This is a genomic window from Halofilum ochraceum (genome assembly GCF_001614315.2).
Lineage (GTDB): Bacteria > Pseudomonadota > Gammaproteobacteria > XJ16 > Halofilaceae > Halofilum > Halofilum ochraceum.
Genome location: NZ_LVEG02000014.1, coordinates 1 through 57,340, shown reverse-complemented (window position 1 = coordinate 57,340; position 57,340 = coordinate 1). Strand labels below are relative to the sequence as shown.

Sequence of the window (57,340 nt, the reverse complement as noted above, 5' to 3'; positions counted from 1 at the left end):
AACTGCTGCTCGAACTCGACCAGCCCGGAGCCCTCGCGCATCGCCGGCGTGATGCCGACCACCCGCTCATCGCGTGCGGCCATGTCGCACAGCCACTGGCCGAAGACCTCCGTATAGGCGGGCCCGGATGGCCCCGAAGACCCGGCCAGCTTCTTGCCGGTGGCCGGATCGAACGGCTTCACGCCGTGATAGGTGACCGGATTGTCCTCGGCGAGCTTATAGCCCTTGCCCTTCTCGGTGACGATGTGCAGCAGGCGCGGCCCCTCGAGGTCGCGCAGGTTGCCGAGCGTCTTCACCAGGTTCGGGAGGTCGTGGCCGTCGACCGGGCCGTAGTAGTTGAACCCGAATTCCTCGAACATGGTCCCGGGCACGACCATGCCCTTGAAGTGCTCCTCCGTGCGCCGCGCCAGTTCCCACATCGGCGGCATCGCGCGCAGCACTTTCTTGCCGCCCTCGCGCGCCTGCGAGTACAGCTTCCCCGACAGCAGCCGCGTCAGGTACTTGTTCAGCGCGCCGACGTTCGGCGAGATCGACATGTCGTTGTCGTTGAGGATGACCAGCAGGTTGGCGCCGACATCGCCGGCGTGGTTGAGGGCCTCGAAGGCCATCCCCGCGGTCATGGCCCCGTCGCCGATGATCGCGACCACGCGCCGGTCGTCGCCGCGCAGTTTGGCTGCGATCGCCATACCCGTCGCGGCGCTGATCGAGGTCGACGAGTGACCCACCCCGAAGGTGTCGTACTCGCTCTCCGCTCGACTGGTGAAGCCGCAGAGTCCGCCCCACATGCGCATCGTATCCATGCGCTCGCGGCGGCCGGTGAGGATCTTGTGCGGATAGGTCTGGTGGCCCACATCCCACACGAGGCGGTCTTCCGGCGTGCGGTACACGGCGTGCAGGGCGGTCGTGAGTTCGACCGCGCCCAGCCCGGCGGCGAGGTGGCCGCCCGTCGCCGCGACGGACTCGATGTGGAACGCGCGCACCTCGTCGTTGAGGCGCTGCAGCGTCTCGATGTCCATCTCGTGCAGATCCGCGGTCGAGCGCAGACCGTCGAGCAGCGGATAGCGGGAGGGCTCAGCCATGGGCATGCCCGGTGACCTGGGAGCCGACCATTATCGGAGGCGCTGCCGGGGGGTGCAAGGAGATTGCGCGCGATCGGCTTTATGCACGGGCATGCTCACCAAGAGCGCTCGACCACGAACCGCGCGAGGGCGCGCAGCGGCTCGAAGCGGTCGTCGTCCCCGTCGAGCGCCGCCAGCGCCTCATCGCGCATGGTGGCTGCGTGATCACGCGCGCCCTCCAGGCCAAGCAGGGCTGGATAGGTCGGCTTGTTGCGCTCGACATCGGCGCCCTGGGTCTTGCCCAGCGTAGCGGTATCCGCCGTCACGTCGAGGATGTCATCGACGATCTGGAAGGCGAGGCCGATCGCGGCGCCGTAGCGGGCCAGCCGGGCGCGCTCGTCATCGTCGGCGCCGGCCGCGATGGCGCCCAGCAGGACGCTGGCCTGGATCAGTGCCCCGGTCTTGTAGCGGTGCATCCGCTCCAGTTCCGCGAGTTCCGGTCTGTGGCCGCAGGCGAACAGATCGAAGGCCTGGCCGCCGGCCATGCCCTCGGCGCCGGCGGCCGCGGCCAGGGTGGCCGCCATGCGCGCGCGCACGGCCTCAGGGATCGCACTGGCGTAGGCCGTCTCCGTGATCAGCCCGAATGCATGCGCCTGCAGCGCATCGCCGGCCAGTATGGCCGTGGCCTCGTCGAACTGGCGGTGGCAGGTGGGTGAGCCGCGGCGCAGATCGTCGTCGTCCATCGCCGGCAGGTCGTCGTGGACCAGCGAATAGGCGTGGATCAGCTCGACGGCGCAGGCGGGCGGATCGAGTGCCTCGGGTGCGGCGCCGAGGGCGTCACCGGTGGCGTACACCAGTGCCGGGCGCAGGCGTTTGCCGCTGCCGAGCACGGCATAGCGCATGGCGCGGTGCAGTCGCTCCGGCGCCTGTTCGGCCGCGGGCAGCCAGCCTTCCAGCGCCGCGTTGACGCGCTCGCGTCCACGCTCCAGCGTCTTTCCGGCGTCGCTCACGATTCGTCGCGATCCGGCTCGAAGTCTTCCAGGCTGCCGTCACCGCGCTCGCCGGCGTCCTCCGCGTCCCGGTCGAGCAGGATCTGCACCTTCTGCTCCGCGGACTGCAGCGACGCCCGGCATTCCCGGGCCAGACCGACACCGCGTTCGAAGTGCGCGAGCGACTCGTCCAGCGAGAGATCGCCCTGTTCCAGCGTCTCGACCAGGTTCTCGAGCTCGCCGAGCGCCTCGTCGAAACGGGCCGGGGAGGGCTCGCCCTCACCGGATGCGGGTTCCGGCGCAGCCTCGTTGTCAGTGGTTTTCTGTTTGCTCATGAAGCCATCCTGCAGGGTCGGGGTACGGTAGCCGAGGGGGTGAGGGCGGTCAATCAGCCACTCTCGCCCTGTTACCGCCCGGTTTTCTGTCATTACGCCTTCTCTCAGCGCGCTCCGCGGCTCTGCGTGAAAAAGCCTTCTGGGGCAAGGCCACAGTCGTCCGACTGGGCGCCGGCATCACAACAGATCGAGCACCTCCGCCAGCCGTCCGACCGGTTCGACGGTCATCCCCTCGATCGCACGGCGTGGCGCATTCGCGCGCGGCACGATGGCCCGCGTGAACCCATGCTTCGCGGCCTCGTTGAGGCGCTCCTCGCCATTCGGCACGGGCCGGATCTCGCCGGCGAGACCGACCTCGCCGAACACGACCAGGTCGGTGGGCAGGGGGCGGTCGCGGAACGAGGAGATGCAGGCCCCGAGCACCGCCAGATCGGCCGCCGTCTCCGCGATCCGCACGCCGCCGACCGCGTTCACATAGACATCCTGATCCTGCATGGCCACGCCGGCATGGCGGTGCAGGACCGCCAGCAGCATCGACAGCCGGTTCTGCTCGAGGCCCAGCGCGACCCGGCGCGGATTCGACAGGGCGCTGTCGTCGACCAGCGCCTGGATCTCGACCAGCAACGGCCGCGTGCCCTCGCGCGTCACCAGGATGATACTGCCGGCGACCGGTTCCTCGTGCCGCGAAAGGAAAATCGCCGAGGGGTTCGCCACCGGCTTGAGGCCGCGGTCGCCCATGGCGAACACGCCCAGCTCGTTGACCGCGCCGAAGCGGTTCTTGATCGCGCGCACCATGCGCCAGCGGCTGCTGCCGTCGCCCTCGAAGTACACGACCGTGTCGACCATGTGCTCCAGCACGCGCGGACCGGCGAGGGTGCCTTCCTTGGTGACATGGCCGACCAGGAACAGCGCGACGTCGTGGTCCTTGGCATAGCGCACGAGGCGCGAGGCGCTCTCGCGTACCTGGGCGACGCCGCCCGGCGCCGACTGGACCTCCTCGCTCATCATGGTCTGGATGGAATCGATCACCAGCACGCCGGGGCTCTCCGCCGCCGCCGCGTCCAGGATCCGTTCCACGCCCGTCTCGGCCAGCAGCCGCACGTCCTGGCCCTCGACGCCCAGCCGCCTTGCGCGCAGCGTGACCTGGGAGAGCGACTCCTCGCCGGTGACGTAGAGCACGCGGTGGTCCGCCGCCAGCGAGGCCAGCGTCTGCAGCAGCAGCGTGGACTTGCCGATGCCGGGATCGCCGCCCAGCAGGATCACCGAGCCCGGCACCAGCCCGCCACCCAGTACGCGATCGAGCTCGGCCAGGCCGGTCGGGTGGCGCGGGTCCTCCGCGGTGGAGACCTCCTGCAGCTGCCAGGTCCGCGGTGCGGCGCTGGGCGAGCGCCGGCCCCCGCGGCCCGTGCCCGAGGCCGCGCCGGTCGGGACCTCGACGAGCGTGTTCCACGCGCCGCAGTCGGCGCACTGGCCCGCCCACTTGGGCGCCTCCGCGCCGCAGGATTCGCAGCGGAACAGGCTTTTCGGCTGGCGCGCCATCAGGCCTCCCCGTCGTCGGCTTCGGCGTCCTGCGCGCGCATCGGCATCGGGATCTCGGCCACCCCGCGCGCCAGCCGCGCGCTGCGCTCGATGCGGGGCCAGATACGGGCGGAACGAACCGCGTTGTCACGCGTCTGGATGATCTCCACCGGATGGTCCGCGACCAGGAAGGTCGTGCCCGGTTCCGGGATCATCTCCATGTATTCGAGGATCAGCCCGTTGAGCGTCTTCGGTCCGTCGGTCGGCGCCCGCCAGCCGAGCAGCCGGCCGAGATCGCGCAGGTTGGTGCCGCCCGTGCAGATGTAACTGCCGTCCGCCTGCGGGTGGATATCGCGGCTGGATGGAATCCGGTCCGTGGTGAACTCGCCCACGATCTCCTCGAGGATGTCCTCGAGCGTGATCAGCCCCAGGATGTCGCCGTATTCGTCCACCACCAGGCCGATGCGGCGCCGATGGCGCTGGAAATTCACCAGCTGGCGCGTGAGCGCGGTCCCCTCGGGCACGAAATACGGCTCGCGCAGCAGGGCGCGGAACCCGTCGAAATCCATCTCGTGCAGATCGCGCCCGATCAGATCGCGCAGGAATACGAATCCGACCACCTGGTCGATGCTCTCGTGGTAGACCGGCAGTCGGCTGTTCGACGCGTTTTCCATCTGGTCGGCCACGTCATCCCAGTCCTCGTCGAGGTCGACGCCCTGGATCTCGCTGCGCGGCACCATGATGTCGTTCACCGAGACCTTCGCCAGGTCGAGGATATTGACCAGCATCTCCTGGTGGTTCTTCGGGATCATGTGGCCGGTCTCGTTGACGACCGTGCGCAGTTCTTCCGCGCTGAGGCGGTCGCCATCGGCGTCGTTTCGGCGCATGCCCAGCAACCAGAGGACACCGTTGGCGAGCAGATTCACCATCCACACGATCGGGTACAGCAGCCGCAGCATGGGCGTGTAGACGAAGGCCGCGGGGATGGCGACGCGCTCCGGGTGCAGGGCCGCGAACGTCTTCGGCGCCGTCTCGCCGAAGATCAGGACGATCACCGTCAGACCGATCGCCGTGATGCCCAGCACGCCTTCGCCTTCGCCCCAGAGCCGGATCGCGACGATCGTCGCCAGCATCGACGCCAGCACGTTCACGAAATTGTTGCCCAGCAGGATCAGGCCGATCAGGCGGTCCGTGCGGTCGAGCAGCCGCAGCGCCAGCCGCGACCCGCGATGGCCCTCCCGCGCACGGTGACGGAGCCGGTAGCGGTTGACCGTCATCAGCGCCGTCTCGGAGCCGGAGAAACAGCCCGAAAGCACGAGCAGGATCGCCAGGGCGCCGATCTGCATGTAGAGCGGTAAATCGTTCACGGCATCAGGTGTCGGTTCAGGTGGTGGGGTATCCCGGCGCGCTTCAGGCGCGGCCGAGGATCAGTTCGAGCACGAGCTTGCTGCCGAAATAGCCGAGCACCAGCAGCGCGAAACCGCCCAGCGTGAACTTGACCGCGGTGGGTCCGCGCCAGCCCGCGAAATGATGGCCCGCCAGCAGGGCGCCGAACACGGCCCAGGCAACCAGCGACAGCACGGTCTTGTGCACGAGATCCTGGGCGAACATGTCCTCCAGGAACACGAACCCGGAGCCGAGTGCCAGGGTCAGCAGCGCGAACCCGATCGCGGTCATCCGGAACAGCAGCGTCTCCATCACGTACAGCGGCGGGAGCACGTGCATCACGCGTGTCGGGCGGTGCTCGTGGAGCTGGCGGTGCTGGATCCCGAGCAGAACGGACTGCATCGCCGCCAGCGTCAGCACGGCATAGGCGCAGATCGACAGGAGTACGTGCACGTCGATGCCCGAAGGCCGCGGCGGGATCATCGGGCCCGGCTGTCCGTTCGACAATGCCAGTGCCGCCAGGACCGTGAGCCCCGCGAACGGCAGCAGCCCGAGTCCAAGGCTCGTCACCGGCTGGCCGATCGCCAGCATCAGCAGCAGCAGAACGGCGACCCAGCCCACCAGCGAAAGGGCATTGAAGAATCCCAGGTCGAGCCCGTCCGCCCCCGGCACCGTGGATTGCAGAAGGAATGCATGCAGCACCAGCGCCGCGGCCGTGAGGCCGAGGATCAGCGGGCGCCGCGGCGTGCCACCGCGCAGATCGCGCACGAGCAGCAGCGTCGCGCTGGCATAGATGGCGGCCGCGAGCAGACCGATCAGGGTGTGCATCATTGCGAGCGTTCGTTCCGGGCCTCGCCGGCGGCGGCGAGGCGAACGATGATGACACAGCCCCGCCGGGCCATGAAGTAGCGTTCCCTTGCGGCCGCTCCCTGTAGGTGTCGGCCTACACGTCAGGTCGTTCGCCGCCGACCGCGGAAGCGGCCGAGCGCCAATTGTTATGACACCGCGGCGGCGCGAACAATGGACCGGCGCGCGATCGGATCATCCGATGCACGCGAATCCGACAACAACAGGGAGGATCCGACATGATCCGGAAGATCGTACTGGCCATGGTGCTGGCGCTCGCCGCCGGCGCCGCCGTCGCCCAGGAGAAGGTCGACATCAACGCCGCCAACGCCGAACGCCTCGCCACCGCACTCGACGGCGTCGGCGAAGTTCGCGCACAGGCGATCGTCGAGTACCGCGAGAGCAACGGGGACTTCCCGAGCGTCGCCGCGCTGACCAGCGTCAGCGGCATCGGCCCGGCCACGCTCGAGAGCAACCGCGACCGCCTGACCGTCGGCGCGGCCGAGTAGAGGACTAGACGGGCGGGGCGAGAGCGCCCCGCCCACCGGCTTGCCGTAACACCAACTTCGGTCCGACACGCGCACGCCACCGATCTCTCGGGCCAAAGCCCGCTCCGCAGAATTCCAGATCCAGCGCTGTTCCCACGGACAGCGACCCGACAAGTCCGGGTCGGGCCTTTCATGGTGCTCAACTCGCAGTATTGCCCTTTCCCGCGGGCTCCGGAAGCCGCCTGAAAATACGTCCCCGTATGAACTCACGGTCCCGGAGGCGGGCGGACGGTCCTATACTGTCCCCCGGAGTTCCGAATGGTGGCAGAACGAGTCCCGAACACTTTCCCCGGACGAACACGGGTGCCGAAACGTGGGCCGCGTGCGGCCGATCTATTGCTCGTGAGGGTGCTGCTGCTCGCGTGTATCGCGTGCTTCACGGTGATCGCGCGCGGCGCGGAGGAAGCGGGCCCACCGATCCGCCAGGGGATCACGGCCGCCTGCGACGCGCCGGCCGCCGGCTTGACGCAGATGGCCGAGAGGATCCCCGGCGGCACCGGCATCGCCGAGGCGCCACTGGAGATGCGCGATACCGTGGTAGGCCGGGAGTGGCGGATCGCGCTGCCGGGTAACGCCGAGCTCAGGATCGAGCGCTTTGCGCCCGGGGAGCGACTGCGCCGGCTGGTCGTCGAGTATTGGGCGACCGATCCGGGCGGCGGCGTCCGGCCCCGGATTGCAGCGGTTGCCGACGCCGATTGCACGATCCGCCACGGGCGTCTTCTCGTCTACGAGCAGGAACTGCCCCAGGCTGTCGCCATCGAATACCTGGACGGCGAACTCGATCCGACCGGCGAGCGCGAACCACTGGATCCCCCCGTGCCCGCAGGCACCGACCCGGGCGGCGTGGCCGTGGCGCTGGTGGACTCGGGGGTCAACTACCTCCTGCCGCGGATCGGCCGGCGGCTCGCGCGCGACGACGCCGGCGCCATTCTCGGTTACGACTACTGGGCCATGGACGAGCGGCCCTTCGACGCCAATCCCGCGCGCTCACCATTCTTTCCGCAGCGGCACGGTACCCGAACGGCGAGCCTGTTGCTGCGCGAGGCGCCGCAGGCGCGGCTGGTGCCGTACCGTTACCCGCGACCCGACATGGACCGCATGGAGGATCTTGTCGACGATGCCGCGGCCCAGGGCATCGGCATCGTGAATATCTCGCTGGGCAGCGGCGATCGCGGCGAGTGGGAGGCGTTCGAGGCGGCGGCAAAGGCCCACCCCGATACCCTGTTTGTGCTCTCCGCCGGGAACAACGGTCGCGACATCGATGCCGACCCCATCTACCCGGCGGTGCTGTCGCTCGATAACACCATCACTGTGACTTCCGCGGACCGCGACGGCGAGCCCGCGCGCGGCTCCAACTGGGGCAGGGAATCGGTGGATCTGTTGGTGCCCGCTGAGCGCGTGCGGGTGACGGACTTTGACGGCCAGGAGACGGTCGCTTCGGGATCGAGCTATGCGGCCGTGCGGATATCAGCCCTGGCGGCGCGGCTGTTGGCAGCGCATCCCGACTGGCACGCCGCACGTCTGAAGGAGGCGATCTTCGCCCGTGTCCTGCCGGCATTCTCCGACGAGCCCGGCGAGATGGCCGAAGGCTTCATCCCGCGCCCCGACAAGGCGGAGGAGCTGCCGCCCCTGGCGGGTGAAGGCGAGCCGAGCGGCGTCGCGAAATACACGTTCATTGGTGACCGGCTCCACGACGCAGCCGACGCCACACGCCCGAGTGACTTTGTCTTTGCGCCGACTTTCGCGTACTTCGCGGATACGGCATGGAGGCGCGCCGACCTGCGGCGCCATGCCCAACGGATGGCGCACATACTGGGACGCTGCGGCATCCGCGTGTCACGGGTCGAGGTCCACGTACTGGACGGGCCAACGGTATATCGCTATTTCCGCACCGGGATCGCGGAACGACTCGCGCGTCGACTGGAACTGCCGAGACCGACGGTTTACTTCGTGCGGGACACGCTGGAGATCCACGCCTACGATGCCGTAGCGTTCGGCAAGAGCAACAGCACCACGCGCCCCGCGTTGCGCGACACGGTCTGGTTCACCGAGGATACGCGCGACCCCGGCCTCGCACTCGCTCATGAGCTGGTGCATCTCCTCATGGACAGCGGCGAGCATGTCGAAACACCCGGTAATCTGATGCGCGCCGACACTGCACCCGCCAATACCAAACTGACCACGCAACAGTGCAGGGACATTGTCCAGCGGGGCACCGAGAACGGGCTGCTCACCCCCGCATCCCGGTAACCGGCGCCCAGGGCACCGCGGATCGAACCCCCATCGCAGGCCGGACGTCACCCCGACAGTCGCCGGTCGGACTTCACCCCGACAGCCGTAGGTCGGACTTCAGTCCGACACTCGCAGCCCACCGCCCGTCATATTCGACGCAAAGTCCTTCCGACGTGCCGACCCGGGAGGCTGTTTCGATCCGACCCGGCACAGACGCGTCGCAAGTGGTCACCACGCGACCCATGGTCTAGAGTTCCACAAGCAGGCCCTCGGAAGACCCGAGCACCGGCCCCGGCGCCGGTTGGCTCTGCTGGTGAGGTGACCATGAGTGACCGCATTGATCGTCGTCGTCGGCGTTTCATCGGATTCTGTGCGTCGTCCGCGGCCATGGCCGCAGCACTGCCCGAGGTGCTGGCCACCACCGGCGACTCGGGGCAGGTACAGCCGTACGGACGCGCCCTGCTTGTGCACCCTGACCGCAGCCCGCTCGACGCCGCCACCCTCGAGCCCGGCGTGAACTACATCTTCAACTATCCCTACGCGAGCACGCCGTGCTTCCTGCTGGATCTCGGCCGCCCGGTCACGCCCAACGTTGAGCTGCGCACGCGCGATGACGAAACCTATGTGTGGCAGGGCGGGGTCGGCCCGAACCATTCGATCGTCGCCTTCTCGGCGATCTGCTCGCACCGCATGACCCACCCGGATCCGGACGTGAGCTTCATCAGCTATCACCCGCCCGGACGCCACGCGCCCGAAGACCGCGGCGTCATCCACTGCTGCTCCGAGAACAGCATCTACGACCCCTTCAACGGCGCCCAGGTGCTGTCGGGCCCGGCCCCGGAACCGCTCGCGGCCATTGAACTCATCTACGATGACTCCGACCGCACCCTGACGGCCGTGGGCGCAACAGGCGGCACGATGTTCGATCGCTTCCTCGATCGTTTCGGCCACCGCCTGAGCATCAATTACGGCAGACGCTACAACCAGCGAGTGGCGGATCGCACGGAGGTTCTTCCGCTCGATGAATTCTCACGCACCCGCTTCGATTGCTGAGCGGGGAATGCCGCTTTGCCGTGCACTGGAATACCTTCGGGACACACCCCAAACCGATCCCTGGATCGAGCGGGTGGAGGCGCGGGATTGCCACCAGGAATCAGGGGGCGAACGACGCCAGTTCAAGGCGCAGTGCCTCGCGCACGAGCGCGGCGATGTTGCGGACCTCCATCCGTCGCATCAGGCTCGCGCGATGGCTCTCGACCGTTTTGACGTCGAGTCGTAGGCGGTGGGCGATCTCCGCCGTGCGCAGACCGTCGACGATGAGTTGCAGGATCTCGCGCTGCCGGGGCGTGAGCGCTACGGGCGACGCACCGCTGGGACCCGGCCGAACAGATTCCGCGTCGACCGGGTCGGGTTCCACGGGGGCGACGATGAAACGTTCCCCGCGGGCGACGCTCCGGATGGCGCCCAGGAACTGGCTTGCGTCCGCACCCTTCGCGACGAACCCGTGGGCGCCCGCCTCGAGGGCGTTGGATACGTACGTGGCGTTTACGTAAATCGAGAGCACCAGCGACCGAACGTCGGGATGGGTCTGGGCCAGGTCCCGGATCGTTTCGAATCCGTTGCCGCCGGGGATCACCGCGTCGATCGTCGCCACGTCCACAGGCGTGTCGCGCATCGCCTCGATCAGCCCCGGTCCGTCGGTGGTTTCCACGACGACCTTCATGTCTAAGCAGGAGTCCACGAGGCGTGCGAGCGCGCTGCGCACAAGGCCATGGTCGTCCACCAGGGCCACTCGAAGCGTCTGTTTGGCGTCGGGGTCGCTCATTGATGCAGGGGGAGGCGCTCGGGCGCCTGTCGATTCCCGGAGGGCCTTGTCGGGAACGCGGAGATCGCGGATCACGCGCAATCGAGTCTATGGCCGCTGCCCGATCCGCGCGCGGAATGGCGTCGTCGTGATAGCAACGACGCAACTATAGTGCGAATTATACAGCTCGATTGTGTGCAATCAATCGGGAGAGATCAATCCCCTCACACCGGCGGCCGTCGGCAATCGATGCCGGTTCAGGCCTTCGGGGCGCCGACTCGGACAGTCTCGCACGCTGGGCGTAAGACGGTGGCTGCTCACGATGTACTTACACAGAAATGCGCGAGAGGCGGCAGGAGTGGTGGTTACGTAAACTGCTGATTGAAATGGTGCCGGGAGTGGGACTCGAACCCACACGGTGTCTCCACCACCGAATTTTGAGTCCGGCGCGTCTACCGGTTCCGCCATCCCGGCACGGGATCCGGCGCGCCGCCGATGCGGGCGCCGAGGGAGCGCACAGTAATCCGAACGCGCGCGGCCCGCAAGCGGTGGATGGGGCGGCCGGTGGCCGGTGCGGCATGGGCGATCCCGCCGGGCGCCAGATCGGTCTCGCCGGGCCATCGGGGCGCTGCTACCATCGCGCGCCATGCGTGTCGCCGACTTCCATTATGAACTCCCCGAGGAGCTGATCGCCCAGTACCCGCTGGAGCGGCGCAGCGCGAGCCGTATGCTCGTGCTGGATGGGGCGACCGGGGCGGTCGCGGATCGCATGTTCGCGGATCTGCCGGCGCAGCTGGCGGCCGGTGACCTGCTGGTGTTCAACGACACGCGGGTTATACCGGCGCGTCTGCTCGGCCATAAACGCGGCTCGGGCGGGCGCGTGGAGGTGCTGGTCGAGCGGGTGGATGACGACGGCCGCACGGCGCGGGCGCACGTCCGGGCGAGCCGGGCGCCGGGGTCAGGGACCGTGCTGGACCTGGCCGATGGGGCGCTCGCGGCGACCGTGACCGGTCGGGATGAGGATCTGTTCGTGCTCGACTTCGGCGCGGGCGAGCCATTGCTCGATCGGCTCGAACGGTTCGGTGAGGTGCCGCTGCCGCCGTATATCGAGCGTGCGCCGGAGGCGGCCGACGACGAGCGCTATCAGACGGTGTACGCGCGTGAGCGCGGTGCCGTCGCCGCGCCGACCGCGGGGCTGCATTTCGACGAGGATGTGCTGGCTGCGCTCGCCGAGCGCGGGGTCGAGACCGCGCAGGTGACGTTGCACGTGGGCGCCGGCACGTTCCGGCCCGTGCGCGCCGAGCGGGTGGAGGACCATCGCATGCACGCCGAGGTGCTGCGGGTATCCGAGGACACGGCCGCGGCGATCGCGGCGACGCGGGCGCGGGGCGGGCGTGTGGTCGCGGTGGGCACCACGGTGGTGCGCGCGCTCGAATCGGCGGTCGATGAGAACGGCACCGTGCAGCCGTTCAGCGGCGAGACCCGCCTGTACCTGGTGCCCGGATCGCGCTTCGCCGTGATCGACGGGCTCGTGACGAATTTCCACCTGCCGGGATCGACGCTGCTGATGCTGGTCTCCGCGTTCGGCGGCTACGAGTCGGTGATGGCGGCCTATCGGCATGCGGTCGATGCCGAGTACCGCTTCTTCAGTTACGGCGACGCCATGCTGATCTGGCCGACCCCGGAGGCCCGTAGCTGATGCGCTTCGAACTGCTCGGTAGCGATGGCGACGCCCGCCGTGGGCGCCTGTCCTTCGATCGCGGCACCGTCGAGACGCCGGCGTTCATGCCGGTCGGGACCTACGGCACGGTCAAGGGCATGACGCCGGAAGAGCTGCATGCAACCGGCGCCGAGATCATCCTCGGCAACACCTTCCACCTGATGCTGCGCCCGGGCACGGAGATCATCCAGGCGCACGGCGATCTGCATGACTTCATGCACTGGGACGGGCCGATCCTGACGGATTCGGGCGGCTTCCAGGTCTACAGCCTCGCCGACCTCCGGCGTATCGATGAGGCCGGCGTGCACTTCCGCTCGCCCATCAACGGCGACCGGATCTTCCTCGGCCCCGAGGAGTCGATGGCGGTGCAGCGGGCGCTGGGTTCGGATGTGGTGATGGCCTTCGACGAGTGCACGCCGTACCCGGCCGACGAGCCGACCGCCCGCAAGTCCATGGAACTGTCGATGCGCTGGGCCCAGCGTTGCCGGGACGCCTACGACGGCGGCGGCGCCCTGTTCGGCATCGTCCAGGGCGGCATGCATGCAGGTCTGCGGGCCGAGTCGGCGGCGTCGCTGCGGGCGATCGGGTTCGATGGCTACGCGATCGGCGGCCTCGCGGTGGGCGAGCCCGAGTCCGAGCGCAACGCCGTGCTCGATGCCTCGGTGCCGGAGCTGCCGGAAGCGGGGCCGCGTTATCTGATGGGGGTGGGCACGCCCGCGGATATCGTCGACGCCGTCTGCCGCGGGATCGACATGTTCGACTGCGTGATCCCCACGCGGCATGCGCGGACCGGTTTCCTGTATACGTCCGAGGGCGTCGTCAAACTGCGCAACGCGCGCTTCCGCACCGATACCGCGGCGCTTGACCCGGGGTGCGACTGTTACACCTGTCGTCATTACTCGCGCGCGTACCTGCATCATCTCGACCGCTGCCGCGAGATCCTGGGCGCGCGGCTGAACACGATCCACAACCTGCATTACTACCAGCGGCTGATGCGGACGCTGCGTGACGCGATCGTGCGCGGGGACCTGGAGGAGACTGCGCGGGCATTTGGCCGGGACGGCGCGACGGCCGCCCGATCTATGCCATAATCGCCGCTTTTCGCGGGCGCCGGCCCCGGCGAGGCCCGCCACTTGAGACGGAGGTAACACGATGGATTTCCTGGTGCAGAGCGCGCACGCACAGGCCGGTGGCGAGGCCGCGGGTAGCCCGCTGATGAGCCTGATGCTCCCGATCCTGCTGTTGGTGGTCTTCTACTTTCTGCTGATTCGTCCGCAGCAGAAGCGTGTGAAGGAACACAAGCAGATGGTCAGTGAGCTCAAGAAGGGCGACGAGGTCGTGACCAGCGGCGGCCTGGCGGGCGAGCTGACCGAGGTCGGCGACAGCTTCGTGCAGCTTCAGATCGCGGAAGGGATCGAGGTCCAGGTCCAGAAGCAGTCCGTGGCGAGCCTTCTGCCCAAGGGCACCCTCAAAAATTAAAGGCATACGGTCGCCGAAATGAATCGTTATCCCCTCTGGAAGTACCTGCTCGTCGTCGTCGTGCTCCTGCTCGGCGCCGTCTACGCGCTGCCGAACGTGTTCGGCCAGGATCCGGCCATCCAGGTGTCCGTGCGTGACGGTGAACTGCCGGGCGATGCCGCCGGGCGCGTGACGTCCATCCTCGACCGCAACGGCATTGAAGTGACCGAGGTCCGCCAGCGCGAGGAGACGCTGCTGGTACTGCTGGCGGAGGGAGATGCCCAGCGCCCGGCGCGTGCGGCGGCCAACGAGGCGCTCGGTGACCGATATGTCGTCGCGCTCAACCTCGTATCGGCCGCTCCGGCCTGGCTGCGCGCCCTCGGCGGCGATCCGGTCAATCTCGGTCTCGATCTGCGCGGCGGCGTCCACTTCCTCCTCGAGGTCGACATGAAGGCCGCGATCACCGGGGCGCTCGAGCAGAACATGAGCGATCTGCGGCGGTACATGCGCGAGAACGATATCCGCTATCGCGGGATCTCCGTCGAGGAAGAGGGGATCCGGATCCGCTTCCCGGATACCGCGGAGCGGGACCGCGCGGCCGATGCGCTGGCCGGTGAGTATCGCGATCTCGAGTTCGAGGAGGGCGAGTCCGAATCGGGCACGGTGCTGCTGGCCGATCTCTCGGAGGAGGCCCGCCAGACCGAACGCGAGAGCGCGCTCGAGCAGAACGTGACGACGCTGCGCAGCCGGGTGAACGAGCTCGGCATCGCCGAACCGGTCGTCACGCAGCAGGGCGATCGCCGGATCGTGGTCCAGTTGCCGGGCGTTCAGGATACGACCCGCGCGAAGGAGATCCTGGGCGCGACCGCGACCCTGGAGTTCCGTCTCGTGCACGGTTCGCCGGGCGACTGGCAGCAGGCGGCCTCCGGCGGCAACGTGCCCTATGACGCCAAGCTCTACGAGCGCCGCAATGGCCAGCCGATCCTGCTCAAGCGCGACGTGATCGTCACCGGCGACCAGATCAACAACGCCAGTTCCAGTTTCGACAACCAGTCCGGCAGCCCGGTCACGGTCGTCAATCTGAACAACGCCGGCGCGAACCGCATGCAGGAGGTCACCGCCGAGCACGTCGGTGACCAGATGGGCGTCGTGTTCATCGAGAATACCGTCACCACCGAGATGGTCGACGGCGAGGCGGTGAAGAAGCGCAAGCGCACCGAGGAAGTCATCAACGTCGCGACGATCCGCGATGTCCTCAGTCACCGCTTCCAGATCGAGGGCCTGTCGAGCACCGAGGCGCGCGATTTGGCCCTGCTGCTGCGGGCGGGCGCGCTGAGCGCGCCGATCGAGATCATCGAGGAACGGACCATCGGCCCGAGCCTCGGCCAGGACAATATCAATCAGGGCGTGACGTCGATCATCGTCGGCCTCGTGCTGGTGCTCGTCTTCATGGCGGTGTATTACCGCACGTTCGGCCTGGTCGCCGATCTGGCGCTGGTGACCAACCTGATGCTGATGACGGCGGCGCTGTCGGTACTGCCGGCCACGCTGACGCTGCCGGGTATCGCGGGCATCGTGTTGACGGTCGGCATGGCCGTGGATGCCAACGTGCTCATCTTCGAGCGCATCCGCGAGGAGCTGGCCAACGGCAACAGCATCCAGGCGAGTATCCACTCGGGCTACAACAAGGCGTTCGGCACGATCGCCGACGCCAACGTGACGACGCTGATCGCCGCGATCGTGCTGTTCGCGTTCGGCACCGGCCCGATCAAGGGCTTCGCCGTCACGCTGTCGATCGGCATCATCACGTCGATGTTCACGGCCATTCTTGGCACGCGTGCCGTGGTCAATCTTGTTTACGGCGGGCGCCGGCTCAGCCGGATCGCGATCTAGGAGCCGCTACCGATGCAGTGGTTCAAATTTGAACGGCAGTTCCAGTTCGTCGGCCACCGGCGGCGGGCCTTCATCCTCTCCGGCGCGCTGCTGCTGGCGGCGCTCCTGTCGCTCGCCGTGCAGGGGCTGAAGTTCGGGATCGATTTCACCGGCGGTTACCTGATCGAGGCCGGGTTCCCGGAAGAGGTGGAACTCCAGCCGATCCGCGACGCGCTGGAGGAGGCCGGATTCCAGGATGCCCAGGCACAGCATTTCGGTGCCCGGAACGATGTGCTGGTGCGCATTGCGCCGCAGGGCGAGACGAGCAGCGCCGAGCTCTCCGACCGGGTCCTGCGCGTGCTCGATACCACCTTCGACATGTCCGCCGATATGCGGCGCGTGGAATTCGTGGGGCCACAGGTGGGGGCCGAGCTGCGCGATCAGGGCGGGCTCGCCATGCTGATCGCGCTGCTGCTGATCCTCGCGTACGTCGCGTTCCGTTTCGAGAAGCGTTTCGCCGTCGGCGCGGTCGCGGCACTGATTCACGACGTGGTGATCGTCGTGGGCGTGTTCTCGATCCTGCAGATCGAATTCGATCTGCCGGTGCTGGGTGCATTGCTCGCGGTGATCGGCTACTCGCTCAACGACACCATCGTGGTGTTCGACCGTATCCGCGAGAATTTCCGGCGCCAGCGCCGCGGCACGGCGGAAGAGGTCACCAACGCCTCGATCAACCAGACCATCCCGCGGACGCTGATGACGTCGCTCACGACGCTGCTCGTGCTGCTGGCGCTGCTGTTCCTGGGTGGCGAGACCATCTACGGGTTCGCGTTCGCGCTCACCGTGGGCGTGGTAATCGGTACCTATTCGTCGATCTTCGTGGCGAGCACGCTGCTGCTGGCGACGGGGCTGTCGCGCGACGACATGATGCCGGTGGAGAAGGAAGGCGCCCAGGCCGACTCCCACCCGTAAGGCGGGTGGGTCAGTGTGGTGCCCTGGCGGTGGGATGCAGGGAAGCCCTGACGAAAACCGGGCAGCGAGTTGGGGAGTGATGTAGGTCGGGCTTATAGCCCGACAGTCGTAAGCCCCTGATCTGTCGGGCTATAAGCCCGACCTGCAGCGTTGCCCATCGTCAGAGGTTTCTTTGTTCCGGGGCGCGAGGCGGGTGTTACCTGCTTTCTGGCGCTTCCGCGCTGCAGGCGTCGATGACCTGTTTCATGGCGTGGAACACCTTCGGGTTGGCCCCGAGGACATTGCCGCTGGTCATGTAGTCGTCGCCGCCCCAGAGGTCGCCGACGATGCCGCCGGCCTCGCGCACGAGCAGGGCGCCGGCCGCGATGTCCCAGGGCTGGAGCCCCGCCTCCCAGAACCCGTCGATCCGGCCCGCGGCCAGCCATGCGAGGTCGAGTGCCGCCGAGCCGGGGCGCCGGATCCCGGCGCTCTGCTTCATGAACTCACGCAGGATGGCCATGTACGCGTCGCCGGGCTGGTCGTCGCGGTACGGGAAGCCGGTACCGAGCAGCGCGCCCTCCAGCCCCTTGCGGCTGCTGACGCGGATGCGGCGATCGTTGAGCGCGGCACCATCGCCGCGCGATGCGGTGAACAGGTCCTGGCGGATCGGGTCGTAGATGACGGCCTGCTCCAGCCGGCCGCGGTTGGCGAGCGCGATCGACACGGCGAAATGCGGGAAGCCGTGCAGGAAGTTCGTGGTACCGTCCAGCGGATCGATGATCCAGACGTAGTCGTTGCCTTGCTGGCCCTCCTGGCGCCCGGATTCCTCGGCCAGGATGCCGTGGTCGGGGTAGGAGCGCTGGAGGGTCTGGATGATGCGGGTCTCGGCCTCGCGATCGACCTCGGTGACATAATCATTGCGCTGTTTGGTCTCGACGGCGATCGAGTCGAGGCGCTCCATTCGCCGGGCGATCAGATCGCCGGCGGATCGTGCCGCGCGCACGGCGATGTTGAGCATCGGTTGCATTCAGGGTGACTCCGGACGGGGTCGGGGCAGCGCGGCCATACGCGCAACCCGGTCGGCGGGCGAGTGGGGCATGGCCCACCAGGGGCCCGCAGCGGGATGCGAATTCTAGCAGACGCCGGCCGGTCCGTGGCCGCCTGGCGCTCCAGGGCGGAACAGGAAACGATGAACGCACGCTTCGTACTGGTCGAGACCTCCCATCCCGGCAATATCGGTGCCGCCGCGCGCGCCCTGCGCGTCATGGACTGGCACGAACTCGTGCTCGTGCGCCCGCACGCGTTCCCGCACGCCGATGCCACCGCGATGGCGGCCGGCGCCGATGACGTCCTCGAAGGCGCCCGGGTCTGCGAAACCCTGGAAGAGGCGCTGGCCGGCACGGGCGTCGTGTTCGGTACCAGCGCCCGCCGGCGCCGGCTCGACTGGCCGGAGCACAATGCCCGCGGGGCGGCGGAGTTCGCGGCCGCCGGCGGCGAGCCCGTCGCATTCCTGTTCGGGCGCGAGCGCACCGGCCTCACCAACGAGGAACTCGATGCCTGCCATTACCTGCTCCATATCCCCACCGCCGCGGATTACGGCTCCCTGAATCTGGCCCAGGCGGTGCAGATCGTCGCCTACGAGCTGCGCATGGCGACGCTGGCGAACCCCGAGCCCGAGCCGCCGGCGGAACCGATGCCGGCGCACGAGGATCTGGCGCGCTTCTATGAGCACCTGGAGAGCTCGCTGACCGATATCGGCTTTCTGGACCCGGACAACCCGCGGCTGCTCATGCGGCGGTTGCGGCGTTTCTTCGCGCGCAGCCGGCCGACTGCGCTCGAGCTCAACATCCTGCGCGGCATTCTCAAGGCGGCGCAGTGGCCCGAACGCGACACCGCCGCCTGGCGGCGTGCGCGCGACTCACGCACGCGGCCGCGTGGTGGTACGATATCCGAGCGTGACGATCAGGAATAAGGCCGGCCATGTTCGACAATATCCGCGAAGACATCGACTGCGTGTTCGAGCGCGACCCCGCGTCGCGGAACCGCTTCGAGATACTGACCACCTACCCGGGTGTGCACGCCCTGCTGTTCCATCGCCTCAACCATCGCCTGTCGAACCTGGGCCTCAAGTGGCTGGCGCGCATGGGCTCCCATATCGCGCGGTTCCTGACCGGCATCGAGATCCATCCGGGCGCGCGGATCGGGCGGCGGTTCTTCATCGACCACGGTATGGGCGTGGTGATCGGGGAGACCACCGAGATCGGCGACGACTGCACGCTTTACCACGGCGTGACCCTGGGCGGGACCACCTGGAACAAGGGCAAGCGGCATCCGACCCTGGCCAACAACGTGGTCATCGGGGCCGGTGCGAAGATCCTGGGTCCGATCACGCTGGGCGACGGTGCGCGGGTCGGTTCCAACGCCGTCGTCACCAAGGATATCCCCGCGGGTTCGACCGTGGTCGGTATTCCCGGTCGCGTCGTCCGCAAGGAGGCCGCGGACGCGCGCGAGAAGACGCGCGAGGCAACCGCCCGCAAGATCGGCTTCGACGCCTACGGCCAGCGCGGCGAGATGCCCGATCCGGTCGCCAACGCCCTCAATCAGCTCCTCGACCACATCCATATCCAGGACCGGCGGACCGAGGCCCTGTGCAAGGCGCTGCAGGAAATGGGAACCCAGATGCCGGATGTGAAGATGCCGGATATCAGCCCCTGCGACATCAGCCTCGACGATACCGGCGAGGACGAGCGTCCGGCCGCCGGCGAGCGCACCTCGGCCGGCGAGCGCACCTCGGCCGATACCGGGGAAAGCTGAGCCCCGGCTAATACTTGACTGCTGTTGTCAGGTATGAAAAGTTCACACTCACGGAACACGACGGATCAGGCCCGATGAAGCTTACGACGCGCGGCCGCTATGCCGTCACTGCCATGCTCGACCTCGCGCTGCACGAGACCGGCGGTCCCGTGGCGCTGGGCGATATCTCCGCCCGGCAGGACATCTCCCTGTCGTACCTGGAGCAGATCTTCTCGCGCCTGCGGCGCGGCGGGCTCGTGCTGAGCACGCGCGGGCCGGGCGGCGGTTATCGCCTCAGTCGCGATGCAGCCGACATCTCGGTGGCGCAGGTCGTCGATGCGGTGGATGAAAACGTCGAATACACGCGCTGTGGCGGGCTCGAAAACTGTCAGAATCAGCAGCGCTGCCTGACGCATGACCTCTGGGCGAGCCTGAGCGAGCACGTGCGCTCGTTCCTGGATGAGGTGACGCTGGCCAGGCTGATGGAGCGGCCGGCGGTACGCGAGGTCGCCGCGCGCCAGGACGCCGCACCGATCCACTGGGCCGATTCACCGGTTGAACTCGAGAATCGCTGAGGTGTGACGTGGAAGCCGTGTACCTCGATTACGCCTCCACGACCCCGGTTGATGACCGGGTCGCGCGCCGGATGGCGGACTGCCTGACGCGCGACGGTGTGTTTGCCAACCCGGCGTCGCGGACGCACGCGCCGGGTCGGGCCGCCGCGAACGCGGTCGAGCAGGCGCGCGAGCAGGTGGCGACGGCGATCAACGGCGATCCGCGCGGACTGGTGTTCACCTCGGGCGCGACCGAGGCCGACAATCTGGCGCTCAAGGGTGTGGCCGGATTCCAGCGCGACCGCGGGCGGCATATCGTCACGGCCGCGAATGAGCACAAGGCGGTGCTGGACGTGTGCCGGGCGCTCGAGTTCGACGGCTTTGAGGTCACGCGGGTCCAGCCCCGGGGCGACGGCACCGTCACGCCGGAGTCGATCGAGGGCGCGCTGCGCCCGGACACGGTGCTGGTCTCGGTGATGCACGCGAACAACGAGACCGGCACGATCAACGACATCGGGGCGATCGCCCGGGTCGTGCGCGGGCACGGGGCGCGCTTCCACGTCGACGCGGCGCAGACCGGCGCGCGGCTCGAGCTGGACGTCGAGGCGCTCGATCTGGATCTGGTCTCCCTGTCGGCCCACAAGACGTACGGCCCCAAGGGAATCGGGGCGCTCTGGGTGCGGCGCCGGCCGCGCGTGCGGCTGCTGCCGCAGATGCATGGCGGGGGGCACGAGCACGGCCTGCGGGCCGGGACGCTGGCCACCCATCAGATCGTCGGGATGGGCGAGGCGTTCGCGCTCGCGCAGTCGGAACGCGACGCCGATCGGGCGCACGCCGAGGATCTGCGGGCGCGGCTGTTCGCGCAGCTCGACACCCTGGAGGGCGTGCGCGATAACGGTGCCGGCGCGCAGCGGCTCCCGTGGACGCGGAATATCGCGTTCACCGGGGTCGAGGGCGAGGCTCTGGCCGCGGCGCTGGCCGATCGGGTGGCGGTCGCGACCGGCTCGGCCTGCACCAGCGCCAGCACGGAGCCGTCCTACGTCCTGCGCGCGATGGGCCAGCCCGCGGATCAGGCGGCCGAGGCCGTGCGTCTGTCGTGGGGGCGCATGACCACGACGGAAGAGATGGAACACGCGGCGCGGACGCTGGTCGATACCGTCAGTCGTCTGCGCCACGGCGCCGCGGTCGCATGAATTTCAGCCCCCGAGAGGGCTTGTGCGGGCGCCCGCGACACGCCATATATTGTCTGTACGCTGTACCGGAGGATCACCAATGTCCATTACGCTGACCGAAGCAGCCGTTGATCGCGTCGAGCGGTTCATCGCCAAACGTGGGCGGGGTGTCGGCGTGCGCCTGGGCGTGCGCAAGACCGGGTGCTCCGGCTTCGCGTACGTGGTCGATTTCGCCGACGACGTCGCCGATGGGGACCACGTGTTCGAGCACGGGAAGGTGAAGGTCGTCGTCGCCCAGGATCACCTGCCTTATCTCGACGGCACCGAACTCGATTTCGCCCGCCAGGGCCTCAACGAGACGTTCGTGTTCAACAATCCCAATGTGCGCGACGAGTGCGGTTGCGGGGAGAGCTTCACGGTCTGAGCGATGTGAGGGCGGCGCTACGCCAGGGGCGATAGCGAAAGATCGCTCGCAGAACGGCTCCACGGTGGTGTTTTTTGCGCAGAGAGCGCCCCGCCCGTACAATCGCGCGGTTACCCCTTTGCCAAATCACCAACCCGCACAACAGGAGTCGTCCGAATGGCTGTTGAACGCACGCTCTCGATCGTCAAACCCGATGCCGTATCGAAAAACCTGATCGGCGAGATCTATAAACGCTTCGAGGGCGCCGGGCTGCAGATCGTCGCCGCCCGTATGCTCCACCTCACCCGGGAGCAGGCCGAGGGTTTCTACGCCGTTCATCGTGAGCGCCCGTTCTTCAATGCGCTGGTCGAATTCATGACCTCCGGCCCGGTCATGGTCCAGGTCCTGGAAGGCGAAGACGCGATCGCGAAAAACCGCGAAGTCATGGGCGCGACCAACCCGGAAGAGGCCGACCCGGGCACGATCCGCGCCGATTTCGCGACCACGATCGACGCCAACGCGGTCCACGGCTCGGATGCACCCGAGACGGCGCGCACGGAGATCGCGTTCTTCTTCTCCGAAGAGGATGTATGTCCACGCACCCTGTAACGTTCTTTTCCCCCGGGGAAAACGCGGACGAGGTCGAGCGCACCAATCTGCTCGACCTCGACCGCGAAGGCCTGCGCGCGTTTTTCGTCGAACTGGGCGAAAAACCGTTCCGGGCCGAACAGGTCATGAAGTGGGTCTACCACTACGGCGTGACCGATTTCGACGAGATGACCAATATCTCGCGGCCCCTGCGCGAGCGGCTCTCCGAGATCGCCGAGATCCGCGCGCCGCAGGTGCTCAATTGCCAGGATTCCGCGGACGGCACGCGCAAGTGGCTGTTCGCGATCGGCGGCGGCAACTCCATCGAGTGCGTGTTCATCCCGGACGAGGACCGCAACACGCTGTGCATATCCACCCAGGTGGGTTGTGCGCTCGACTGCTCCTTCTGCGCGACCGCCCGCGCCGGCTTCAACCGCAACCTCACCGTCTCGGAGATCGTCGGCCAGATCTGGATGGCGAACCGCAGCCTGCTGCGGGATCACCCCCAGGGTGAGCGCGGGGTCAGCAACGTCGTACTCATGGGGATGGGCGAGCCGCTGCTGAACATGAAAGCGGTCGTGCCGGCGCTGAAACTGATGATCGATGACATGGCCTTCGCGCTGAGCAAGCGTCACGTCACCGTCAGTACCTCCGGGGTGGTGCCCAAGATGGACCGCCTGCATGAGGCCGTCGACGTGAGTCTGGCGGTATCGCTGCATGCGCCGAACGATACGCTGCGTGACGAGCTGGTCCCGCTTAACAAAAGCCACCCGCTCGATGAACTGATGGCGGCATGCTGGCGCTGGCTCGCCGATGGCAACCGCAAGAAGCACATCATGTTCGAGTACGTGATGCTCGACGGGGTCAATGACCGCCCGGAGCATGCGCATGAACTCGTATCCCTGCTCGGCAACATGCCCGCCAAGGTCAATCTGATCCCGTTCAATCCGTTTGAGGGTTCGGGCTATCGGCGTTCGTCCGAGGAGGCGATCCAGCGGTTCGCGAAAATCCTGCGCGACCGGGGCGTGTTCGCGATCGCCCGGCGTACGCGCGGCGACGATATCGACGCGGCCTGCGGCCAGCTCGCCGGCGAGGTCGAGGATCGCAGCAAGCGCTGGCGGAAATTCGCGGAGCCCCGTTTCGGGGAGCGCGCTTGATGAGCGGTTCCAGGGTGTTGCGATCCATTGCCGTGCTGCTGCTGCTCGTGCTGGCCGCCGGCTGTGCCTCGAATCCCGAGCCGCGCTACAAGACGTCGCTCAAGGAAGCCTCCCGGGTGAACGCCCAGCTCGGGGCCAATTATCTGCAGGCCGGCCAACTGCAGCGCGCCGACGACAAACTGCGCAAGGCGCTGGATCAGGACAGCGAGAACGTCGATGCACACACCGCGTTCGCGCTGCTCAATATGCGGCTCGATAAACCGGATGAAGCGCGGGATCATTTCGAGACCGCGCTCAACCTCGATCCGGAGAGCCCGCAGATCCGTAACAACTACGGCACGTTCCTCTGTGGCGAGGGCGAGCACGACGAAGGGATCGAGCAGTTCCTGCAGGCGGCCGAGAACCGGCTCTACGATACGCCCGCCTACGCGTATTCCAACGCCGGGCGCTGCGCGCGCGCAGCGGGTCGTGATGGCGAGGCGCGCGAATACTTCCGCCAGGCACTGGAACTGAATCCGCGCTTGCCGAGCGCCCTGATCGAGTCCGCTGGGCTCGCCCTCGAGGCGGGTCAGCCGGCAAGGGCGGCCGAGTATTTCAGCCGCTACAGCGAAGTGGCCCAGCAGGGGCCGGAGACGCTCTGGCTTGGCGTGCGGATCGAACGGGCCCTCGGTGACCGCAAAGGGGCGGAGGAATATGGCCTTCAGCTCCTGCGGCGCTTCCGCGATTCCGAGCAGGCGCAACAGTTCCTCGATACCCGCTGATCATGACGACTCATACCGAAAAGGATATGTCCGAGCACCCGACCCTCGATGAACCGCGGCCCGGCCAGGAACTGCGCGAGGCGCGCGAACGGGCCGGGATCAGCCGGGACTCCATGGCGGAGCGCCTGCACCTCGCCCCCGCGCAGCTCGATGCGCTGGAGCGCGACGACTACGCGGAACTGCCGCCACCGGCGTTCGTGCGCGGTTATTTCCGTGCGTACGCGCGCGAACTCGGCCTCGACCATGAAGACTATATCGCCGCCTACAATCGCAGCGGCGTGTCCGCGCGCGACCCGGAGATCCGGAGCGGCGGGGTGACGGAAACGGCCTCCGGCGGTCGCGGGGGCATGATCGGTCTGCTGATGATTGCGCTGGTCGCGGCCGGTGGTATCGCCGCCTGGTGGTATCAGCAGCGCTCGGGCGACGCCACCGGTGACGGCGGTGCGCCCGCAAGCGTCGAGGAAGAACGCAGCGCTGCCGATGCGGAGCCCGAAACGGATCCGGATAGCGGTGACGCGGCCGGCGGCGGCACGGATACGGATGACGCCACGGCGGGCGCCGATACGGGCAGCGAGGGGGCGTCCCCGGAAGAAAACGATACCGATACGGCGTCGGGCGGCGGCACCGAGGGTGGCGATGCCGCCGCTACGGATTCGGATGCGGTGGAGGCCATGGCGGCCGCCGCGGAAGGCGCGGATGAGGACGCCGGAGACGATGGCGATGAGGCCGCTTCCGGCGACGGCGCCGACGCGGGCGACGCCACCGGTGAAGAAACGGAACAGGCTGTCCTGGCGTCCGCCGATCGTGAATCGCTGCAGAGCGGTGGCGAGGAAGCGGCCGCGGACGCTGGCCAAGAGGCTGGTGACGGGGCCGGCGACGGGGATGACGACACTGCGGGTACCGCCGAGGATGACGCGGACGCCCCCGTGGCCGGCGAAGGCGCCGCGGACGATGCCGAGGGCGACCGCACCGCAGCAGCCGCGGAACCGGGCGCGACTTCCCCCGCCGCGACCGACTCGCCGACGCGGGCGGCCACCGAGGCGGCGCGCAGCGGCCCAGACGAGGTTACGCTCGAGTTCTCGTCGCGTTCCTGGCTCGAGGTATACGACGACCGCAACCGCGAGCTCGTCTACACGCTCTATTTCGGCTCCGAGCCGATTACGCTCCAGGGCTATGCACCGTTCGAGATCTTCCTCGGCAATTCGCCGGCCGTGACGGTACGGTTCAACGGCGAGGTCATCGACAAGTCCGCATTCAACCGCGGCAATAACACGGCCCGTTTCGTCGTGGATGCAGCGGGCGTTCGCGCCCCCTGATTCGTCTGGCGGGCCGCGTCGCGCGCGGGCTTGGGTCGTCCTGCAGCGAGCGTGTATATTGCGCGCTTCCGCGCGCCGCCCCGACCGGTTGCTTCACTGAAACCGGTAATGTGTTCCTTGCCCACGTGGCGCCCGCGCGGCAGGCCCATGGGTAACTTTTTCAGTCCCGCACCATAATCCCGGGTTCGATCCGTGACGAAAGCAATCCGTACAGTCCGCGGCATGCACGATATCCTGCCGCCCGAGTCGGCCGCCTGGCAGTGGCTGGAGGGCCAGGTACGCGCGCTCATGGACGCCTACGGCTACGCGGAAATCCGCACGCCGATGCTCGAACGCACCGAGCTGTTCAAACGCTCCATCGGCGAGGTCACCGACATCGTCGAGAAGGAGATGTATACCTTCGAGGATCGCAATGGCGACAGCCTCTCGCTGCGCCCCGAGAACACCGCCAGTGTGGTGCGCGCCGGTATCGAGAACGGCCTGCTGCACAACGCCACCCGGCGGCTCTGGTATACGGGCCCGATGTTCCGTCACGAGCGTCCGCAGAAGGGGCGTTACCGCCAGTTCCACCAGGTTGGCGTCGAGACCTTCGGCATGGCGGGTCCGGATGTCGACCTCGAACTGCTTCTGCTGGGCGAGCGCCTCTGGGGCCGACTGGGCCTCGACGCCGCGGTCACGCTCGAGGTGAACTCACTGGGTACGCCCGAAAGCCGCAAGGCCTATCGCGAGGCGCTGATCGCGCACTTCGAGCCGCACGTCGATCGGCTCGACGAACACGAACGCCACCGCCTGCACGAGAATCCGCTGCGGCTGCTCGACAGCAAGAACGCGGACCTCGCCGAGGTGATCGCCACCGCACCCTCGCTGGTCGATTCGCTCGATGAGGAGAGCCGGCGCCAGTTCGATTGGATTCTGGCGGGGCTCGACGCCGCCGGCGTCGACTACCGCGTGAATCCGCGCCTCGTGCGCGGCCTCGACTATTACACCGGCGTCGTGTTCGAGTGGACGACCGACCGCCTGGGGTCGCAGGGCACGGTCTGCGCGGGCGGGCGTTACGACGGACTGGTGGAACAACTGGGTGGGCGCGGTACACCGGCGGCCGGGTTCGCGCTCGGCGTCGAACGCCTGCTGGCATTGATGGAGGCGGAAGGGCAGTGGCCCGAACCGCAACCACCGCACGCCTGTCTCGTAATGGCCGGTGAACGGGCCACCCTCGAGGGGCTGCTGGTCGCCGAACGCCTGCGCGAGGCGCTGCCATGGCTGCGTCTGGAGAGCCTGTGTGGCGGCGGCAGCCTGAAAAGCCAGTTCCGGCGGGCCGATCGAAGTGGCGCGGCGTTTGCATTGGTCATGGGTGATGACGAGGTCGCCGCTGGCACCGTGGCGATCAAGCCGCTGCGGGCCGAGGGTGAACAGGAATCGGTGCCGGTCACCGAAGTCGCCGGCCGTCTGGCCGCAGTCGTGGCCGAACAGGTCTGAATCGGGGGAGTCCATTGGTCGATTACGCCACTGAAGAAGAACAGGTCGAGGCCCTCAAGCGCTGGTGGAGGGAGAACGGGACATCCATCATCGCCGGCGCGGCGCTCGGTATTCTGGCGCTGGTGGGTTGGCGCGGCTGGACCTGGCACCAGGAAACGCAGGCACTGGAAGCATCCAGGCTGTATGACGAGGTCAGTGCGCGCATCGAGAATGGCGACCGCGAGGCGCTGGTCTCGGCCGCGGAACAGCTGCGCGCGGATTACGCCTCGACCGCTTACGCCTCGCTCGGGGCACTGGCCGCGGCGCGCGCGGCCGTAGACGCGGGCGACCTCGCCGCCGCCGCCGAGTGGCTCCGCTGGGCGATGGACAATGGCGACGACGTGAAGCTCGGCTATCTGGCCCGCGGGCGGCTCGCCCGGATCGAAGCGGCGCGAGGCCGGATCGATGAAGGCCTGGCACTGCTGGACGTGGATCCCCCGGCCGCGTGGGTCGGTCTCTATGGCGAGATCCGCGGTGATCTGCTGACGGAGAAAGGGGATCGGGAGGCGGCCATCGAGGCCTATCGGGCCGCGCTTGATGCCGAAGTGCCGCCACCGGATCCGGAAGCGGTGCAGCGCAAACTCAACGAAGCCCAGGCCGCCGGGGCCAATCGCGGCGGCGACGGAGAAGAAGCCTCCTGATGCGAAGAGCGTTACTGCCGTTTCTGGCCCTGCTTCTGTCCGCCTGCAGTACGACGGAAGATACCGCCGCACCGCCCAACGAACTCACGGATTTCGAGCCCGGCGCCGAGCTGCGGGAAGTCTGGTCCGCGGACACCGGTTGGGGCGGCACCGAGAAATGGGTCAGCCTCGCCCCGTTCGCCGACGGTGGCACGGTCTACGCCGCCAATTACAGCGGCGAGGTCAGTGCCTGGGCACTCGAAGCCGGTGACCGCGCCTGGCGCACGGATCTGGACACCGAACTCACGGCCGGTGTCGGCGGCGACGAACAAACGGTCTACGTCGGCACGGCCCAGGGGGAGGTGGTCGCGCTCGCCCGGGAAGACGGCACAGAACGCTGGCGCGAGGATGTCGGTGGCGAACTGCTCGCGCCGCCGGCGGGTGGTGCCGGCGGGGTCATCGTCCGCACGGTCGATGGACGCCTGATCGCGCTCAGTGCCGACGACGGCGAGCGTGAGTGGACCTTTACCTCCGATGTCCCCTCCCTGTCCCTGCGCGGAAACGGCGCGCCGCTACGGGTCCCGGGCGGTGTCCTGGTCGGCCTCGACGATGGCCAGCTCGCGGCGCTGTCCGCGCGCAACGGCCAGGCGCTGTGGCAGACGGCCGTCGCCGAACCGACCGGCGGCTCGCCGGTCGAGCGCATGGTCGATATCGACGGCGCCATCGGCCTCGGCAGTAATGTCGCCTATGCGGTCACCTATCAGGGGCAAATCGCCCAGGTGGAACCGCAGCGGGGCAACGTCCGGTGGTCACGCGAGATGTCGTCCTATGCCGGACTCGGCGTCGACCGCTCGCGGGTGTACGTCAGCACCGCGGACAGCCACGTCGTCGCGCTGGGCCAGAGCAACGGGACGACCCGCTGGCGGCAGGAGAAGCTCGCCCATCGCCGTCTCACCGCGCCCGTCCCCGTACCCGGCACCCCGTTCCTCGCGCTCGGCGATTACGACGGCTACGTCCACATCCTGACCCGCGCCGACGGCCGCATCGTCGCGCGTGAGCAGATCGGCGGGGACGGTATCCTGGCGGACCCGCTCGCCGTCGCCGAGGGGCGCATCGCCGTCCAGACCCAGGGCGACGACCTCGCCATCCTCGAGATCAGCAGGCTCGAGGAAGACTGAGGCCGCGGTCCGGGGATTCATGGTGGTGGGTCAGGTCCAGGTTGTCGTTTTTTCTCGCAGAGGCGCGGAGGGCGCCAAGAGCGCAGAGAAACTCGATAATCGATAGCAAGTAGGCCGGCTTTTGCCGAAGGCAACAGCCGGCGCACCGGTGTATCCGTGGCGACATCGCCGGCTGGCTCCCTTTGGCCGCAAGCCGGCCTACGTCAATGTGGCAAGTGTCCGGAGTTTGCCCTTCTCCGCTTTGCGCTCTTGGCGCCCTCCGCGTCTCTGCGAGAGATAACGACAACGCATCCACGCAGCACGAACTTGCATTCGCGTGTATCGTATCGCCCGCTGGCCGCAATCCCCCGAGGGCTGTACAGACCGATGACCCCCGTAGTTGCCCTCGTAGGGCGCCCGAATGTGGGCAAATCCACGCTGTTCAATGTGCTGACGCACTCGCGGCGCGCGCTGGTCGCCGATGTGCCCGGTCTCACGCGCGACCGGCAATACGGCATGGCCCGCGTCGGTGAGCGCGACATCATCGTGGTGGACACCGGTGGGCTGACCGATGAGCGTGAAGCGCTCGATCAGCAGATGGCGGTCCAGACCGAAGCGGCGATCGAAGAGGCCGATGTCGTGCTGGTCCTGATGGATGCGCGCGATGGCGTATTGCCGGCCGATTCGGCCGTCATCGAACGCCTGCGCCGCAACGGCAAGCCCTTCCGGATCGTCGTCAACAAGACCGACGGGCTCGACCCGGACGCCGCGCTGGCCGACTTCCATGGCCTCGCCGGCGACGCCCCGATCGGGATCGCGGCGAGCCAGGGGCGCGGAGTGGCGCGTCTGGCGGATACCGTCGCGACGCTGCTGCCCGAGGCCGGTGGATCGCCCGAAACGGATGAGACGGTCGCTGCCGGCGGTGTGCGTGTCGCCATCGTCGGGCGCCCCAACGTCGGCAAATCCACCCTGGTGAATCGGCTGCTGGGCGAGGAGCGCATGCTCGCGATCGATCAGCCCGGGACCACGCGCGATGCGGTCGAGATCCCGTTCGAGCGTGATGGCCGCAACTACACCCTCATCGATACCGCGGGCCTGCGCCGGCGCTCACGGGTGGATGGCGCGGTGGAGAAGTTCAGCGCGCTGAAGACGCTCGAGGCCATCAAGGCCGCCAACGTCGTGATTCTCGTGCTGGATGCCCGCCAGGGCCTCGCGGAGCAGGATCAGCATGTCGTCGGTCACGTCCTCGACGCGGGCCGGGCGCTGGTCGTGGCCATCAACAAGTGGGATGGCCTGGATCGCTACACGAAAGATCGCGTACGCGCGGATCGCGAGCGCCGTTTCGGCTTCGTCGATTTCGCCGAGACGCGCTACATCTCCGCCCTGCACGGCACGGGCGTGGGCGATCTGCTGAAGTCCGTGGACCGGGCGCATGGCGCCGCGATGGTGAATCTGCAGACGCACCAATTGACCACGACGCTGGAAGACGCCGTCGCCGAGCATCAGCCGCCGCTGGTCGGCGGCGCGCGCGTCAAGCTGCGCTACGCGCACCAGGGTGGCAGCAACCCGCCCACGATCGTCGTCCACGGCAACCGCGTGGACCGCCTCCCGGCTGCGTACCGGCGCTACCTGGAGAAGCGCTTTCGCGAGAAGTTCGGCCTGCGCGGCACGCCGGTCCGATTCGAGTTCCGCAGCGGCGAGAACCCGTATTCGAGGAAGGATCGCGCCCAGCGACCCAAAAAGAAGCGCAGCAGTCGCTCCTGAACGGTCGCAGGCCCCGTGTGACGGCACGGCGCCCCGCGGTGCGTCAGTACGCCCCCATCCCGTGACCGCCGCCCATCATGCCCGCTCCCAGTCCGAACAGCATGCCGAGCACGCCGATCACGATGTAGATGAGCGTGAGTACGCCAAAGATCGTGAAGTAGGTTTTCAACCGGCGCATCGCCAGTTCGGCCACCGCGTCGTCGCCGGTGATATACGCCTGATCGATACTGCCGGCGGCCTGCATCAGCGAGATGCCGGCCCAGATCGGGATCCAGCAGATCAGGATGCCGACGATACTCAGCGCGGTTAACACGCCGCTGATGATCAGCATCACGCCGACCAGCTGCATCCAGAATTTGCCGCGATACAACGGCTCGATCAGTCGCTGGATGTCCTTGCCCGCCTGCGTATCAGCTTCCATGAAACTCTCCCTCGTTTTGATTTTCGGTTTGCGTCACCGGCATCCATCGACGGTTCACGCACCCTTCCGGTGCCGGCCCTTCGTCGCCGTTGCGCTCTCATGCCCTCGCGGAACCAGCGCCGAAAGCTCGCCCACATAGAGCGCGGTTGCCCCACAGACCGCGACCGGCATCGCGATCAGGTTCAGACCGGGGGTCGCGGTCATCCCCATGATGACCGTCCCGAAACCCAGCGCCACGCCGCGGCGCCGGGCGATCAGGCCGCGCGCTTCGCGAAAGGTGACCCCATGATTGCCGAGCGGGCAGTCGGCGTATTCGAGTGCCATCATCCAGGCGCCGAAGGCGAGCCACAGGAACGGGGCCACGAGGTTAAGGCCCGGGATCAGGAACAGCAGCAGCAGCGGCAACGACCACGCCGCGAGATAGATCAGCTTGCGGATCTCGGCGCCGATGCTCGCGCTCGCTTCGCCCATCAGACCACGCTGGATCCCCTCGTCACCACGGCCGCCCCGCAGATCACGCTCGACCCGGTCCGCGAGCAACCCGTTGAATGGCGCCGCGACGAGGTTGGCCAGCAGGGTGAACGCATAGAACGAAACCAGCGCCGCGCCCACCGCGAAAATCAGCCACAGCAGCGCCCGCACGAACCAGATGTCGAGCCACTCCGGCAGGATCCATTGCAGGAAATCCTGGAACGCCGCCGCCCCGAACCAGATCCCCGTACCGAAGATCAGTATGTTGATCAGCAGCGGCAATATCGCGTAACGGGTAACGCCGGGGCGCCGGACCAGGCGGAACCCCTGCAGCGCATAACCCGCCCCACGTGTGAAATCGGCAATCATTCGGCCTCCATCGGCCATCACTCCGCGAACCGCACGCTACCGTACCCGATCCCCGACCAGGCCGGAACCGGTGCCGAGACCCGCGTACGGCGAGCCCTCGGCGGTATGGTTTGCACCGACCTCTTGATCGAACCGTAGGCGCGTCTTCAACCGGCGCCACCGCACCGGTTGAATGCGCGCGGCCTGCCCGAAACATCCGATCGGGCCCGCACCGTACTCGCGCGCGTTCGCCGTCGGCGAAAACGCGCCTACGATCAGGTGCCCTTGTAGGAGCGAGCTTGCTCGCGATCGTGCCCGGACGACGCCTCGGGGCCGGCCGCGTTCAGGCACGCCATATCGCCAGGATGCCCGCCGCTCCCGCTATCCGGCAAATGCCGCGCAAGGCGGCGGCCTTCGGTGACGGCGAAGGCCTGTACATCCGGCCAGAAGAGATCGAAGTCGGCGCGGAGCGCATCGTAATTCGCGCCGATATCGTCCGCCAGCAGCGCCAGCGGATTTTCCCGCGACAGCCGCCGGCTCATGCGTGCCAGCGCGAAGGCCATGCCCTGGAATCGGGCATAGGAGCCGAGCCAGTCATCCTCGCGCAGCGAGGGCAGGATCCGTTGCAGGCGCGGCGGCAGGATCGCGTATCGGGCCGTGAGGACCGCGTACGCGTGCCTGCGGCAGCGACGGAACTCGTCGGATGCCACCTGTTCCCAGCGCGCGGCGAGGAAGTGATCGAAGGCCATATCGATCGCGATACCGGCAAACCGTCGATGCGCCTGGGGCAACCGCGCGATGGCCTGGTGCACCACGGGATGCGCGTCGGTGAACCCATCAACGGACCGGTGCAAGCGAATGCCCCGGACCACGGCCGGGGCAAAACGCCCCTCGGGGCGCCCCTTGGCGAAATCGCCGAGGAAATTGCCGAGGATCGACTCGGGCGAGCCGTCGGCGAGGGCGAGATGGGCGAGGTAGTTCACGGCTGAAAACGATTTCCGGTTCGCTGCGAAGGAACCCCTGACACCGACGGCCCGCTCCGCGGTACGATCGGCGTCGCTCCAGCCTCAGGATACGGGAATCGCCCGCCATGAACGATTCACGCGACAAACGCCCGGGTGTGCTGCAGATCTTCAAGAGCGTCGGCGCGGCCTTCTTCGGCGTCCAGTCCGAAGCCAACCGCCAACGCGACTTCACCCACGGCCAACTCCACCACTACGTCCTCGCGGGCCTCGTCGCGACCGTGGTGTTCGTCCTGGTCCTGTGGGGGGTCGTGCAGCTGGTTTTGACGCTTGCGGGGGTGAAATGAAAAGAGAGAACCACGAATGAACACGAAAGATTCGCCGGGAGCGAATCTTCGCGCCAGCCCCAAAGGGGCGAGGCGCATGGACGCGCCGAGCAATGGACACGAATGCTGCCGCTTGGCCTACTGAGCTACAGGGAGCTTCGCTGTTATGGCGTCGTGTATGACGTGCAAACTGCATAACCAAAAAATGAACGAAAAATGGACAAAAAATAGTTGATGGCTGACCGTGACCACAGCCTCGAATCCAGCGCATTACTATTTTTTGTATATCTTTTGTTCATTTTTTGGTTATCAGAACGGGCAAAATTCCCCACAGCATCACAGCGAAGCTCCCGAACGCTCAACGAGCCAAGCGGCAGCATTCGTGTCCATTCGTGTTCATTCGTGGTTCTTTCAGTCGTGATTCCAGACCGGGTTCATCCCTGAACCAGGTTGGTCTTACAGTTCCGCAATCCGCTCCCGCTGGGCGCGGAGTTCGGTGAGGGAGTGGGCCATTTCGGCGCGTTTGTCGCGTTCTTTCTGGACGACGTCCGCCGGGGCGCGGTCGACGAAGTTGGCGTTGTCGAGTTTTTTGTCGACGCGCTCGATTTCCTGTTCGAGCTTGCCGGTCTGTTTGTCGAGCCGCGCGAGTTCGGCGTCGCGGTCGATGAGGCCGCCGAGCTGGATCAGGAGCTTGAGCTCGCCCACGAGTGCGGTCACGTTGCCGCTCACCGCCGATTCGTCATCGACCCATTCCAGCGACTCGAGGCGCGCCAGCGTGCGGATCGCGTCTTCGAGTGACTGCATGCGGCGCTGGTCCTCGGGGCCGCCTTCCGTCATCGCCAGCGGCACGCGCTGACCCGGTTTGAGGTTCATCTCCGAGCGCACGCGGCGAATCTCGAGCACCACTTTCTGCAGCCAGTCGATATCCGCCTCGGCGGTCGCGTCGATGCGGGCCTCATCGGCCTCGGGCCAGGCGGCCAGTGAGATCGTTTCGCCGGTCTGGCCGGCCAGCGGGGCAACCTTTTGCCACAGCTCCTCGGTGATATACGGCATCAGCGGATGCATCAGACGCAGCAGCGCCTCGAGCACGCGGACCAGCGTGCGTCGCGTGCCACGTTTGCGTTCGGCCGGAGCGTCGTCGTCGGTCAGGACCGTCTTGGCGAGCTCGACATACCAGTCGCAGTACTCGTCCCAGGTGAACTCGTAAATGGCCTGCGACATCAGATCGAACCGATACGATTCGATGTGCTCGCGCGCGGCGCGCTCGGTGCGCTGCAGACGCGAGATGATCCAGCGGTCGGCCACGGTGAGTTCCACTTCGCCGTCGTCGGCGCCGGTGTCCTCGCCCTCGGTGTTCATCAGCACGTAGCGCGAGGCGTTCCACAGCTTGTTGCAGAAGTTGCGATAGCCCTCGACGCGGCCGAGGTCGAAGCGGATATCGCGGCCCGTGGAGGCGAGGGCGCCGAAGGTGAAGCGCACGGCGTCGGTGCCGAAGGCGGGGATGCCGTCGGGGAACGCATTGCGCGTCATGCGCTCGATGCCCTTGCGTTTCTGCGGCTGCATCATGCCCGACGTGCGCTTCTCGACCAGGCCTTCGAGGTCGATGCCGTCGATGAGGTCGATCGGGTCGAGCACGTTGCCCTTGGACTTCGACATCTTCTGGCCTTCGGAATCGCGCACGAGGCCGTGGATGTAGACCTGATGGAACGGCACGTCGCCCATGAACTTGAGTCCGAACATGATCATCCGGGCGACCCAGAAGAAGATGATGTCGAACCCGGTGACCAGCACCGAAGTCGGATAGAAGGTCTTCAGGGCGTCGGTCTGTTCGGGCCAGCCGAGTGTGGAGAACGGCCAAAGGGCCGAGGAATACCAGGTATCCAGCACGTCATCGTCGCGGGTCAGCGTGGTATCGGCGCCGAGGCCGTATTTTTCACGGGCTTCCGCCTCTGTGCGCGCGACGTACACGTGGCCATCGTCGTCATACCACGCCGGGATCCGGTGGCCCCACCAGATCTGGCGCGAGATGCACCAGTCCTGGATTTCCTCCATCCAGTTGAAGTAGGTCTTGGCCCAGTTGCCCGGCACAAAATCGATGCGACCGTCACGCACGGCCTCGATGGCCGGTTCGGCCAGCGGCTTCACGTGCACGAACCACTGGTCCGTCAGGTAGGGCTCGATCACCGCACCCGTGCGGTCGCCGCGCGGGATCATCAGCTTATGGTCCTCGACCTGCTCGAGCAGGCCGGCTGCCTCCAGGTCGGCGACCACGCGCTCGCGTGCCTCGAAGCGGTCGAGGTCACGGTAGGCGGCCGGTGCGTGCTCATTCACCTTCGCGTCGGGCGTGAAGATGTTGATCGGCTCCATGCCGTGACGCTCGCCCACCGCGTAGTCGTTGAAGTCGTGCGCCGGGGTGATCTTGAGGCAGCCGCTGCCGAACTCGGGATCCACGTATTCGTCGCCGACGATGGGGATTTTGCGGTCGCACAGCGGCAGATCGACGTAATGGCCGATCAGGTGGGCGTAGCGCTCGTCCTCCGGATGGACCGCGACCGCCGTGTCGCCCAGCATGGTCTCCGGACGCGTCGTGGCGACCGAGACATGGCCGTCGATATCCGCCAGCGGGTAGCGGATATGCCAGATATGACCCTGCTCCTCTTCGGATTCGACCTCGAGATCCGAGACCGCCGTGTGCAGAACCGGGTCCCAGTTGACCAGCCGCTTGCCGCGGTAGATCAGCCCTTCGTCATAGAGCTGCACGAAGGTCTCGACCACGGCCTCGGAGAGCCCGTCGTCCATCGTGAAGCGCTCGCGGCTCCAGTCCGGGGACGCGCCGAGGCGGCGCAGCTGCACGGAGATCTGGTTGCCGGACTCCTCCTTCCACTGCCAGACGCGGTCGATGAAGGTCTCGCGCCCGAGTTCATGGCGCGTCACGCCCTCCGCGGCCAGCTGGCGCTCGACGACCATCTGCGTGGCGATGCCGGCGTGGTCCGCGCCCGGCTGCCACAGCGTCTGCTCTCCGCGCATCCGGTGGTAGCGGATGAGGGTGTCCATGATCGTGTCCTGGAACGCGTGCCCCATGTGCAGGGTGCCGGTCACGTTCGGCGGCGGGATCATGATGCAGAAGGGCGGGCCGTCCCCCTGCGGGCGGAAATACCCGTTTTGCTCCCAGAAGTCGTACCAGCGGCGTTCGATCGCTTGCGGGTCGTAGGTCTTTGCGAGCGTGGTCATAGGGCGGTTCCGCATCGTTCCGGGGGAGTCATGAAAACCGTGAAAGATAGCATACCGGGCGCCTGCCTCCGACCGTCCAGTGGCAGCAGCAGGGGCGTTCCGGTATCCTCCGGCCGCTCATGGCAAAGGAGCCGGACCGATGGACGACTACCCACAACGGATTGTGTGCCTGACGGAAGAGACCACCGAGACCCTCTACCTGCTCGGTGAAGCGGACCGCATCGTCGGCATCTCCGGGTTCACCGTGCGCCCGGCCGCGGCGCGGCGGGAAAAGCCCAAGGTATCGGCCTTCACCAGCGCGAAAATCGACCGCATTCTGGAACTCGAGCCGGACCTGGTGCTCGGTTTCTCCGACATGCAGGCGGGGATCGCCGCGGAACTCATCCGCGCCGGTGTCGAGGTCTACGTGTTCAATCAGCGCTCGATCGCCGGCATCCTGACCATGATCCGGCGCCTCGGTGCCCTGATCGGCGCTGCCCGGAAGGCGGATGCGCTGATCCAGGAGCTGGAGGAGGGCATGGAGCGCGTGCGCCGGGAGGCGGCCGAGCTGCCGCGGACCCCGAGCGTGTATTTCGAGGAGTGGGACGAGCCGTTGATCACCGGTATCGGCTGGGTGCACGAGTTGATCGGCGTCGCCGGTGGCAGGGACTGCTTACCCGAACGCGCCGCCTGCCCCGATGCGGCCAGCCGCATCATCGCCGATCCGGACGAAGTCGTCGCGGCCGCGCCGGATCTGATCATCGGCTCCTGGTGCGGCAAACGTTTCCGCCCCGAAAAAGTCGCCGCCCGCCCGGGCTGGGATGCCATCCCCGCCGTGCGCAACGGCCACCTCTACGAAATCAAATCCCCCGACATCCTCCAACCCGGCCCAGCCGCTCTCACCGACGGCCTTACGCAATTGGCTGAACGTATCCGTTCTGCTGCCTAGGACGGGCTAGAACCACGAATGAACACGAATGCTGCCGCAGGGCGCTGTGATGTGGTTGGAGCTTCGCTGAAAGGGGTGATGGTCCTGAAGCGGGGATGAGAGCCACAGATGAACACAGATGGACACAGATAAAAGTCAACGGCGGTCGATGGCAGACCGCGAGCGGGTGATCTCACCTCATCGCCGCTTTTGACCTTATCTGTGTTCATCTGTGTCTATCTGTGGTTCAAACGAGACTCCATTCGCGCAGACATTTCAGCGAAGCTCCCCGGAGCGATAAGAGCCCTGCGGCAGCATTCGTGTCCATTCGTGTTCATTCGTGGTTCTAAATGCCGTTCCGAACCAGTCAGCCCTGATAGCCGTCCCCATCTTCACCGCCTGATTGGCGTTCGCCGTTTTTGGTGTCGATGGCCTCGTGGATGGCTTGGGTGATGGCTTGCCGCAGGTGTTCGGTGTGTTTCTCGATGACGCGGTGGGCGATGGCCTCGATTTCGGCCTCGGTGAGGGGGGAGTCGCTGCGTTCGCTGGCAGTTTCCGGCTCGGTGTCCGATGTCTCGTCGGTGCGGCGGGCGGGGGCGCCGTCTCCCGGGCGGAGGATGTCGTGCAGCGTCGGGATGTTGTCGTCGTCTTCGTTGCCCATGTCACTCGATCCGGTGATAGTGCAGCTCGAATCCCTGATCCCGATAATACGCATAATGCGCTCGGCCGCTGCGGCGGATCGCGTCGTCCTGGTTGATGACCTCGGCGATGCGCGCAAAACGCTCGGCGAACGCCGGGATCTCCGCGTCCTCGTTGACCAGCAGCGCGCGCTTGCCGTCCGGCTCTTCACCGTCACCGATGACCACGGGCGCGGCGAGGGCAGTCTCGCCGCCGCTGCGGTCGTGGGCGACGAAGCTCTCCTGGCTGAACGTCCACAGGCGATCGTCCAGCGCCGCGGCCCGGGCGTTCGCGGGCGCGTGGATCCAGATGCGGTGACCGAGCCGGTACGCCTTGTCGACGATCCGGCACAGGTAGACCTGACGCCGATCCTCGTCGGCATCGGGCAGGATGTAGAAATCGACACGCGTCACCGTCGCACCCTCAGCGGCCATCGTGATGGTCCAGCAGGTACTGGAGCATCAGCGGCACCGGCCGGCCGGTCGCGCCCTTGCTGTCGCCGCGTGTCCAGGCGGTACCGGCGATATCGAGATGGGCCCAGCGTTTGTAGTCCTTCGTGAAGCGCGACAGGAAACAGGCGGCCGTGATCGTGCCCGCCGGTTGTCCGCCCACGTGCGAGAAATCCGCGAACGGGCTCTTGAGCTGCTCCTGGTATTCGTCCCAGATGGGCAACTGCCAGGCGCGATCACCAGCGCGTTCGCCGGCCTGCATGAGTTGACGCGCGAGCTGGTCGTTCGTCGACAGTACGGCCGATGCGTGATGACCGAGCGCGACGATGCAGGCGCCGGTCAGCGTCGCGATATCGATGATCGTGTCCGGGGAGAAGCGCTTGGCGTACGTCAGCGTGTCGCAAAGCAGGAGCCGGCCTTCGGCATCGGTATTGATGATCTCGATGGTCTGACCGGACATGGTCTTGAGGATGTCGCCCGGGCGATAGGCGGCGCCATCCGGCATGTTCTCGGCCGCGGGGACCAGTCCGACCACGTTGGCATCGATGCGCAATTCGGCGCAGGCGCGGATCAGGCCGAACACGCTCGCCGCGCCACCCATGTCGTATTTCATCTCATCCATGGCGGCGGCGGGTTTGATCGAGATGCCGCCGCTGTCGAACGTCACCCCTTTGCCCACGAAGACCACGGGGGCCTTGTCGGGTCCGGCACCCTGCCAGGACATCGTAATGAGTTTCGCCGGCTCACGGCTGCCACGGCTGACCGCGAGCATCGCGCCCATCCCGAGTTCCTCCATATCGGATTCCTCGAGCACGGTCGTGTGGACGTGGTCGTACTGTTGGTCGAGCGCACGCGCCTGCTCGGCGAGATGGGTGGGCGTGCACACGTTGGCGGGGCGGTTGGCGAGATCGCGTGCGAGATGGACGCCGGCGGCCAGCGACCGCGCGTGTGCGATCCCGGCCTCGGCCTTCGCCTTATCGTCCCCGTCGGCTACGTGCAGAGCAAGGCGGCTGAGCGGGTGCTTCGGGGTATTCGGTTCGCTGCGGAACTCGTCGAATCGGTAGCGGCGGGTCTCGGTCGCCTCGACCGTTACACGGGCGCGATCGCCGGCGTCGACACCACGCACCTGGATGGCCGGCAGGCAGGTCAGTGCATCGGTCGCCCGGCTGCGCTCGAGCAGGCCAGCGACCCAGGCGTTGACCTTGCGATAGGCGCGTCGATCGAATTCGCTCGCCTTGCCGCAGCCGACCAGCAGCACGCGCCGCGCGCGAATACCGGGCACATCGTAGAGCAGCAGCGATGTATTCGTTTCGCCGTCCAGATCGCCATTGGCGAGGATACCGCGCAGGTAGCCGTCGGTAGCCTGGTCGATCCGGGCGCCGATATCCGACAGCCGGCGGCGTTCGAAGACGCCGATCACGAGTACGCCGGCCTTTTTTTGCGCCGGGTTCGCGGTCGTAACGGTGAATTCCATCGATGGGCCTCGCGCATGCGGAGAGGGGGAAATCCAGAAGCACCCGGCGACGATTGCGGCGACCTGGCGCAGAACCGGTTAGGATTGCCGACGGATTTTAGGCAAAATCGGTACGGGTTGCAGCCGCGCCCTGTCCAGGAGCCCTCCCGGAAAGCCATGAGCGTGCCGCACGCAGCACACAGTCGCCGTCCGGGGCATTCCCCCTCCCACGCCATCGGGTCGCCCCGCAAGCCATCTCAAGGCCGCACATGCGCCTGACGATTGTCGATCGCTACATCCTTCGCGAGGTCATCCAGGTCTGGATCGCGGTCATGGTGATCCTGATCCTGGTCCTTGCGAGCAACTCGCTCGTGCAGCTCCTCGGCAAGGTGGTCGAGGGCGAGTTGACCGGTCAGGTGATCCTGCCGTTTTTCCTGCTGCATCTGACGAGCTATTTCGTCACGCTGATTCCGCTGGGTCTGTTCCTGGCCTTGCTGCTCGCGTTCGGGCGCCTCTACGCGGAGAGCGAGATGGCGGCGCTGGGGGCCTGTGGCATCGGGCTCGCAAAGCTGTTCCGACCGGTCGCGATCCTCGCTCTGGCCGGGGCCGGTATGACGGCCGCGCTCACGCTGTGGGCGTCGCCGTGGGCCGAACGTGCAAGTTCGGAGATCACCGCCCGGGTGGCCGCCGAATCGGAATTCGCGGGGCTGGCGCCGGGGCGTTTCAATCGTGCCGGAGCCGGGGCGGTGCTGTTCGCGGAAACGCGCTCGGACGACGGGGGATTGCGCGAGGTGTTCGTCGTGTCGCCGGCGGATCAGGGCGGCGAGCATATCGTGCGCGCACGCGCCGCGGACGAGCGCATCGATCGGGAGTCCGGGCGCCGATATCTCGAATTCACGGAGGGGCAGCGCTATACGATCAAGCCCGGTTCCGATGTGGCGCGGTCGATCACGTTCTCCGAGCACGGCATCCATATCCCGAGCCAGCGTGTCGAGACGAGCGGCCCCGGTGCCGAGGGCATGTCGATGGGGCGGCTGCTCGCACGCGGGGAACCGAAATATACGGCCGAGTTCCAGTGGCGCGTATCGCTGCCGATCGCCTGCTTCCTGCTCGCGCTGGCCGCGTTGCCCCTGAGCCATACCACCCCCCGCAAGGGCCGCTACGGCAAGATCGCGATCGCGTTGCTGCTCTACCTCGCGTACTCCAACCTGCTGGTCTTCGCCCGCGATATGGTTGAGGAGGGGACCGTGCCGCCAGCGCTCGGGATGTGGTGGGTGCACGTCGCCACGGCGGTGGCCGTCGCCGCGCTGGTGGCGCATCGCGTCGGCTGGCGCTGGGCGCATTCGGTGATCTTCAGCCGGAGCGGGGTCGGGGCATGACCACGCTGCTGGGGCGTTACATCGCGCGCACCGTGATCGCGGGCTCGGTGCTGGTACTCGCCGTCCTGCTGTCGCTCAATACGCTGTTCGCGGTCACGCGCGAATTCGGCAGCACCGGCCAGGGCGATTACGGCGTCGCCGAGGCCCTGCTGTACGTCCTGCTGACGATGCCGGCCGACATCTATGAGCTCTTCCCCGCGGCGGTCGCGATCGGTGGCGTGGTCGGGCTCGGCGCATTGGCCGCGAATTCCGAACTGCTGATCATGCGCGCCGCGGGCGTCTCCAATGGCCGTATCGTCGGCATGGTCATGCAGGGCGGGATCGTGCTGATGGCGGTCATCGTTTTCGTGGGTGAGGTCGTGGCGCCGCCGAGCCAGCAATATGCCGAACGCATGCGTTCCAGCGCCATCGCCGGTCAGAGTGATGCGCGCGGGCCGGGCGGTCTCTGGCTGCGGGATGAGAACCGATTCGTGAACGTAGGGGAGATCCTGCCTGGATATGTGCTGCGCAATGTCACCGTGTATGAGTTCGATGGGCGGCAATTGCAGCGGTCACTGCACGCGAAACGCGCCCATTATCAACGTCGCGAGGATCAATGGCGGCTTCTCGACGTGCGCAGCACACGCCTGAACGGCGATCGCATCGCCACGCAGCGGGAGGCCGAGGCCATCTGGCCACGCCTCGTGCCGCCGGATCTGTTCGAGGTGCTCACGGTCAGTCCGGAGACCCTGCCGGGCTGGCGATTATTCAGCTATGTCGATTATCTGAGTGATAACGACCTCGAATCCGCCCGCTTCGCGCTCGCGTTCTGGAAGAAAATCGCCACGCCGCTGTCGACGCTCGTCATGCTCCTGCTCGCGTTGCCGATGGTGTTCGGCTCGATCCGCGCGACCGGTGCCGGTCAGCGCGTGTTCATCGGCAGCGTAATCGGTGTCGGTTATCTGCTGCTGGCCGAGCTGTTTTCCCATATCGGCATCGTGTACGGCCTGGCGGCACCGGTCGCCGTCATGGCCCCGGCTATCCTGTTCACGATCACCGGCCTGCTGCTTCTGCGTCGCATGCACTGAGTGCGCCCGCTAGGCCGGCGTATGCATGGTCGCGCGCCTCGTCGATCCGGTTGTGCCGGCCGTGCCGACAACGCGCCAGTGGCGCGCATGCGCGCGTTCGAACCCTCTTATGGATCCCTGATCAGGCGGGTGCGTGACGCGATGTCGTGCCAGGTACGGCGTTCGCGGTCAAACAGACTCCATGCGAAACCGAGTCCGAGCAGCGCCCAGGAAACGATCGCCACGAGGTAACGCAGCGCCGCATCGCGCCAGCGCAGGCGTCCACCGTCGTCCCGTACGAGGCGGATACGCCATGCCCGCATACCGATGGTCTGCCCGCCCGAGCGCCAGAATCCCCCGAAGAACGCGAATGCGACGAGCAACTCGTAGGCCTGCAGTGCGGTGCGATAGAGGAGGGACTCCTCGAGTGCGCCGCCGGTGAGCAATACGACCGGCAGCGTCGCGATGAACAGGATCGCAAGCACCACGATCGAGTCATAGAGGATGGCCAGAAGACGGCGGCCAAGGCCGCAGTAGTTCCATTCGGTCATGATCGGATCGCTTCCGGTTGGTCGTAATGAGCGGGCATGAATCAGCCCATTCAAGAATGCATATCGGGGTAGCAGGCGGGATATTACACCTTCATTCACGGGTTGCATGCGATGGGGTTGTTGCGATGCTTGAACTGATGCGCGAGTATTGGTAATTGCAAACGAGCTACGCAATCCTATAATGCGTAGTGCATTGCCACTCACGGGAGTCACAGCGTATGCCCCGCATGAAAGATAACGCGTCGTCGGATACGACAGTCGCCGCCGCAATGTCTCCTTCGGGGACGGCGAGCGTAACCTCGAAGAAGACCGCGTCAAAGAAGAAGTCTTCGGGTCGCAAGAAGGCCGCCTCGAAGAAGAAATCCTCCGGCAAGAAGGCCGCTTCGAAGAAGAAGGCGGGCTCGAAGAAGAAGGCCGCCTCGAAGAAGAAGGCGGGTTCCAAGAAGAAGTCTTCGGCAACCGCCACGGCCCAGCGCCTGCGCGAGCAGGTCCGGGAGCTCAAGGCCGAACTCAAGCAGACGGCCGATGAGCTGAAGGACGCGCAGAAGCGGGAAACGGCCCTGCGCAAGCTCGCCGAGAAGCGCGACAAGGCGATGTCTCAGGCCGCCTCGAAGTTCGAGCGGTCGGAACTCGCGCGGATCGACAAGCTGGGCACTTCGAAGAAGCGTCGTTCCAAGAAGAAGGCCGCCTCGAAGAAGAAGGCCGCCTCCAAGAAGAAGGCGGGCTCGAAGAAGAAGGCCGCCTCGAAGAAGAAAGCCAGTAGCACGACCACATCGCCGTGATGCGGGTGGTTGTGACTGGTTGATCCATGGGGCGGCCTCCGGGCCGCCCCATCCGTTTGCAGGCCCCCTGCCACGCGACCGTGTAATGGGGCCCTGAAGCGCTTTCCCGGCGGCCTTTCCTGGTCGCCGTTTCGCGTTCCAGTCCACTGCTGGGCGCGTATAGCCCATCTGCCGTTGTACACTGCGCTGACCATGAGTGCAGACGCTGATAGTGGCAGCAACCGCCCCGCGGATTCCGATCAGGCGATCATCGACGCGTTCCTTGACGCGCTCTGGATGGAACGCGGTCTGAGCGGCAACACGCTCAGTGCCTATGGCACCGATCTGCGCGGTCTCGCAGGCTGGCTGGCGGCGCGCGATCGAACCCTGCACGGCGCCCGCCGCCAGGATCTGCAGGCATACGTGGCGGATCGGATCGCCGGCGGCATGCGCTGGCGCAGCATCCGGCGCGTCCTGTCCACCATCAAACGCTTCTATCGCTTCCAGATCCGCTCGGGACGCATGGCGGAAGATCCCAGCGCACGCATCGACACGCCCCGCCTTGGACGGCCGCTGCCCGATTCCCTCTCGGAGGGGGAGGTCAGTGCGCTGTTGTCCGCGCCAGATACCGGCACCGACCGCGGGCTGCGCGATCGGGCGATGCTCGAACTGCTGTATGCGAGTGGTCTGCGCGTGAGTGAACTCGTGGGCCTGCAGGCCGGTGCGCTCAACCGCACGCATGGCGTCTTGCGGTTGCGCGGGAAGGGGGACAAGGAGCGGCTCGTGCCCGTGGGCGAAGAGGCGCTGGACTGGATCAATCGCTACCTCGAGGCCGCCAGACCGGCCCTGCTGAAAGGCTGCAATGATACGGATGCGCTGTTCGTGACCACGCGGGGTGGCGCGATGACCCGCCAGGCGTTCTGGTATATTGTTAAACGCTATGCGAAGCAGGTCGGTATCGAGCGACCGCTGTCGCCGCACACGCTGCGGCATGCATTCGCGACGCATCTGTTGAATCATGGTGCGGATCTGCGCGCGGTCCAGATGCTGCTCGGCCACAGTGACCTGTCGACCACACAGATCTACACCCATGTCGCACGCGCACGGTTGCAGGAAGTGCACGCGCAACACCATCCGCGTGGCTGATATGCTCCGATGTCGCGTCGTCTGAACCCCGATCCGTGATGGCGGTCGAATACCCGGTAATCCGCCCGATCGCCCGTTTGCTCTGGAGGCCCTTGTCCATGCCGCTGAAAACCACGCTCTTCGCCGCCGTCTGTCTGCTGGCGATGGTTCCGATTGCCTGCACGGCGGAAGAAAACGCCGGCGACGGCGGTTCCGGCACATCCACCTCGAGCGGTTCCGATGCGAGCGCGGCGGCCGAGGAAGGGGGCGGGGACAATGCTGACGCAAAAGAGCGGCTTCGGGCACGACTGAAGGAGGCGCGTCCCCAGCTCGATATCGAATCCGTCCGGGATACGCCCGTGTCGGATATCTACGAGGTCGTGTCCGGTGGTGGCGTGTATTACGTAAGCGCCGACGCGCGTTATCTGTTCAGCGGCGATCTGATCAATCTGGAAGAGGGCCGGAATCTCACGGACGATCGACGCGCCGAGATCGCGCACGATGTTGTCAGCGAAATGGATCGCAGCGATCTGGTCGTATTCGAGCCGGCCAATGGGCCCGCCGAGAATCACCTCACCGTGTTCACGGACCACACCTGTCCGTACTGCCAGCGGCTGCACGAGGAAGTCCTGCAGATGGTCCAGGATCACCCGGTCGAAGTGCGCTACGCCATGTATCCGCGCGCGGGGACCAGCTCGTCGGCCGCCGATACGCTGCGTGATATCTGGTGCGCGGACGATCCGGCCGGTGCGATGACCGCGGCGAAGGAAGGGCGCTCGGTACCGTCGCGAGAGTCCGATTGCAGCACGCCGCTCGATGCCCACATGCAGGCGGCGAAGGCGATCGGCGTCCGCGGCACGCCCTATATCGTGGTCGGCGACGACGGCCCGATCGTACCGGGCTACCGCCCGCGCAAACAGCTGCTGTCGATGATGGGGATCTCCGAATAACTCCGGTTCATCGGGCAGTGGACGTCGGGTAGCCGGTATCGGGCCTGGACCGGGTTCTCGCAAAGGCGAGGAGTACGCCAAGGCGCGCGCAGAAGGCAAAGATGAGAACAGCCATTGGCCTTCCCCGCGCCGCCGACCCTGACGATCACTCATCGTAGGCGCGTCTTCGCCGAAGGCGAATGCGCGCACGCATCGGCCGGATTCAGTGACGGGCGACCACAGTGATGATTTCCGCTTTACGGGGAATTCTGTCAGCGGTTCGCGGGCAAGCCCGCTCCTACCGGGAATGGAACCGTCACTGCCGTCTGTGTACCGCGCCGGAGGGTAATCATCGTAGGCGCGTCTTCGCCGAAGGCGAATGCGCGCACGCATCGGCCGGATTCAGTGACGGGCGACCATAGTGATGATTCCCGCTTTCGGGGAATTCTGTCAGCGGTTCGCGGGCAAGCGCGCTCCTACCCGGGGATCGAACCGTCACTACCGTCTGTGTACCGCGCCGCGACGGTAATCCTCGTAGGCGCGTCTTCGCCGAAGGCGAATGCGCGCATGCATCGGCCGGATTCGGCGACGTGCGACCATAGTGATGATTTCGGTTTTCGGGGAATTCTGTCAGCGGTTCGCGGGCAAGCCCGCTCCTACGACGGAGAATCGGGTCGTTTTTCCCGCTGTCTGTACGCCGCACGGCGTTTATGGCGCCAGATCAGGAATCCTGTGACCAGCAGTGCCAGCGGCAACAGGCCCGTCACGAATACGATCAGCCGCCCGATCAGCCCGAATGCCTCGCCGTTGTGCAGCGGCAACTGCCAGTCCAGGAATCGGTCCGCGGCGGTCATGCCGGCCCAGGTTCGCACCGCTCGGACCTCACCGGTATGGCGATCCACACGCACATACGAACGGCCCGCGCTGTCGCGCGGATGTTCCGGCTCACTGAGGGCTACGCGGTACGTTCCTGCACCGCGATGCGGGATGCCCACCCCTGTCACGCGGGCGCCCGATAAGTGGTTCCGTGCGATGTCGACGGCCGTATCCACATCGATATCAGTCGCATCGCGAGCCCCGTTCGGGGCGATCGTGCCGATCCGCGGCGTGATCGGGCTGAACAGCTCGACCACCGGCTCGGTGTAATCCGGCAGGGCCATGAAGATGCCGGTCCCGCTCATCGCCAGCAGCAGGGCGGCGCCGTAAATGCCCGTTACGCGATGCAGATCGAAATCCCGCCGCTGAGGCCGTGCACCGCGACGCACCGTCAGCCCCGTCCGCCAATGGCGTTTGCGCGGCCACCACAGATACAGGCCGGAACCGAGAGAGCACAGCATCAGCACGCCCACGATCCCGACGACCGTCTGGCCCCCGGCGCCGAGCTGCAACTGAAAATGCAGATCGTAGATAAAGCGCAGCACTCCGCCATCGCCGGCGCGCGCGCCGAGGACCTCGCCGCTGGCGGGGTCGACAGTGACGAGCCGGCCGAACCGGTCGTCGGGTGGGCCGCCATAGGCGCGGAACACATCGCGGGCATCACCAGGCCAGGAAAGCCAAGCGACGCTGTGACTCGCCGGCAGGGCATCTTCCGCCACGGCAATCGCCGCGGAAGAGGCGATCGCGCGTGATTCCGGCCCGGAAGCGAACAATGAGGGGTGCAACAGGGCGTCGAGTTCGTGGTCGAAGACGAGTACGCTGCCGGTCACCCCGAGCAGGGCGAAGACCGCGCCGGCGCTGAGGCCCAGCCAGAGATGCAGGCGCACCCACCAGGCGCGTGCGCGGTTCCGACGTGTCATGCGCCCGTGTACTCCGGTGGGTCCAGTGAATCGGGCCACCACGTTCCGGCCCCGGGTCGTTTACAATATCCTGGGCCTGCCGGCCAGAAAACCACCGCATATGGAGTCTCGACCGATCCCATGACCACAGCCGCCTACGACTCGTCCGCGATCGAGGTCCTCTCCGGACTCGAGCCCGTGCGCAAGCGCCCGGGCATGTACACCGACACCATGCGCCCGAACCACCTCGCCCAGGAGGTGATCGACAATGCCGTCGACGAGGCGCTCGCCGGCTACGCCAAACGCATCGACGTGACCCTCGGCGCGGACGGCTCGATCGAAGTCATCGATGACGGCCGCGGCATGCCCGTCGATAACCACCCGCAGCTCAACAAGCCCGGCGTCGAGGTCATCCTCACCACGCTGCATTCGGGCGGCAAGTTCTCCGAGGGCCACTACCGTTTCTCGGGCGGTCTGCACGGCGTCGGCGTCTCCGTGGTCAACGGCCTCTCGCGTCACCTCGAGATCGCGGTCAAGCGCGGCGGCAAGGAATACGCGATGAGCTTCGCCGGCGGCGAGAAAAAGACGGAGCTCGAGGTCGTCGGCAAAGTCGGTCAGCGCAATACCGGCACGCGCCTGAAGTTCCTGCCGGACGCGAAGTACTTCGACAGCGTGAAGTTCAACAAGCAGCGCCTGACCCAGCTCCTGCGCGCCAAGGCCGTGCTCTGCCCGGGCCTGCTCGTCACCTGGCACGACGAGGCGGCGCAGGAGAAGATCGAGTGGCAGTACGCAGACGGCATGGCCGACTACCTGGTGCAGGCCGTCAGCGGCTACCCGCGCACGCCCGAGCAGCCCTTCGTGGGCCATATGACGGGCGAGCACGAGGCCGCCGACTGGGCCGTGACCTGGTTGCCGGAAGGTGGTGAGGGCTTCAGTGAGAGCTACGTGAACCTCGTGCCGACGCCTGCCGGCGGCGCGCACGTCAACGGCATGCGCAGCGGTCTCACCGAGGCCCTGCGCGAGTTCGCCGACCGGCGCGGGTTGCTGCCCAAGGGCGTGAAGATCACGGGCGATGACGTCACCGAGCACGCGAGCTGGGTCCTGTCCGTCAAACTGCAGGACCCGCAGTTCGCCGGCCAGACCAAGGAGAAGCTCGCCTCACGTTCCTGCCAGGCGTTCGTCTCCGGCGTGGTCAGCGACCACTTCGAGCAGTGGCTCAATCGTCACCCGCAGTCCGGCGACGCGCTCGCCCAGCTCGCGGTCAGCACCGCCCAGCGTCGCCAGCAGAAGGCCCGCAAGGTGCAGCGCAAAAAGGTCGCTAGCGGCCCCGCGCTGCCTGGAAAGCTCGCCGATTGCACCAGCCAGGACGTCAGCCGCACCGAACTGTTCCTGGTCGAGGGCGACTCCGCCGGCGGCTCCGCCAAACAGGCGCGCGATCGCGAGTTCCAGGCCGTCATGCCGCTGCGCGGCAAGATCATGAACACCTGGGAGATCAAACCGGAAGAGGTCTTCGGCAGCCAGGAGGTGCACGACATCACCGTCGCCCTCGGCGTCGAGCCCGGCAACGCGGATCTCAGCAAGCTGCGCTACAACAAGCTCTGCATCCTGGCGGATGCCGACTCGGACGGCGCCCACATCGCCACGCTGCTGTGCGCCCTGTTCGTCCGCCACTTCCGCCCGCTCGTCGCCGCCGGCCACGTTTACGTCGCCATGCCGCCGCTGTACCGCATCGACATCGGCAAGAACATCTATTACGCCATCGACGATGAGGAAAAAGACGGCGTCCTCGAGCGCATCACCGCCGAGAAACAGAAGGGCAAACCCCAGGTCACCCGCTTCAAGGGCCTCGGCGAAATGGACCCGCTCCAGCTCCGCGAAACCACCATGGCCCCCGACACCCGCCGCCTCGTCCAGCTCACCGTCGAAGACGGCGACGACACCAACACCCTGCTCGATATGATGCTCGGCAAAAAACGCGTCGCCGACCGCCGCGCCTGGCTGGAGGAACGGGGCAATCTGGCCGAGATCCTGGGGTAAAAAGATCGAACCACGAATGAACACGAATGGACACGAATAGAAGGTCAAAACCGGGGCGGGTTGCAGGGAGGCAACATGGAGGAGAGCGAAGGAGTTCAGGGCGTTATGTGGGACGAAACCCGGCGGGTTGTCGGGTGTGCAATGCGGGTGTTGAATCATCTTGGCGGTGGGTTGCTCGAAAAGCCGTATGAGAATGCGCTGGTCGTCGAGCTGGAGTATCAGGGGATACCGTATCACCAGCAGCCGCGATTCGACGTGGTATACCGCGGCAGATCAGTGGGGCAGTTTGTTCCGGATCTTGTAGTGTTTGATGGACTGATTGTTGAAACCAAAGTGATCGACCAGATCGGAGAGACAGAGTACGGTCAGGTGATCAACTATCTTCGCGTAACCGGCCTTCAGGCTGGTTTACTGCTGAACTTCCGGCAATCGAGGCTGCAATGGAAACGGGTGGTTTTATGAAGTATTCGTGTTCATTCGTGTTCATTCGTGGTTCTTTCGAGACCTGATCATGGCCGTAGATCTCAGCCAATACCTCGTGGTCGGGATTTCCTCCCGCGCCCTGTTCGATCTCTCGGAAGAGGATCATCTCTTTCAGACCCAGGGCCTGGAGGCGTACCGGCAGTATCAGCTCGACCATGAGGCGGATATCCTGGCGCCCGGCACCGGCTTCCCGCTGGCCAAGGCCCTGCTGCGCCTGAACTCGCTGGAGCCCGAGCGCCGGCGGGTCGAGGTGGTGATCATGTCGCGCAACTCGTCCGAGACGAGCCTGCGCATCTTCAACTCGATCAACCACTACGGCCTAGACATCACCCGCGCGGCCCTCACGGGCGGCAACCCGCTGGCGGCTTACCTGCACGCCTTCGACGTCGACCTGTTCCTCTCCCAGGACCCGGCCGACGTCGAGCGCGGCCTGGCGTCCAGCGTCGCCTCCGCGCTGCTGTACTCGGTGCCGACCGAACCGTATGAAGAGATCGAAGAGATCCGCATCGCCTTCGACGGCGACTCGGTCCTGTTCTCCGACGAGGCCGACCGCGTCTACCGCGAGCACGGTCTGGAGGCCTTCCAGGCCCACGAGATCGAGCACGCGCGCCGCCCGCTGCCCGAGGGCCCGTTCGCCAAGCTGCTCAAGAGCCTCGCGGACGTGCGCAAGAGCGCTGACCCGAACAGCCCCAGCATTCGCACCGCGCTCGTCACCGCCCGCAACAGCCCGGCCCACGAGCGCGTGATCCGGACCCTGATGGAGTGGGGCGTGTCGATCGACGAGACCTTTTTCCTCGGCGGCATGGCCAAACGCAACGTCCTGCGCGCCTTCCGCCCCCACATGTACTTCGACGACCAGCCCCGCCACTGCGACGAAGCCGCCGGCGGCGTCCCCACCGGCCGCGTCCCCAACATCGACGACCCCGAAGCCGAGGGCATCGACGGCGGCTACGGAGAGTGACGGTGTCGGCCCGTAACCGGGCAACGCGGATCAACCCGGATCGAACCAGCCTCATCTCGAACGCACCGAGCCGAGACACGGTGCAGCCGTTCATGGCGCGGGACGCCATGAAACAGCGCGATTAAGTCATTTATGCTAATATAATCGGCATAAACGACTTAATGGGCGCAACCGTGGACAACATCCGCGAACAATTCCTCGAACGCCTGGCTGCCGCGCTGTTCCGCAAGCGCGGCGAGGGCTTCGTGCTGAAAGGCGGGGGCGCCATGCGCGCGCGCTTCGGCAACGAGCGCATGACGAAAGACCTCGACCTCGACTTCACCAACCCCAAACGAAGCGCCGACTCCCTGCACAACACCGTGCAACATGCGATCGAGCACGCCGCCCGCGGCCTGCGGCTCACCGATCTCCGCGTCCATGAGCCCGGCAAAGCCGAGGCCAGCCCCCGCTGGAAGGTAAACTTCCGCGACGCTGCAGGGCACCCGGTCCACGTCGAGGTCGAGGTTTCGCGCGACCCCGCGCGCGTGGCGCCCGGCCAGGTCGTCCAGCAGCGTTTCGAGCCGCTCGCGCGCCGTGGCGGTACCCGCTTCTGGGTGGACATCTACGACGACGCGACGCTGGCCACGACCAAACTCGCCGCCTTGCTCGGGCGTGCAGCACCGCGAGACGTCTATGACCTCGATCTGTTGATGGACAGCGGCGAACGACCGAGCGCGGAGCAGATCGCATGGGCGGTGCGTCGTGCCGGTATCGAAGATCGCCCACCCGTAGACCTGCTCTGGGCCCGGCTCGACGAACTGAACTGGCACCGATACCTCGACGAACTGCGCGATGCGCTGCCCGACGACGTCGCCGAGCGCATCGACGAGGAGGAATGGGAGGCCATGAAGCTCCGGGTCGGCGAGTACGCCGAGGCGTTGCTGGCGGATGCCGGAGAAGGACAATGAAGCCCTGGCAGCTTCACCTCCAGCGCGCGCTCGCCCGTACCGACGCTCCGCCCGTGCTCACCCGCGATCTGCTGTCGCGATTCGCGCGAACGGCCCGCGACGGTGAGCTCGTACCGCCTAGCAGCCTCACGCACTGGATTCGCGGTGCCGTGGCCGAGGAACGCCTGCGGCCGGTGCAGCGGGGCCTCTACCTCAATGCGTTTCGCGCCCGCCCCGGGCACCCGGCCGATGCCGCCGCCTGGCTGCGGCCCGAGGCGGTGGTGTCCCTGAACACGGTGCTCGGCGACGCCGGCGTGCTCAACAACCCCGTGCGCACCACCATGGCGGTCGTGCCAATGGACGCGGCCGCCCCGCCTCCGAAACTGGGCCGGCAGACGACCCGCATCGGCATGTTCCAGTTCCACGGGATACCGCGGCGCATACTCGAGGCCGGCAACCCGGAAGATCGCCTCGAACTCGGCGATACCTGGGAGCATGCCCGCGCGACCCCGGAGAAAGCGCTGATCGACTGGCTCTACCTCGCGGCGAGCCCCCACAGCCGCCGCACACCGCCGCCCCGTGACGATCTCGACCTCGATCTGCTCGACCGGCCGCGCCTGCAACGCCTCGCGCAGGCCGCCGGCGTATCGGATTCGCTGAACCACCTCCTGATCCCGACCGCCGCGGATTCCACTGTCCAGGCGTACTCCGGGTAAATGCAGCCAATCCGTTGGGGAATGGCGTGGGTCGGGTTGGGGAATGGTGTAGGTCGGGCTTCCAGCCCGACAGCCAAAGACCCCCACATGCCGTCGCAATCCCACGCGCCAATCGAAGCCCCGGAAAAAACACACCTCCGTGAACCAAATCTCCGCACATGCGAAGATCATCCCCCAATCCGACCACGCGCCCGCAGGCGCCGACTCAACGCAACCCAGGCGACCCCCGGATGACCGAATCCACCGACGACCTCTTCGACGCAAGATCCGAGAGCCAGCCGCTCTCCCAGTTCGCCGAGAAGGCGTACCTCGACTACTCGATGTACGTCATCCTCGACCGCGCACTGCCGCACATCGCCGACGGCCTCAAACCCGTGCAGCGACGCATCGTCTACGCCATGTCCGAGCTCGGGCTGTCATCCGGTTCCAAGCACAAGAAATCGGCGCGCACCGTCGGCGACGTCCTCGGCAAGTTCCATCCGCATGGCGACAGCGCCTGTTACGAGGCCATGGTCCTCATGGCGCAGCCGTTCACCTACCGCTATCCGCTGGTGGACGGGCAGGGCAACTGGGGCTCGCCCGACGACCCCAAGTCCTTCGCCGCCATGCGCTACACCGAGGCGCGCCTGTCGGCCTTCTCCGCCGTGCTGCTGGATGAGCTGCCCCAGGGCACGGTCGACTGGCAGCCGAACTTCGATGGCGCCCTCAACGAGCCGACGCTGCTGCCCGCACAGGTGCCGCACGTGCTGCTGAACGGCACCACCGGTATCGCGGTCGGCATGGCCACCGATGTCCCGCCACACAACCTCCAGGAAGTCGTGAACGCCTGCGTCATGCTGCTGGAGAAGCCGAGCACGACCACCGACGAACTCGTCGAGGCCCTGCCGGGCCCGGATTACCCGACCGCGGCCGAGGTCATCACCACGCGCGCGGACCTGAAGAAGATCTACGAGACCGGCGGCGGCCAGCTCCGCGCCCGCGCACGGTACGAACGGGAGAATGGCGACGTCGTCATCACCGCGCTGCCGTACCAGGTCTCCGGCAGCCGCGTGCTCGCGCAGATCGCCGAGCAGATGCAGGCGAAGAAACTGCCGATGGTCGAGGACCTGCGCGACGAGTCCGACCACGAGAACCCGGTGCGCCTGGTCATCACCCCGCGCTCGAACCGTGTGGATATCGAACAGCTCATGGACCACCTGTTCGCTACCACCGAGCTTGAGCGCAGCTACCGCGTCAACATGAACCTCATCGGCACGGACGGCCGCCCGGGGGTGCGCAATCTGCGCGATCTGTTGAAGGAGTGGCTGGACTGGCGCACCGAGACCACGCGCAACCGCCTGCAGTGGCGCCTCGACAAGGTCACGGACCGCCTGCATGTCCTCGAGGGCCTGCTGACGGCCTACCTCAACATCGATGAGGTCATCCGCATCATCCGTGAGGAGGACATGCCCAAAGTCGCGCTCATGAAGCGCTTCCAGCTCTCCGACCGCCAGGCCGAGGCTATCCTCGAACTGCGCCTGCGCCACCTCGCCAAGCTCGAGGAAATGAAGATCCGCGGCGAGCAGGACGAACTCGAAAAGGAAAAGGCGGACATCGAGAAAACCCTTGGCTCCCAGAACCGCCTCAAAACCCTGGTCAAGAAGGAACTCAAGGCCGCCGGCGATAAATTCGGCGACGAACGCCGCTCACCCATCACCGAACGCGGCCCGGCCAAGGCCCTGCAGGAAACCGACCTCGTCCCGAGCGAACCGGTCACCGTCGTCCTCTCCAAACAGGGCTGGGTCCGCGCCGCCAAGGGCCACGACGTCGACCCCGAGAAGCTCAACTACAAGGCCGGCGACGACTTCCAGGACGCCGCCTGGGGCAAGACCAACCAGAGCGTCATGTTCCTCGACAGCACCGGCCGCATCTACACACTGCCCGCGCATAAACTCCCGAGCGCGAGAAGCCACGGCGAACCCCTCTCCGGCAAACTCAAGCCGCCGGACGGCGCTACCTTCCTCGCCACGCTGATGGGCCGGGACGACCAGCCGTATCTGTTCGCCACCGACTCGGGCAACGGTTTCATCACCACCCTCGGCGAGATCCAGGCCCGCACCCGCACGGGCAAGGCCGTGCTCACCGTTCCGAAGGGCAGCAAGCCCCTGATCCCGAGCCCTATCTACAACATGGAAACCGACTGGATCTGCGCGATTCATTCGAATGGGAATCTGCTGGTGTTTGCGGCCGATGAGATTCCCGTGATGGCGAGGGGGAAAGGCTCACGGATTCTCGGGATTCCGGGCAAGAAGTTCACCAGCGGTGAAGAGCGTATGGTCGCGCTGGCCTCCGTGCCGGAGAAAGGCAAACTGACCATCTATGCGGGCAAGCGCCACACCACGCTCAGAAGGCAGGAACTGGAAGAGTACTGGAGCGAACGCGGCAAACGCGGTGGCCGCCTCCCGAGAGGTTTCCAGAAAGTTGATGGCGTCGAAGTGGAGGTCTGACTCCGGAGGCGCCATGGGCCGGATTGCGCCCGAGACGACCCAACGTGCTCACGGATGCCGGCTCCGCTCTGCCGGCAACCGGGAACCCACGACAAAGAAACCTGCCGGCGGTTTCGTCACAGTCAGACCGGTTATTACTCCGACCGCCGTATATTTGTGGAGACTAATGAGAACAGCGCAAATCCTACGATAATCGTTGAACCGCTGCTCTAGATTAGGTTGTCGATTAAGTACTCGACTGACAAAGAAAAAGACCCAAGTTGTAACCGAAAATGGCACGTCTCGAAAGCAAAAATACGTACACTGAGCGGCTGCATCTGCCAGCGCTCGGTTATGTTCAAATAAACTTCTACAGTTGTGCTGCCCTTTGTTACGAGTTGTATAAGTCAACCGACGAGATCACGAGGCAATCGTCCATTCCGCATCTTGGATTAATAGCGCGTGAGTACTCCGGGTCGCAACACACCCGATGGGAGTATGCGGCCCTGCAGTGCGCAATTATCGACATAATTGACCGGATTCATAAAGGTAATCCGGAAATTGGCTTAGGATCGATCAAAATCGACGGTGATGCGATTCCTGGTTCCGAACTCCTAAAGTCGTGGGCTCTTCTTTCGAATTTTGGCCATTGTCGGAATACGTTTGCCGACGAGAAAGCCATTATGAACCTATTGCGTCGGAGTAACGCGGAGAGGCGGGCATTTATTGCCACGATTCCAAGCGGAGATCTGAAAGACTACGCAAAAAATATTGTATCTAATTACATTTACGCCGAATTCCACTGGTGTGTAACTCTTATTCGGGTTCGCAGAGAATTGAAGAAGTACTCCCGAAATAAGAAGCCGATCGAAGAGTTAGTGCGTCTTCTGAAGACCTATGGTAATTCCACGAATGTTAATTTAGAAAAACTGACTCAACTGAGACGAATGTTTGCGTTGGTTAGAAAATTGGCAATCGTGGCAATAGATTCGCGAAATTCCCATTTGCCCACGACGTTTGATCTTTCCGCGGCAATATTGGGGATGGATTTAAGCGAGCAAAGAACGACTGGACAAAGCATTGAAAGCATCGTGAATCCGATAATGGGGATGCTTACGGATTTACTGTATGCAGACAAGAATGTTTTGTGTCTTATGCGAGATTACGAAGTTCAGGCGGCCGCGCCCGCAGGAAGTGTAGGGAGTGTGCAGGCATGTTTGGACGGGATTGCCAATGGGTTGGTTAGTCCCTTTCAGCCTTCGCTTAGGCATATACATCGGCAACTGATTCCGGTCAGCAGGGAAAGAGATATTCACGATGAGAGAAGGCGGTCTGAAAGGCTGATCCGTGGTCTCGGATCAGTCAGAGTGCAGGTAGATGATAATGCAATTCAGGGAAAGCGATATGTGGATTTTATCGCTCCTGCCGAGGGAGTAGCGTCGAGTGACGTAGGTCAATGGATATATGTGGCATGCAGGAATCTGTTTAACTCAATTTCATTTAATGCGCGGGAGCGCGCGAATATTCATTTAAAGGAACGGGATTGGTGGAAGCAGAGACTTTCGGATGAGGGAGTCGATAGGAAAAGAATTGCGCGTGTAGATAGAGAGTACATTGAGAGGCTCAATGTTGAGGTGGATGTTAGGGATATTATAGAGCAGAGATGTGCAGCGGTGGTTAGTTCTGTTATGCAGATGATATTGCGGCCTAAATATTCGGCGTCGATTGAGCCAACAACACTTGATGGCTGTAGTTTTGGTCTTCAGATAATCCGCGATGGGCGTCTTGTCGTTGATCAGTATCTAGATGAGATTGACGCGCTAATTCAGGAAGCTAGAGATCCAGGAAGGGAGAACGAGTTGCAGCTGTTAAGGATGCAGAGACGTCCGAAAGGAATGTGGTTTCGTTTGGCCTGTTTTGACCGAATATTGGTATTAGACACGACGCGTCCGCCCGAAAAGCGACGCGTAACGGATATTGATGGCCTCACGGTAACCGTTTCGGGGAGCCGCGTGCGTGTCGATTTGTATGAAGCTAAGGTGCCTGGTAGCGGATCCACGAGTGCTGCCAAAAAAGAGTTGCGATCGAATGTCAAGCCGATCCTTCGCGATGCAGTGCTCAGCGGTAATCGGGTTACTGGACATGTGCGAGGCGGACGAATGAGATTGGTGCTGGACGCGTAACAATAGGGGAAAGACTGCAAGAAGCGCAGGTCACGGAGTCAATGATACTCGGAAGGGAGTTCCGGGGAGGGTATACCGATCTCCGAAATAGAGTTCCTGCAATTTCGGGCGAGAGTAACGACTCACGGGTGGTCCCGTCAGAGTTTCTTTGGATGTTCGGGGTCGGAGTAAAAACTCACGGGAGGCCCCTCAGGGTTGTTTGAGTTGTTACTCCGATCCCGAATGTGCACGCGAGGGTGT

General features: G+C 65.9%; 52 protein-coding genes and 1 tRNA gene (1 of these 53 cut by a window edge). 35 read left to right on the top strand and 18 right to left on the bottom strand.

Annotated features, from left to right (window positions below):
• The 6 genes from dxs to A0W70_RS12665 all read right to left on the bottom strand — a co-directional run.
• A protein-coding gene (gene dxs, locus A0W70_RS12690) for a 1-deoxy-D-xylulose-5-phosphate synthase (RefSeq protein ID WP_067563029.1) crosses the window boundary here: on the bottom strand, positions 1-1,079 show its 5' portion. It extends 817 nt beyond the left edge of the window; only the first 1,079 of its 1,896 coding nucleotides appear in the window; its start codon is at positions 1,077-1,079; its stop codon lies off the left edge, out of view.
• A 95-nt stretch (positions 1,080-1,174) separates the two neighbouring features.
• Positions 1,175-2,068, bottom strand: a complete 894-nt coding sequence (locus A0W70_RS12685; protein ID WP_245675882.1) for a polyprenyl synthetase family protein — start codon at positions 2,066-2,068, stop codon at positions 1,175-1,177.
• The gene (locus A0W70_RS12680) at positions 2,065-2,382 is read right to left on the bottom strand and encodes an exodeoxyribonuclease VII small subunit (RefSeq protein WP_067563026.1); all 318 of its coding nucleotides are present in this window, start codon (positions 2,380-2,382) and stop codon (positions 2,065-2,067) included. The genes A0W70_RS12685 and A0W70_RS12680 overlap by 4 nt, the downstream gene beginning before the upstream one ends.
• 177 nt (positions 2,383-2,559) lie before the next feature.
• Positions 2,560-3,921: a DNA repair protein RadA gene (radA, locus tag A0W70_RS12675; RefSeq protein WP_067563023.1), complete on the bottom strand. Its 1,362-nt coding sequence runs from the start codon at positions 3,919-3,921 to the stop codon at positions 2,560-2,562.
• On the bottom strand, positions 3,921-5,267 hold the full coding sequence (locus tag A0W70_RS12670; RefSeq protein ID WP_067563020.1) for an HlyC/CorC family transporter: 1,347 nt from the start codon (positions 5,265-5,267) through the stop codon (positions 3,921-3,923). The genes radA and A0W70_RS12670 overlap by 1 nt, the downstream gene beginning before the upstream one ends.
• 43 nt (positions 5,268-5,310) lie before the next feature.
• A complete protein-coding gene (locus A0W70_RS12665; protein WP_067563017.1) occupies positions 5,311-6,117 on the bottom strand; it encodes a cytochrome C assembly family protein in 807 nt (268 codons plus the stop codon).
• Positions 6,118-6,371: 254 nt separating this feature from the next.
• Between A0W70_RS12665 and A0W70_RS12660 the strand changes: the two genes are divergently transcribed.
• From A0W70_RS12660 to A0W70_RS12650, 3 genes are all read left to right on the top strand, one after another.
• Entirely contained in the window at positions 6,372-6,641 is a 270-nt protein-coding gene (locus tag A0W70_RS12660; RefSeq protein ID WP_067563013.1) for a helix-hairpin-helix domain-containing protein, read from the top strand.
• 297 nt (positions 6,642-6,938) lie between these two features.
• A complete protein-coding gene (locus A0W70_RS12655; RefSeq protein ID WP_139150861.1) occupies positions 6,939-8,930 on the top strand; it encodes a S8 family peptidase in 1,992 nt (663 codons plus the stop codon).
• Positions 8,931-9,236: 306 nt separating this feature from the next.
• Complete coding sequence (locus tag A0W70_RS12650; RefSeq protein WP_139150860.1) at positions 9,237-9,965, top strand: Rieske (2Fe-2S) protein; 729 nt, start codon at positions 9,237-9,239, stop codon at positions 9,963-9,965.
• Between the two features lie 100 nt (positions 9,966-10,065).
• On the opposite strand, the gene A0W70_RS12645 is transcribed toward A0W70_RS12650, so the two are convergent.
• Complete coding sequence (locus A0W70_RS12645) at positions 10,066-10,737, bottom strand: response regulator (RefSeq protein WP_067563004.1); 672 nt, start codon at positions 10,735-10,737, stop codon at positions 10,066-10,068.
• A gap of 366 nt (positions 10,738-11,103) precedes the next feature.
• Positions 11,104-11,190 (bottom strand) — tRNA-Leu (locus A0W70_RS12640).
• A 172-nt stretch (positions 11,191-11,362) separates the two neighbouring features.
• Between A0W70_RS12640 and queA the strand changes: the two genes are divergently transcribed.
• From queA to secF, 5 genes are all read left to right on the top strand, one after another.
• Positions 11,363-12,415, top strand: coding sequence for a tRNA preQ1(34) S-adenosylmethionine ribosyltransferase-isomerase QueA (gene queA, locus A0W70_RS12635; RefSeq protein WP_067563000.1), 1,053 nt, complete (start codon positions 11,363-11,365; stop codon positions 12,413-12,415).
• Positions 12,415-13,527 carry a tRNA guanosine(34) transglycosylase Tgt gene (gene tgt / locus A0W70_RS12630; protein WP_067562997.1) on the top strand — a complete coding sequence of 371 codons (1,113 nt, stop codon included), beginning with the start codon at positions 12,415-12,417 and terminating at the stop codon, positions 13,525-13,527. Before queA ends, tgt begins: the two co-directional genes overlap by 1 nt.
• 61 nt (positions 13,528-13,588) lie before the next feature.
• Positions 13,589-13,915 (top strand): preprotein translocase subunit YajC, encoded by a 327-nt coding sequence (gene yajC / locus A0W70_RS12625; protein WP_067562994.1) that lies wholly within the window; start codon positions 13,589-13,591, stop codon positions 13,913-13,915.
• An 18-nt stretch (positions 13,916-13,933) separates the two neighbouring features.
• Positions 13,934-15,787, top strand: a complete 1,854-nt coding sequence (gene secD / locus A0W70_RS12620; protein WP_067562991.1) for a protein translocase subunit SecD — start codon at positions 13,934-13,936, stop codon at positions 15,785-15,787.
• Positions 15,788-15,799: 12 nt separating this feature from the next.
• Entirely contained in the window at positions 15,800-16,738 is a 939-nt protein-coding gene (secF, locus tag A0W70_RS12615) for a protein translocase subunit SecF (protein ID WP_067562987.1), read from the top strand.
• 196 nt (positions 16,739-16,934) lie between these two features.
• Here the strand turns inward: secF and A0W70_RS12610 are convergent, their stop codons facing one another.
• Positions 16,935-17,744, bottom strand: a complete 810-nt coding sequence (locus A0W70_RS12610) for an inositol monophosphatase family protein (RefSeq protein ID WP_067562983.1) — start codon at positions 17,742-17,744, stop codon at positions 16,935-16,937.
• 162 nt (positions 17,745-17,906) lie between these two features.
• Here A0W70_RS12610 and A0W70_RS12605 point away from each other — a divergent pair, with 162 nt between their 5' ends.
• The 13 genes from A0W70_RS12605 (at position 17,907) to der (ending at position 30,517) form a co-directional block, all read left to right on the top strand.
• On the top strand, positions 17,907-18,689 hold the full coding sequence (locus A0W70_RS12605; protein ID WP_067562980.1) for an RNA methyltransferase: 783 nt from the start codon (positions 17,907-17,909) through the stop codon (positions 18,687-18,689).
• A gap of 8 nt (positions 18,690-18,697) precedes the next feature.
• Positions 18,698-19,531 carry a serine O-acetyltransferase gene (gene cysE / locus A0W70_RS12600; protein WP_067562976.1) on the top strand — a complete coding sequence of 278 codons (834 nt, stop codon included), beginning with the start codon at positions 18,698-18,700 and terminating at the stop codon, positions 19,529-19,531.
• Between the two features lie 74 nt (positions 19,532-19,605).
• Entirely contained in the window at positions 19,606-20,085 is a 480-nt protein-coding gene (locus tag A0W70_RS12595; RefSeq protein WP_067562973.1) for a Fe-S cluster assembly transcription factor, read from the top strand.
• Between the two features lie 8 nt (positions 20,086-20,093).
• Entirely contained in the window at positions 20,094-21,257 is a 1,164-nt protein-coding gene (locus A0W70_RS12590) for an aminotransferase class V-fold PLP-dependent enzyme (RefSeq protein ID WP_067562969.1), read from the top strand.
• Positions 21,258-21,336: 79 nt separating this feature from the next.
• Positions 21,337-21,660, top strand: coding sequence for a HesB/IscA family protein (locus tag A0W70_RS12585; RefSeq protein ID WP_067562966.1), 324 nt, complete (start codon positions 21,337-21,339; stop codon positions 21,658-21,660).
• Positions 21,661-21,816: 156 nt separating this feature from the next.
• Positions 21,817-22,248: a nucleoside-diphosphate kinase gene (gene ndk / locus A0W70_RS12580; protein ID WP_067562963.1), complete on the top strand. Its 432-nt coding sequence runs from the start codon at positions 21,817-21,819 to the stop codon at positions 22,246-22,248.
• Positions 22,230-23,384 (top strand): dual-specificity RNA methyltransferase RlmN, encoded by a 1,155-nt coding sequence (gene rlmN, locus A0W70_RS12575; protein ID WP_067562960.1) that lies wholly within the window; start codon positions 22,230-22,232, stop codon positions 23,382-23,384. Before ndk ends, rlmN begins: the two co-directional genes overlap by 19 nt.
• On the top strand, positions 23,384-24,145 hold the full coding sequence (gene pilW / locus A0W70_RS12570; RefSeq protein ID WP_067562957.1) for a type IV pilus biogenesis/stability protein PilW: 762 nt from the start codon (positions 23,384-23,386) through the stop codon (positions 24,143-24,145). The genes rlmN and pilW overlap by 1 nt, the downstream gene beginning before the upstream one ends.
• 2 nt (positions 24,146-24,147) lie before the next feature.
• A complete protein-coding gene (locus A0W70_RS12565; protein ID WP_067562955.1) occupies positions 24,148-25,461 on the top strand; it encodes a RodZ domain-containing protein in 1,314 nt (437 codons plus the stop codon).
• Positions 25,462-25,653: 192 nt separating this feature from the next.
• Positions 25,654-26,937, top strand: a complete 1,284-nt coding sequence (gene hisS, locus A0W70_RS12560) for a histidine--tRNA ligase (protein ID WP_075109874.1) — start codon at positions 25,654-25,656, stop codon at positions 26,935-26,937.
• A gap of 14 nt (positions 26,938-26,951) precedes the next feature.
• Positions 26,952-27,617, top strand: coding sequence for a YfgM family protein (locus tag A0W70_RS12555; protein ID WP_067562950.1), 666 nt, complete (start codon positions 26,952-26,954; stop codon positions 27,615-27,617).
• The gene (gene bamB, locus A0W70_RS12550; RefSeq protein ID WP_067562948.1) at positions 27,617-28,774 is read left to right on the top strand and encodes an outer membrane protein assembly factor BamB; all 1,158 of its coding nucleotides are present in this window, start codon (positions 27,617-27,619) and stop codon (positions 28,772-28,774) included. The genes A0W70_RS12555 and bamB overlap by 1 nt, the downstream gene beginning before the upstream one ends.
• A gap of 366 nt (positions 28,775-29,140) precedes the next feature.
• On the top strand, positions 29,141-30,517 hold the full coding sequence (der, locus tag A0W70_RS12545; RefSeq protein WP_067562945.1) for a ribosome biogenesis GTPase Der: 1,377 nt from the start codon (positions 29,141-29,143) through the stop codon (positions 30,515-30,517).
• A 43-nt stretch (positions 30,518-30,560) separates the two neighbouring features.
• Here der and A0W70_RS12540 read toward each other — a convergent pair whose 3' ends face one another.
• From A0W70_RS12540 to A0W70_RS12530, 3 genes are all read right to left on the bottom strand, one after another.
• Positions 30,561-30,938 (bottom strand): DUF5362 family protein, encoded by a 378-nt coding sequence (locus tag A0W70_RS12540; RefSeq protein WP_067562942.1) that lies wholly within the window; start codon positions 30,936-30,938, stop codon positions 30,561-30,563.
• A gap of 54 nt (positions 30,939-30,992) precedes the next feature.
• Positions 30,993-31,778 carry a sulfate transporter CysZ gene (cysZ, locus tag A0W70_RS12535; protein WP_070989412.1) on the bottom strand — a complete coding sequence of 262 codons (786 nt, stop codon included), beginning with the start codon at positions 31,776-31,778 and terminating at the stop codon, positions 30,993-30,995.
• Between the two features lie 254 nt (positions 31,779-32,032).
• Complete coding sequence (locus A0W70_RS12530) at positions 32,033-32,740, bottom strand: acyl carrier protein phosphodiesterase (RefSeq protein ID WP_067562939.1); 708 nt, start codon at positions 32,738-32,740, stop codon at positions 32,033-32,035.
• A gap of 107 nt (positions 32,741-32,847) precedes the next feature.
• Here A0W70_RS12530 and A0W70_RS12525 point away from each other — a divergent pair, with 107 nt between their 5' ends.
• The gene (locus tag A0W70_RS12525; protein ID WP_067562935.1) at positions 32,848-33,066 is read left to right on the top strand and encodes a DUF2970 domain-containing protein; all 219 of its coding nucleotides are present in this window, start codon (positions 32,848-32,850) and stop codon (positions 33,064-33,066) included.
• A 435-nt stretch (positions 33,067-33,501) separates the two neighbouring features.
• Here A0W70_RS12525 and A0W70_RS12520 read toward each other — a convergent pair whose 3' ends face one another.
• Positions 33,502-36,276: a valine--tRNA ligase gene (locus A0W70_RS12520; RefSeq protein WP_067562932.1), complete on the bottom strand. Its 2,775-nt coding sequence runs from the start codon at positions 36,274-36,276 to the stop codon at positions 33,502-33,504.
• 139 nt (positions 36,277-36,415) lie between these two features.
• On the opposite strand from A0W70_RS12520, the gene A0W70_RS12515 reads away from it, so the two are divergent.
• Positions 36,416-37,204 carry a cobalamin-binding protein gene (locus A0W70_RS12515; RefSeq protein ID WP_067562929.1) on the top strand — a complete coding sequence of 263 codons (789 nt, stop codon included), beginning with the start codon at positions 36,416-36,418 and terminating at the stop codon, positions 37,202-37,204.
• 346 nt (positions 37,205-37,550) lie between these two features.
• Here the strand turns inward: A0W70_RS12515 and A0W70_RS12510 are convergent, their stop codons facing one another.
• Genes A0W70_RS12510 through A0W70_RS12500 form a run of 3 tightly spaced genes read right to left on the bottom strand, consistent with a single transcriptional unit; the run spans position 37,551 to position 39,784 of the window.
• Entirely contained in the window at positions 37,551-37,844 is a 294-nt protein-coding gene (locus A0W70_RS12510; protein ID WP_067562926.1) for a DUF2486 family protein, read from the bottom strand.
• Between the two features lies 1 nt (position 37,845).
• On the bottom strand, positions 37,846-38,295 hold the full coding sequence (locus tag A0W70_RS12505; RefSeq protein ID WP_083330998.1) for a DNA polymerase III subunit chi: 450 nt from the start codon (positions 38,293-38,295) through the stop codon (positions 37,846-37,848).
• On the bottom strand, positions 38,285-39,784 hold the full coding sequence (locus A0W70_RS12500; RefSeq protein ID WP_067562922.1) for a leucyl aminopeptidase: 1,500 nt from the start codon (positions 39,782-39,784) through the stop codon (positions 38,285-38,287). Before A0W70_RS12500 ends, A0W70_RS12505 begins: the two co-directional genes overlap by 11 nt.
• 248 nt (positions 39,785-40,032) lie before the next feature.
• On the opposite strand from A0W70_RS12500, the gene lptF reads away from it, so the two are divergent.
• Complete coding sequence (lptF, locus tag A0W70_RS12495) at positions 40,033-41,142, top strand: LPS export ABC transporter permease LptF (protein ID WP_067562918.1); 1,110 nt, start codon at positions 40,033-40,035, stop codon at positions 41,140-41,142.
• The gene (gene lptG, locus A0W70_RS12490; RefSeq protein WP_067562915.1) at positions 41,139-42,209 is read left to right on the top strand and encodes an LPS export ABC transporter permease LptG; all 1,071 of its coding nucleotides are present in this window, start codon (positions 41,139-41,141) and stop codon (positions 42,207-42,209) included. The genes lptF and lptG overlap by 4 nt, the downstream gene beginning before the upstream one ends.
• 107 nt (positions 42,210-42,316) lie before the next feature.
• On the opposite strand, the gene A0W70_RS12485 is transcribed toward lptG, so the two are convergent.
• Positions 42,317-42,739, bottom strand: a complete 423-nt coding sequence (locus A0W70_RS12485) for an RDD family protein (protein ID WP_067562911.1) — start codon at positions 42,737-42,739, stop codon at positions 42,317-42,319.
• A 218-nt stretch (positions 42,740-42,957) separates the two neighbouring features.
• On the opposite strand from A0W70_RS12485, the gene A0W70_RS17025 reads away from it, so the two are divergent.
• The 3 genes from A0W70_RS17025 (at position 42,958) to A0W70_RS12470 (ending at position 45,575) form a co-directional block, all read left to right on the top strand.
• Positions 42,958-43,521, top strand: a complete 564-nt coding sequence (locus A0W70_RS17025) for a hypothetical protein (protein WP_175443120.1) — start codon at positions 42,958-42,960, stop codon at positions 43,519-43,521.
• Between the two features lie 192 nt (positions 43,522-43,713).
• The gene (gene xerD / locus A0W70_RS12475; protein ID WP_067562904.1) at positions 43,714-44,646 is read left to right on the top strand and encodes a site-specific tyrosine recombinase XerD; all 933 of its coding nucleotides are present in this window, start codon (positions 43,714-43,716) and stop codon (positions 44,644-44,646) included.
• A 98-nt stretch (positions 44,647-44,744) separates the two neighbouring features.
• Entirely contained in the window at positions 44,745-45,575 is an 831-nt protein-coding gene (locus A0W70_RS12470) for a DsbC family protein (RefSeq protein WP_175443119.1), read from the top strand.
• A 635-nt stretch (positions 45,576-46,210) separates the two neighbouring features.
• Here the strand turns inward: A0W70_RS12470 and A0W70_RS12465 are convergent.
• Positions 46,211-47,350: a PepSY-associated TM helix domain-containing protein gene (locus A0W70_RS12465; protein WP_067562898.1), complete on the bottom strand. Its 1,140-nt coding sequence runs from the start codon at positions 47,348-47,350 to the stop codon at positions 46,211-46,213.
• A 120-nt stretch (positions 47,351-47,470) separates the two neighbouring features.
• Between A0W70_RS12465 and parE the strand changes: the two genes are divergently transcribed.
• The 7 genes from parE (at position 47,471) to A0W70_RS16805 (ending at position 57,100) form a co-directional block, all read left to right on the top strand.
• The gene (gene parE, locus A0W70_RS12460) at positions 47,471-49,366 is read left to right on the top strand and encodes a DNA topoisomerase IV subunit B (protein WP_067562894.1); all 1,896 of its coding nucleotides are present in this window, start codon (positions 47,471-47,473) and stop codon (positions 49,364-49,366) included.
• A gap of 75 nt (positions 49,367-49,441) precedes the next feature.
• On the top strand, positions 49,442-49,828 hold the full coding sequence (locus A0W70_RS12455) for a GxxExxY protein (protein WP_067562890.1): 387 nt from the start codon (positions 49,442-49,444) through the stop codon (positions 49,826-49,828).
• Between the two features lie 49 nt (positions 49,829-49,877).
• The gene (locus tag A0W70_RS12450) at positions 49,878-50,810 is read left to right on the top strand and encodes a 5'-nucleotidase (protein ID WP_067562886.1); all 933 of its coding nucleotides are present in this window, start codon (positions 49,878-49,880) and stop codon (positions 50,808-50,810) included.
• Positions 50,811-50,971: 161 nt separating this feature from the next.
• Complete coding sequence (locus A0W70_RS12445; RefSeq protein ID WP_067562882.1) at positions 50,972-51,757, top strand: nucleotidyl transferase AbiEii/AbiGii toxin family protein; 786 nt, start codon at positions 50,972-50,974, stop codon at positions 51,755-51,757.
• Positions 51,754-52,452, top strand: coding sequence for a hypothetical protein (locus A0W70_RS12440; RefSeq protein ID WP_067562879.1), 699 nt, complete (start codon positions 51,754-51,756; stop codon positions 52,450-52,452). Before A0W70_RS12445 ends, A0W70_RS12440 begins: the two co-directional genes overlap by 4 nt.
• Before the next feature lie 230 nt (positions 52,453-52,682).
• Positions 52,683-54,938 carry a DNA topoisomerase IV subunit A gene (parC, locus tag A0W70_RS12435; protein WP_067562875.1) on the top strand — a complete coding sequence of 752 codons (2,256 nt, stop codon included), beginning with the start codon at positions 52,683-52,685 and terminating at the stop codon, positions 54,936-54,938.
• A 272-nt stretch (positions 54,939-55,210) separates the two neighbouring features.
• Positions 55,211-57,100: a hypothetical protein gene (locus A0W70_RS16805; RefSeq protein WP_139150859.1), complete on the top strand. Its 1,890-nt coding sequence runs from the start codon at positions 55,211-55,213 to the stop codon at positions 57,098-57,100.
• Positions 57,101-57,340: the final 240 nt, after the last annotated feature.

Bases quoted from the DNA above. Each gene is read 5' to 3' on its own strand.
- A0W70_RS12680 (WP_067563026.1), bottom strand. From the start codon at position 2,382: ATGAGCAAACAGAAAACCACTGACAACGAGGCTGCGCCGGAACCCGCA.
- radA (WP_067563023.1), bottom strand. From the start codon at position 3,921: ATGGCGCGCCAGCCGAAAAGCCTGTTCCGCTGCGAATCCTGCGGCGCG.
- A0W70_RS12665 (WP_067563017.1), bottom strand. From the start codon at position 6,117: ATGATGCACACCCTGATCGGTCTGCTCGCGGCCGCCATCTATGCCAGC.
- A0W70_RS12660 (WP_067563013.1), top strand. From the start codon at position 6,372: ATGATCCGGAAGATCGTACTGGCCATGGTGCTGGCGCTCGCCGCCGGC.
- A0W70_RS12655 (WP_139150861.1), top strand. From the start codon at position 6,939: ATGGTGGCAGAACGAGTCCCGAACACTTTCCCCGGACGAACACGGGTG.
- A0W70_RS12650 (WP_139150860.1), top strand. From the start codon at position 9,237: ATGAGTGACCGCATTGATCGTCGTCGTCGGCGTTTCATCGGATTCTGT.
- A0W70_RS12645 (WP_067563004.1), bottom strand. From the start codon at position 10,737: ATGAGCGACCCCGACGCCAAACAGACGCTTCGAGTGGCCCTGGTGGAC.
- queA (WP_067563000.1), top strand. From the start codon at position 11,363: ATGCGTGTCGCCGACTTCCATTATGAACTCCCCGAGGAGCTGATCGCC.
- tgt (WP_067562997.1), top strand. From the start codon at position 12,415: ATGCGCTTCGAACTGCTCGGTAGCGATGGCGACGCCCGCCGTGGGCGC.
- yajC (WP_067562994.1), top strand. From the start codon at position 13,589: ATGGATTTCCTGGTGCAGAGCGCGCACGCACAGGCCGGTGGCGAGGCC.
- secD (WP_067562991.1), top strand. From the start codon at position 13,934: ATGAATCGTTATCCCCTCTGGAAGTACCTGCTCGTCGTCGTCGTGCTC.
- secF (WP_067562987.1), top strand. From the start codon at position 15,800: ATGCAGTGGTTCAAATTTGAACGGCAGTTCCAGTTCGTCGGCCACCGG.
- A0W70_RS12610 (WP_067562983.1), bottom strand. From the start codon at position 17,744: ATGCAACCGATGCTCAACATCGCCGTGCGCGCGGCACGATCCGCCGGC.
- A0W70_RS12605 (WP_067562980.1), top strand. From the start codon at position 17,907: ATGAACGCACGCTTCGTACTGGTCGAGACCTCCCATCCCGGCAATATC.
- cysE (WP_067562976.1), top strand. From the start codon at position 18,698: ATGTTCGACAATATCCGCGAAGACATCGACTGCGTGTTCGAGCGCGAC.
- A0W70_RS12595 (WP_067562973.1), top strand. From the start codon at position 19,606: ATGAAGCTTACGACGCGCGGCCGCTATGCCGTCACTGCCATGCTCGAC.
- A0W70_RS12585 (WP_067562966.1), top strand. From the start codon at position 21,337: ATGTCCATTACGCTGACCGAAGCAGCCGTTGATCGCGTCGAGCGGTTC.
- ndk (WP_067562963.1), top strand. From the start codon at position 21,817: ATGGCTGTTGAACGCACGCTCTCGATCGTCAAACCCGATGCCGTATCG.
- rlmN (WP_067562960.1), top strand. From the start codon at position 22,230: ATGTCCACGCACCCTGTAACGTTCTTTTCCCCCGGGGAAAACGCGGAC.
- pilW (WP_067562957.1), top strand. From the start codon at position 23,384: ATGAGCGGTTCCAGGGTGTTGCGATCCATTGCCGTGCTGCTGCTGCTC.
- A0W70_RS12565 (WP_067562955.1), top strand. From the start codon at position 24,148: ATGACGACTCATACCGAAAAGGATATGTCCGAGCACCCGACCCTCGAT.
- bamB (WP_067562948.1), top strand. From the start codon at position 27,617: ATGCGAAGAGCGTTACTGCCGTTTCTGGCCCTGCTTCTGTCCGCCTGC.
- der (WP_067562945.1), top strand. From the start codon at position 29,141: ATGACCCCCGTAGTTGCCCTCGTAGGGCGCCCGAATGTGGGCAAATCC.
- A0W70_RS12540 (WP_067562942.1), bottom strand. From the start codon at position 30,938: ATGGAAGCTGATACGCAGGCGGGCAAGGACATCCAGCGACTGATCGAG.
- cysZ (WP_070989412.1), bottom strand. From the start codon at position 31,778: ATGATTGCCGATTTCACACGTGGGGCGGGTTATGCGCTGCAGGGGTTC.
- A0W70_RS12525 (WP_067562935.1), top strand. From the start codon at position 32,848: ATGAACGATTCACGCGACAAACGCCCGGGTGTGCTGCAGATCTTCAAG.
- A0W70_RS12520 (WP_067562932.1), bottom strand. From the start codon at position 36,276: ATGACCACGCTCGCAAAGACCTACGACCCGCAAGCGATCGAACGCCGC.
- A0W70_RS12515 (WP_067562929.1), top strand. From the start codon at position 36,416: ATGGACGACTACCCACAACGGATTGTGTGCCTGACGGAAGAGACCACC.
- A0W70_RS12510 (WP_067562926.1), bottom strand. From the start codon at position 37,844: ATGGGCAACGAAGACGACGACAACATCCCGACGCTGCACGACATCCTC.
- A0W70_RS12505 (WP_083330998.1), bottom strand. From the start codon at position 38,295: ATGGCCGCTGAGGGTGCGACGGTGACGCGTGTCGATTTCTACATCCTG.
- A0W70_RS12500 (WP_067562922.1), bottom strand. From the start codon at position 39,784: ATGGAATTCACCGTTACGACCGCGAACCCGGCGCAAAAAAAGGCCGGC.
- lptF (WP_067562918.1), top strand. From the start codon at position 40,033: ATGCGCCTGACGATTGTCGATCGCTACATCCTTCGCGAGGTCATCCAG.
- lptG (WP_067562915.1), top strand. From the start codon at position 41,139: ATGACCACGCTGCTGGGGCGTTACATCGCGCGCACCGTGATCGCGGGC.
- A0W70_RS12485 (WP_067562911.1), bottom strand. From the start codon at position 42,739: ATGACCGAATGGAACTACTGCGGCCTTGGCCGCCGTCTTCTGGCCATC.
- A0W70_RS17025 (WP_175443120.1), top strand. From the start codon at position 42,958: ATGCCCCGCATGAAAGATAACGCGTCGTCGGATACGACAGTCGCCGCC.
- xerD (WP_067562904.1), top strand. From the start codon at position 43,714: ATGAGTGCAGACGCTGATAGTGGCAGCAACCGCCCCGCGGATTCCGAT.
- A0W70_RS12470 (WP_175443119.1), top strand. From the start codon at position 44,745: ATGCCGCTGAAAACCACGCTCTTCGCCGCCGTCTGTCTGCTGGCGATG.
- A0W70_RS12465 (WP_067562898.1), bottom strand. From the start codon at position 47,350: ATGACACGTCGGAACCGCGCACGCGCCTGGTGGGTGCGCCTGCATCTC.
- parE (WP_067562894.1), top strand. From the start codon at position 47,471: ATGACCACAGCCGCCTACGACTCGTCCGCGATCGAGGTCCTCTCCGGA.
- A0W70_RS12455 (WP_067562890.1), top strand. From the start codon at position 49,442: ATGGAGGAGAGCGAAGGAGTTCAGGGCGTTATGTGGGACGAAACCCGG.
- A0W70_RS12450 (WP_067562886.1), top strand. From the start codon at position 49,878: ATGGCCGTAGATCTCAGCCAATACCTCGTGGTCGGGATTTCCTCCCGC.
- A0W70_RS12445 (WP_067562882.1), top strand. From the start codon at position 50,972: ATGGGCGCAACCGTGGACAACATCCGCGAACAATTCCTCGAACGCCTG.
- A0W70_RS12440 (WP_067562879.1), top strand. From the start codon at position 51,754: ATGAAGCCCTGGCAGCTTCACCTCCAGCGCGCGCTCGCCCGTACCGAC.
- parC (WP_067562875.1), top strand. From the start codon at position 52,683: ATGACCGAATCCACCGACGACCTCTTCGACGCAAGATCCGAGAGCCAG.
- A0W70_RS16805 (WP_139150859.1), top strand. From the start codon at position 55,211: ATGGCACGTCTCGAAAGCAAAAATACGTACACTGAGCGGCTGCATCTG.